This window comes from Mycobacterium sp., assembly GCF_035640695.1.
GTDB lineage: Bacteria > Actinomycetota > Actinomycetes > Mycobacteriales > Mycobacteriaceae > Mycobacterium.
The window spans coordinates 1-57,208 of the sequence record NZ_DASQVQ010000048.1 but is presented as its reverse complement, the minus strand read 5'-3'; the positions used below and the strand labels follow the sequence as shown (position 1 = coordinate 57,208).

Annotated in this window: 55 protein-coding genes, 1 pseudogene and 1 riboswitch (1 of these 57 cut by a window edge); of the genes and pseudogenes, 16 read left to right on the top strand and 40 right to left on the bottom strand. The window is 68.6% G+C overall.

What is annotated here, in order from left to right:
• On the top strand, positions 1-158 hold the end of the coding sequence (locus VE759_RS05935) for an LLM class F420-dependent oxidoreductase (RefSeq protein ID WP_324929155.1). 709 nt of this gene lie to the left of the window's left edge; 158 of the gene's 867 nt are visible here — the last part of the coding sequence; its start codon lies beyond the left edge, outside the window; the stop codon is at positions 156-158.
• 22 nt (positions 159-180) lie between these two features.
• On the opposite strand, the gene VE759_RS05930 is transcribed toward VE759_RS05935, so the two are convergent.
• The 6 genes from VE759_RS05930 to thiO form a co-directional block, all read right to left on the bottom strand.
• Positions 181-1,674 carry a M28 family metallopeptidase gene (locus tag VE759_RS05930; RefSeq protein ID WP_324929154.1) on the bottom strand — a complete coding sequence of 498 codons (1,494 nt, stop codon included), beginning with the start codon at positions 1,672-1,674 and terminating at the stop codon, positions 181-183.
• 103 nt (positions 1,675-1,777) lie between these two features.
• Complete coding sequence (locus tag VE759_RS05925; protein WP_324929153.1) at positions 1,778-2,170, bottom strand: SgcJ/EcaC family oxidoreductase; 393 nt, start codon at positions 2,168-2,170, stop codon at positions 1,778-1,780.
• Positions 2,157-2,933, bottom strand: a complete 777-nt coding sequence (locus tag VE759_RS05920; protein ID WP_324929152.1) for an SGNH/GDSL hydrolase family protein — start codon at positions 2,931-2,933, stop codon at positions 2,157-2,159. The genes VE759_RS05925 and VE759_RS05920 overlap by 14 nt, the downstream gene beginning before the upstream one ends.
• 37 nt (positions 2,934-2,970) lie before the next feature.
• Complete coding sequence (locus VE759_RS05915) at positions 2,971-3,729, bottom strand: thiazole synthase (RefSeq protein WP_324929151.1); 759 nt, start codon at positions 3,727-3,729, stop codon at positions 2,971-2,973.
• Positions 3,722-3,919 carry a sulfur carrier protein ThiS gene (gene thiS / locus VE759_RS05910; RefSeq protein WP_324929150.1) on the bottom strand — a complete coding sequence of 66 codons (198 nt, stop codon included), beginning with the start codon at positions 3,917-3,919 and terminating at the stop codon, positions 3,722-3,724. The genes VE759_RS05915 and thiS overlap by 8 nt, the downstream gene beginning before the upstream one ends.
• Positions 3,919-4,926 carry a glycine oxidase ThiO gene (thiO, locus tag VE759_RS05905; protein ID WP_324929149.1) on the bottom strand — a complete coding sequence of 336 codons (1,008 nt, stop codon included), beginning with the start codon at positions 4,924-4,926 and terminating at the stop codon, positions 3,919-3,921. Before thiO ends, thiS begins: the two co-directional genes overlap by 1 nt.
• Positions 4,917-5,029, bottom strand: a riboswitch (TPP riboswitch). (Overlaps the previous gene by 10 nt.)
• A 42-nt stretch (positions 5,030-5,071) precedes the next feature.
• Here thiO and thiE point away from each other — a divergent pair.
• Complete coding sequence (gene thiE / locus VE759_RS05900) at positions 5,072-5,734, top strand: thiamine phosphate synthase (RefSeq protein WP_324929172.1); 663 nt, start codon at positions 5,072-5,074, stop codon at positions 5,732-5,734.
• On the opposite strand, the gene VE759_RS05895 is transcribed toward thiE, so the two are convergent.
• Positions 5,706-6,329, bottom strand: a complete 624-nt coding sequence (locus VE759_RS05895) for an NUDIX hydrolase (RefSeq protein WP_324929148.1) — start codon at positions 6,327-6,329, stop codon at positions 5,706-5,708. The genes thiE and VE759_RS05895 overlap by 29 nt on opposite strands.
• 103 nt (positions 6,330-6,432) lie before the next feature.
• Here VE759_RS05895 and glnX point away from each other — a divergent pair, with 103 nt between their 5' ends.
• Genes glnX through VE759_RS05880 form a run of 3 tightly spaced genes read left to right on the top strand, consistent with a single transcriptional unit; the run spans position 6,433 to position 10,984 of the window.
• Positions 6,433-7,752, top strand: a complete 1,320-nt coding sequence (gene glnX, locus VE759_RS05890) for a protein kinase G-activating protein GlnX (protein WP_324929145.1) — start codon at positions 6,433-6,435, stop codon at positions 7,750-7,752.
• Between the two features lie 17 nt (positions 7,753-7,769).
• Entirely contained in the window at positions 7,770-8,732 is a 963-nt protein-coding gene (locus VE759_RS05885) for a glutamate ABC transporter substrate-binding protein (protein ID WP_414687842.1), read from the top strand.
• A complete protein-coding gene (locus VE759_RS05880) occupies positions 8,732-10,984 on the top strand; it encodes a serine/threonine-protein kinase PknG (RefSeq protein ID WP_324929141.1) in 2,253 nt (750 codons plus the stop codon). The genes VE759_RS05885 and VE759_RS05880 overlap by 1 nt, the downstream gene beginning before the upstream one ends.
• Here VE759_RS05880 and VE759_RS05875 read toward each other — a convergent pair.
• From VE759_RS05875 to fgd, 4 genes are all read right to left on the bottom strand, one after another.
• Positions 10,981-11,853, bottom strand: a complete 873-nt coding sequence (locus tag VE759_RS05875; protein ID WP_324929139.1) for a hypothetical protein — start codon at positions 11,851-11,853, stop codon at positions 10,981-10,983. The two genes, VE759_RS05880 and VE759_RS05875, sit on opposite strands and share 4 nt — an antisense overlap.
• A gap of 189 nt (positions 11,854-12,042) precedes the next feature.
• A complete protein-coding gene (locus VE759_RS05870) occupies positions 12,043-13,239 on the bottom strand; it encodes an acetate kinase (RefSeq protein ID WP_324929137.1) in 1,197 nt (398 codons plus the stop codon).
• Positions 13,236-15,311 (bottom strand): phosphate acetyltransferase, encoded by a 2,076-nt coding sequence (gene pta, locus VE759_RS05865; RefSeq protein ID WP_324929170.1) that lies wholly within the window; start codon positions 15,309-15,311, stop codon positions 13,236-13,238. Before pta ends, VE759_RS05870 begins: the two co-directional genes overlap by 4 nt.
• Before the next feature lie 26 nt (positions 15,312-15,337).
• Entirely contained in the window at positions 15,338-16,348 is a 1,011-nt protein-coding gene (gene fgd, locus VE759_RS05860) for a glucose-6-phosphate dehydrogenase (coenzyme-F420) (RefSeq protein ID WP_324929135.1), read from the bottom strand.
• A gap of 42 nt (positions 16,349-16,390) precedes the next feature.
• Between fgd and VE759_RS05855 the strand changes: the two genes are divergently transcribed.
• The 3 genes from VE759_RS05855 (at position 16,391) to VE759_RS05845 (ending at position 19,812) form a co-directional block, all read left to right on the top strand.
• Positions 16,391-17,122, top strand: a complete 732-nt coding sequence (locus tag VE759_RS05855; protein ID WP_324929133.1) for an MBL fold metallo-hydrolase — start codon at positions 16,391-16,393, stop codon at positions 17,120-17,122.
• Positions 17,123-17,206: 84 nt separating this feature from the next.
• Entirely contained in the window at positions 17,207-17,698 is a 492-nt protein-coding gene (locus tag VE759_RS05850; protein WP_324929131.1) for a (2Fe-2S)-binding protein, read from the top strand.
• A complete protein-coding gene (locus VE759_RS05845) occupies positions 17,695-19,812 on the top strand; it encodes a xanthine dehydrogenase family protein molybdopterin-binding subunit (protein WP_324929128.1) in 2,118 nt (705 codons plus the stop codon). The genes VE759_RS05850 and VE759_RS05845 overlap by 4 nt, the downstream gene beginning before the upstream one ends.
• A gap of 22 nt (positions 19,813-19,834) precedes the next feature.
• Here VE759_RS05845 and VE759_RS05840 read toward each other — a convergent pair whose 3' ends face one another.
• From VE759_RS05840 to VE759_RS05825, 4 genes are read right to left on the bottom strand one after another with little or no spacing between them, the layout of a single operon-like run.
• Positions 19,835-21,232: an NtaA/DmoA family FMN-dependent monooxygenase gene (locus VE759_RS05840; RefSeq protein WP_324929126.1), complete on the bottom strand. Its 1,398-nt coding sequence runs from the start codon at positions 21,230-21,232 to the stop codon at positions 19,835-19,837.
• On the bottom strand, positions 21,229-22,341 hold the full coding sequence (locus tag VE759_RS05835) for an LLM class flavin-dependent oxidoreductase (protein WP_324929124.1): 1,113 nt from the start codon (positions 22,339-22,341) through the stop codon (positions 21,229-21,231). The genes VE759_RS05840 and VE759_RS05835 overlap by 4 nt, the downstream gene beginning before the upstream one ends.
• Positions 22,338-23,456 carry an LLM class flavin-dependent oxidoreductase gene (locus VE759_RS05830; protein ID WP_324929122.1) on the bottom strand — a complete coding sequence of 373 codons (1,119 nt, stop codon included), beginning with the start codon at positions 23,454-23,456 and terminating at the stop codon, positions 22,338-22,340. Before VE759_RS05830 ends, VE759_RS05835 begins: the two co-directional genes overlap by 4 nt.
• Positions 23,453-23,947 (bottom strand): GNAT family N-acetyltransferase, encoded by a 495-nt coding sequence (locus VE759_RS05825; protein ID WP_324929120.1) that lies wholly within the window; start codon positions 23,945-23,947, stop codon positions 23,453-23,455. Before VE759_RS05825 ends, VE759_RS05830 begins: the two co-directional genes overlap by 4 nt.
• A gap of 175 nt (positions 23,948-24,122) precedes the next feature.
• On the opposite strand from VE759_RS05825, the gene VE759_RS05820 reads away from it, so the two are divergent.
• Positions 24,123-24,980: an SDR family oxidoreductase gene (locus VE759_RS05820; RefSeq protein ID WP_324929118.1), complete on the top strand. Its 858-nt coding sequence runs from the start codon at positions 24,123-24,125 to the stop codon at positions 24,978-24,980.
• 20 nt (positions 24,981-25,000) lie between these two features.
• On the opposite strand, the gene VE759_RS05815 is transcribed toward VE759_RS05820, so the two are convergent.
• From VE759_RS05815 to VE759_RS05795, 5 genes and pseudogenes are all read right to left on the bottom strand, one after another.
• A complete protein-coding gene (locus tag VE759_RS05815) occupies positions 25,001-27,625 on the bottom strand; it encodes a LuxR C-terminal-related transcriptional regulator (RefSeq protein WP_324929116.1) in 2,625 nt (874 codons plus the stop codon).
• A 115-nt stretch (positions 27,626-27,740) separates the two neighbouring features.
• Entirely contained in the window at positions 27,741-28,952 is a 1,212-nt protein-coding gene (locus VE759_RS05810) for an O-succinylhomoserine sulfhydrylase (protein WP_324929114.1), read from the bottom strand.
• Positions 28,949-29,362 (bottom strand): rhodanese-like domain-containing protein, encoded by a 414-nt coding sequence (locus VE759_RS05805; RefSeq protein ID WP_324929112.1) that lies wholly within the window; start codon positions 29,360-29,362, stop codon positions 28,949-28,951. Before VE759_RS05805 ends, VE759_RS05810 begins: the two co-directional genes overlap by 4 nt.
• A gap of 43 nt (positions 29,363-29,405) precedes the next feature.
• Positions 29,406-30,578 carry a formate-dependent phosphoribosylglycinamide formyltransferase gene (gene purT, locus VE759_RS05800; protein WP_414687841.1) on the bottom strand — a complete coding sequence of 391 codons (1,173 nt, stop codon included), beginning with the start codon at positions 30,576-30,578 and terminating at the stop codon, positions 29,406-29,408.
• A gap of 150 nt (positions 30,579-30,728) precedes the next feature.
• Positions 30,729-31,011: pseudogene (locus VE759_RS05795) on the bottom strand (UBP-type zinc finger domain-containing protein).
• Positions 31,012-31,033: 22 nt separating this feature from the next.
• On the opposite strand from VE759_RS05795, the gene VE759_RS05790 reads away from it, so the two are divergent.
• Positions 31,034-32,620 carry a Na+/H+ antiporter gene (locus VE759_RS05790; protein WP_324929110.1) on the top strand — a complete coding sequence of 529 codons (1,587 nt, stop codon included), beginning with the start codon at positions 31,034-31,036 and terminating at the stop codon, positions 32,618-32,620.
• A gap of 32 nt (positions 32,621-32,652) precedes the next feature.
• Here the strand turns inward: VE759_RS05790 and VE759_RS05785 are convergent, their stop codons facing one another.
• Both VE759_RS05785 and VE759_RS05780 read right to left on the bottom strand, forming a co-directional pair.
• A complete protein-coding gene (locus VE759_RS05785) occupies positions 32,653-33,291 on the bottom strand; it encodes a PaaI family thioesterase (RefSeq protein ID WP_324929108.1) in 639 nt (212 codons plus the stop codon).
• On the bottom strand, positions 33,288-34,586 hold the full coding sequence (locus VE759_RS05780) for an adenylosuccinate synthase (RefSeq protein WP_324929105.1): 1,299 nt from the start codon (positions 34,584-34,586) through the stop codon (positions 33,288-33,290). The genes VE759_RS05785 and VE759_RS05780 overlap by 4 nt, the downstream gene beginning before the upstream one ends.
• Before the next feature lie 68 nt (positions 34,587-34,654).
• Here VE759_RS05780 and VE759_RS05775 point away from each other — a divergent pair, with 68 nt between their 5' ends.
• The 3 genes from VE759_RS05775 (at position 34,655) to VE759_RS05765 (ending at position 37,140) form a co-directional block, all read left to right on the top strand.
• On the top strand, positions 34,655-35,290 hold the full coding sequence (locus VE759_RS05775) for a peptidase M50 (RefSeq protein WP_324929103.1): 636 nt from the start codon (positions 34,655-34,657) through the stop codon (positions 35,288-35,290).
• 136 nt (positions 35,291-35,426) lie between these two features.
• A complete protein-coding gene (locus tag VE759_RS05770) occupies positions 35,427-36,206 on the top strand; it encodes a site-2 protease family protein (protein WP_324929101.1) in 780 nt (259 codons plus the stop codon).
• A 43-nt stretch (positions 36,207-36,249) separates the two neighbouring features.
• Positions 36,250-37,140, top strand: coding sequence for a cation diffusion facilitator family transporter (locus tag VE759_RS05765; protein WP_324929099.1), 891 nt, complete (start codon positions 36,250-36,252; stop codon positions 37,138-37,140).
• Positions 37,141-37,143: 3 nt separating this feature from the next.
• Here VE759_RS05765 and VE759_RS05760 read toward each other — a convergent pair whose 3' ends face one another.
• Positions 37,144-37,557 carry a DUF3151 domain-containing protein gene (locus VE759_RS05760; protein ID WP_324929097.1) on the bottom strand — a complete coding sequence of 138 codons (414 nt, stop codon included), beginning with the start codon at positions 37,555-37,557 and terminating at the stop codon, positions 37,144-37,146.
• Between the two features lie 92 nt (positions 37,558-37,649).
• Here VE759_RS05760 and VE759_RS05755 point away from each other — a divergent pair, with 92 nt between their 5' ends.
• On the top strand, positions 37,650-38,513 hold the full coding sequence (locus tag VE759_RS05755) for a DUF4878 domain-containing protein (RefSeq protein ID WP_324929095.1): 864 nt from the start codon (positions 37,650-37,652) through the stop codon (positions 38,511-38,513).
• Here the strand turns inward: VE759_RS05755 and fbaA are convergent.
• Positions 38,510-39,544, bottom strand: a complete 1,035-nt coding sequence (fbaA, locus tag VE759_RS05750; RefSeq protein ID WP_324929093.1) for a class II fructose-bisphosphate aldolase — start codon at positions 39,542-39,544, stop codon at positions 38,510-38,512. The genes VE759_RS05755 and fbaA overlap by 4 nt on opposite strands.
• Before the next feature lie 102 nt (positions 39,545-39,646).
• On the opposite strand from fbaA, the gene VE759_RS05745 reads away from it, so the two are divergent.
• Positions 39,647-40,333 (top strand): DedA family protein, encoded by a 687-nt coding sequence (locus VE759_RS05745; protein ID WP_324929091.1) that lies wholly within the window; start codon positions 39,647-39,649, stop codon positions 40,331-40,333.
• On the opposite strand, the gene VE759_RS05740 is transcribed toward VE759_RS05745, so the two are convergent.
• From VE759_RS05740 to VE759_RS05700, 9 genes are read right to left on the bottom strand one after another with little or no spacing between them, the layout of a single operon-like run.
• Positions 40,330-41,517 carry a VWA domain-containing protein gene (locus VE759_RS05740; protein ID WP_324929089.1) on the bottom strand — a complete coding sequence of 396 codons (1,188 nt, stop codon included), beginning with the start codon at positions 41,515-41,517 and terminating at the stop codon, positions 40,330-40,332. The genes VE759_RS05745 and VE759_RS05740 overlap by 4 nt on opposite strands.
• The gene (locus VE759_RS05735; RefSeq protein WP_324929087.1) at positions 41,514-42,185 is read right to left on the bottom strand and encodes an SRPBCC family protein; all 672 of its coding nucleotides are present in this window, start codon (positions 42,183-42,185) and stop codon (positions 41,514-41,516) included. The genes VE759_RS05740 and VE759_RS05735 overlap by 4 nt, the downstream gene beginning before the upstream one ends.
• A complete protein-coding gene (locus tag VE759_RS05730; RefSeq protein WP_324929085.1) occupies positions 42,182-43,060 on the bottom strand; it encodes a MoxR family ATPase in 879 nt (292 codons plus the stop codon). The genes VE759_RS05735 and VE759_RS05730 overlap by 4 nt, the downstream gene beginning before the upstream one ends.
• Positions 43,057-43,650, bottom strand: a complete 594-nt coding sequence (locus tag VE759_RS05725) for a nucleotidyltransferase family protein (RefSeq protein WP_324929083.1) — start codon at positions 43,648-43,650, stop codon at positions 43,057-43,059. The genes VE759_RS05730 and VE759_RS05725 overlap by 4 nt, the downstream gene beginning before the upstream one ends.
• Complete coding sequence (locus VE759_RS05720) at positions 43,647-44,516, bottom strand: XdhC family protein (RefSeq protein WP_324929081.1); 870 nt, start codon at positions 44,514-44,516, stop codon at positions 43,647-43,649. Before VE759_RS05720 ends, VE759_RS05725 begins: the two co-directional genes overlap by 4 nt.
• Positions 44,517-44,538: 22 nt before the next feature.
• Positions 44,539-46,929, bottom strand: a complete 2,391-nt coding sequence (locus tag VE759_RS05715; protein ID WP_324929079.1) for an aerobic carbon-monoxide dehydrogenase large subunit — start codon at positions 46,927-46,929, stop codon at positions 44,539-44,541.
• Positions 46,926-47,501 carry a (2Fe-2S)-binding protein gene (locus VE759_RS05710; protein ID WP_324929078.1) on the bottom strand — a complete coding sequence of 192 codons (576 nt, stop codon included), beginning with the start codon at positions 47,499-47,501 and terminating at the stop codon, positions 46,926-46,928. The genes VE759_RS05715 and VE759_RS05710 overlap by 4 nt, the downstream gene beginning before the upstream one ends.
• Before the next feature lie 2 nt (positions 47,502-47,503).
• Positions 47,504-48,394: a xanthine dehydrogenase family protein subunit M gene (locus tag VE759_RS05705; RefSeq protein WP_324929076.1), complete on the bottom strand. Its 891-nt coding sequence runs from the start codon at positions 48,392-48,394 to the stop codon at positions 47,504-47,506.
• Between the two features lie 59 nt (positions 48,395-48,453).
• Entirely contained in the window at positions 48,454-49,614 is a 1,161-nt protein-coding gene (locus VE759_RS05700; RefSeq protein WP_324929074.1) for an XdhC/CoxI family protein, read from the bottom strand.
• 34 nt (positions 49,615-49,648) lie between these two features.
• Here VE759_RS05700 and VE759_RS05695 point away from each other — a divergent pair, with 34 nt between their 5' ends.
• Complete coding sequence (locus VE759_RS05695) at positions 49,649-50,599, top strand: LysR family transcriptional regulator (protein ID WP_324929072.1); 951 nt, start codon at positions 49,649-49,651, stop codon at positions 50,597-50,599.
• Here the strand turns inward: VE759_RS05695 and nhaA are convergent.
• Genes nhaA through VE759_RS05660 form a run of 7 tightly spaced genes read right to left on the bottom strand, consistent with a single transcriptional unit; the run spans position 50,596 to position 57,174 of the window.
• Entirely contained in the window at positions 50,596-52,422 is a 1,827-nt protein-coding gene (gene nhaA / locus VE759_RS05690) for a Na+/H+ antiporter NhaA (protein ID WP_324929070.1), read from the bottom strand. The genes VE759_RS05695 and nhaA overlap by 4 nt on opposite strands.
• Positions 52,422-53,519: a glycoside hydrolase family 76 protein gene (locus tag VE759_RS05685; RefSeq protein WP_324929068.1), complete on the bottom strand. Its 1,098-nt coding sequence runs from the start codon at positions 53,517-53,519 to the stop codon at positions 52,422-52,424. Before VE759_RS05685 ends, nhaA begins: the two co-directional genes overlap by 1 nt.
• 15 nt (positions 53,520-53,534) lie before the next feature.
• A complete protein-coding gene (locus VE759_RS05680) occupies positions 53,535-54,179 on the bottom strand; it encodes an RNA methyltransferase (RefSeq protein ID WP_324929066.1) in 645 nt (214 codons plus the stop codon).
• The gene (locus tag VE759_RS05675) at positions 54,172-55,077 is read right to left on the bottom strand and encodes a hypothetical protein (RefSeq protein ID WP_324929064.1); all 906 of its coding nucleotides are present in this window, start codon (positions 55,075-55,077) and stop codon (positions 54,172-54,174) included. The genes VE759_RS05680 and VE759_RS05675 overlap by 8 nt, the downstream gene beginning before the upstream one ends.
• A gap of 4 nt (positions 55,078-55,081) precedes the next feature.
• Positions 55,082-55,861 carry an SDR family oxidoreductase gene (locus VE759_RS05670; protein WP_324929062.1) on the bottom strand — a complete coding sequence of 260 codons (780 nt, stop codon included), beginning with the start codon at positions 55,859-55,861 and terminating at the stop codon, positions 55,082-55,084.
• Positions 55,854-56,414 (bottom strand): orotate phosphoribosyltransferase, encoded by a 561-nt coding sequence (pyrE, locus tag VE759_RS05665; RefSeq protein ID WP_324929060.1) that lies wholly within the window; start codon positions 56,412-56,414, stop codon positions 55,854-55,856. The genes VE759_RS05670 and pyrE overlap by 8 nt, the downstream gene beginning before the upstream one ends.
• Positions 56,401-57,174: an SDR family NAD(P)-dependent oxidoreductase gene (locus VE759_RS05660; protein ID WP_324929056.1), complete on the bottom strand. Its 774-nt coding sequence runs from the start codon at positions 57,172-57,174 to the stop codon at positions 56,401-56,403. Before VE759_RS05660 ends, pyrE begins: the two co-directional genes overlap by 14 nt.
• Positions 57,175-57,208 lie beyond the last annotated feature (34 nt).

The window sequence follows — 57,208 nt, the reverse complement described above, 5'->3', positions numbered from 1 at the left end:
TCGACGACATCGACTCTTACCTGCGGACGGCCGAACGTTATGCGCAGCTGGGCATCGACTTGGTAAACATCGGCCCCCTACCCGGGACACCCGACCCCGCCGGCTTCGTCAATCGACTTGGCGACCAGGTGATCGCGAAACTCGGGCAGCTGGGCTGAGGCAGCGGTCAGGCCGCGGTCATCACGATTTCGTGATCGCCTGCCGGGTGCGGTCTTGGCGGATCGGCACGCCGTTGCGGCCGCCCTCGTCCTGGGCATACAGACCGACGGCGTATGCCACACCGCCGCCGTTGATGCCCAGGGTGGCGCGGTCGATGTGATCCAAGGTATCGGTCTTCTGGTGGTAGTTCGGGTCGAACGGCTGGCCGGCCTCGCCGCCCCAAAGGGCGACCTGGTCAGCGGTTTTCTTCTCCTCCGCCCCGGTGAACAGTCCGCCCGCCGGGATGCCGGCCTTGGTGAAGCCGACGTAGTCCGAGCGGCCCTGGAACGAGGTGTCCTCGGCGGTCTTACCCGCCGACGTCAGATACGCGACCAGCGTGCGCTCGATCCCGGCCGACCCCTCGGGAACCCGCGGCGCGGGGTCGGCGGGCTTCTGCGGGGCGGACTGGTCGCCGTCGTAGGTGAAGAAGCCCGGATTCGGCGAGGCGATCATGTCGAAGTTCAAATACAGCGCGATGTCCTTGAGCTGGTCGACGTCCAGCGTTTCGAGGTAGCGATCCGAGCCGATCAGTCCGACTTCCTCGGCGCCCCAGAAACCGAATCGGACCGCGTTCTGCACCGGCGGCGAGCTGCCAAGCTGCAACGCGGTTTCGAGCACCGCCGCCACCCCGGACCCGTTGTCGTTGATGCCCGGACCGGCCCTGACGCTGTCCAGGTGCGCGCCGACCATCACGACGTTCTGGGTCGAGCCGGTCTTGGTCTGCGCGATCACGTTGGACGCCTTGATGTTGTCGACGCGTGCGTTGAGCTTGACGGTGGTGGTGGCGCCGGGCTGTGCGCGCAGCCGCGCGCCGTCGGCCTTGGTGACGCTGATCACCGGGATCTTGACGGCGGTTTCTGCGCCGAGCGTGCCGCCCATCTGGTCCTCGACGGCGTTGTCCACGACGATCAACGCCACCGCGCCGCGTTCGACGGCGACCTGCTCCTTGGCAGAGAACTCACACGAGCCGCGATTCACCAGCGCGACCGCGCCGGTGACGGGCAGGCTGCCATAGTCCGATGCGCTGCAGCCGGGGGTGTCGTCGGCGGGCGCGACGACCAGCGGCCCGGTCACGCCTTGCGGCGGTGTGCCGAGGCTGTACTCCAGCGGATTCGCGCCGACGGTCGCGCCGCCCACGGTCAGCGCCGGCGGGTCGGCATGGAATTGGCGGAACTCGAATTCGGGGGTTTGAACGTCGAAACCCTTGTTCCGCAAGGCATTCACGACATAGTCGACGCTGGCCGCGTATCCCGGTGTGCCGACGGCGCGGTGGCCGTCGTGATCGTATGCGATCTGCTGCAGCCGCTCCAGGTGGGCGAACATCGCGTCGGTGGTCACCCGCTGGCGCAGCATCGCCGCATAATCGGCGGCCTTTGGCGCGGTAATGTGCTGCGGCTCGGTGTCGCTGCCACAGGCGTTCAACGTCAGCACCACCGCGGCCAGCATGGCCACCATCGCCGTAGATTTGCGCATCACCGCACCCACGGTAGCTGCTGCCTCACGCGTCGGCGGTTGATCACGACGACCGCGGCACTGAAGACCGCGGCGACGATTGCTGTTGGCCAGACCCTTAGCTCGATCACTGCACCAGAGCCAACATGTTGGCATCCCGGGCCAGCCGCCGCCTGCCGTTGTCCTTGCGGAAGATGGTCAGCGAGTGGCCGGCGTGGGTGGTGGCCGGGCCGCCGCCGGGCGGCGTTGTCACCACGGTCAGCTCGCTGCGCATGAACGCCCAGTCGCCGACGACATTGATCTCCTGGATGTCGTTGGCGCCGTCGAACTGTGGCGCCGGTCCTTGCGACTGGGCCTTGGCCGCGGCCGCGAAGTCGGCCTTGGTCATCGGCGGCCGACCCGCGACGAGAAACACCGCGTCGTCGGAGATCAGCGACAGCACCGTCGCCGCGTCCCCGGCCTTGGTTGCCGTCATCCACGTGGAAACGACGTCTCGGATCTGCTCTTCATCGCTGGACATTGCGACTCCGGTGGTGGGCGGTAACCAGCTCGGCGACGGCGCGCATGCCGGCGGCGTTCGGGTGAAACGGCGCCCCACCCGGGAGCGGCAGGCCGAACCGCGTCGTCCACGGGTCTCGCGACCAGGCATGATGAGCGCGACTCGCCTCGGCGGCCTTGACGATCTCGCATCCGGTCGCCGCCGCCGCGTCGGCGGTGAGGCGTTGCAGCCTCGACGCGACGTGGCGGGCCAGATCGGCGTCCTGCTGCGACAGCGGCGGCGCCGCCTGGCCGGCGGGCGGCAGCACCGTGAGGTAGTCGACGAACAGAACCCGCGCCTGCGGCGCCCGCCGGCGCACCGCCCCGCCGACTTCGCTCAGCGCGCCGGCCACGTCCGCCAGCGCCCGGTCGCGGGCGTCGCGGTCGAGCAGGTTTCGCACCCTGTCGCCGAGTAGCGGCAGCATGCGTGCCGGCCGCGGCAGCGCGGCCGCGACCAACAGCGGCACGTAGCCGACGTCGTTGCCCCCGATCGTCACGGTCACCAGCGCTTCGGATCCGTTCAGGGCGTTGATTTGAGGCGATGCGCCGAATCGGCGTTCGCACAGCACGTGGGCGGTGGTGGCGCCGGAGTAGGTCACATCGACGAGGTCGAGGCCCAGTGACTTGGCCACCAGGTGAGGGTAGTTGCCGGCGGACCGTTGCGCCGGAATCGGCGCGCGCCAATCCGGCGGCCAGATCCCGGGTCCGGCCGCCATCGAACTGCCGAGCGCGACGTAGCGGCTCACCGGCTGGGCGGAAGGCTCATCGGGCCGGGCTGGGGGCTCATCGGGCCGGGCTGGAGGCCTGCGCCCAGAACCGCTTCGGGATGCGACCGGCATGGCGGGCGAGGTGGCCGGCGGTGACGGCGGCGGCCATCGCGGCGGCCATCGCGGCCGGGTCGGCGGCCCGAGTCACTGCGGATGCCAAAAGCACGGCGTCGCAGCCCAGTTCCATCGCGAGCGCGGCGTCGCTGGCAGTGCCGATACCGGCGTCGAGCACCACCGGCACGCCGGCCTGCTCGACGATCATCTCGATGTTGTGTGGGTTCGCGATGCCCAGCCCGGTGCCGATCGGTGACCCGAGCGGCATCACCGCGGCGCAGCCGGTGTCCTCGAGCCGACGAGCCAGCACCGGGTCGTCATTGGTGTACGGCAGCACCACAAAACCGTCGTCGACCAATTGCTCTGCCGCCCTGACCAGTTCGACCGCGTCGGGCAGCAGGGTGCGCTCGTCGGCGATCACCTCCAGTTTCACCCAGTTGGTCTGCAGCGCCTCGCGGGCCAACTGCGCGGTCAGCACGGCCTCCGCGGCGCTGCGGCAGCCGGCGGTGTTCGGCAGCGGAGTGATCCCGAGCTTCTTCAGCAGGTCCAGAACCCCGGTGCCACCGGCCGCGTCGACTCGGCGCATCGCGACGGTGGTCAACTCGGTGCCCGATGCCACCAGTGCCTCCTCGAGCACCGCGAGGTTTGACGCTCCCCCGGTGCCAAGGATCAGCCGCGACGTGAATGCGCGATCAGCGATCGCCAGCTTTTGCTCAGCCACCCTGCACCGCCGTCACCACCTCGAGCTTCGCTCCGTCGCAAAGAGTTGTCTGCCAGCCGGACCGCGGCAACACCGCCCAATCCAACGCAACAGCGACACCTTTGTCGGGAAATCCCAGCCGGTCGAGTAGGGCGGCGACGGTGGTGTTCTCGTCGACTTCGACGGACTCCGAGTTAACGGTGACCACCATCACACTCGCACCTCTGCGTTGAGTTCGGCAGCAATGCTTGCCGCGGTCCATGGAGCAAGCAGGAACCCCGACCGACCGTGCCCGGCCGCCACCAGTGTGCGGTCGTCGAGCCGACCCACCCGGGGCAGGTTGTCCGGCGTCATCGGGCGCAGCCCGGCCGCACACTCGGCCAGCTCGTACTCGCCGAGCGCCGGCATCACCGTGCAGGCGTCGTCGAGAAGTTCCCGCACCCCGGTCACCGCGGGAGCGGTGTCGCGGCCGTGCTCGTATTGGGTAGCGCCGACCACGACGCCGTCGGCGCGCGGCACCAGGTACACCTGCCTGCCGTGCACACGGGCCCGAATCACCCTCTGCGGCACCGGCATACAGCCCTTTCGCCACCGCAGACGCAGCACTTCACCCTTGACGGGCCGGATCGGCAGGCCCGGCCACAACGCCGGGGCGTCGACGCCGTTGGCGATCACCGCCACCTCGGCGTCGCGGACTTCGTCTAGTGAGTCGACGGGTGGCGCCCACGTGACGCCGAGTCGCTCGCAGTGTGCGGCCAGTGCCTGCACCACCGCTCGGTTGTCGACGGCCAGCTCGGTCACCGCGCGGAAACCGTGCCGGATACCCTGCGCCAGCAGCGGTTCGATGTCACGGGCATTCGACGTCAGCGTCACCACATGCCCCTGCTCGGCCAGCCACGCTCCGACCGTGCGCAGATCATCCGCGTCGGCATGGTCGACGGCCACGACAAGCGACTCACGGGCGGTGACGACCCCGGGCGGCAATCCGTCGAGGAAGTCACCGTGCCACATCGCCAGCGACTCCAGGCCGATCCGCAGCAGCCGTTCCTCGCCGGGCCAGCCCTCGCTGTGCGGCGCAAGCATCCCGCCGGCCACCCACGACGCGCCGCGTTCGTCGGCCCGGTGCACTCGCACCGCGCGACCCGACTGTGCCGCGCGCCGCGCGACCGACAGGCCTATGACTCCGCCGCCGATGACGGCGACCGAACCGGCAGACATTTCCCTTCTCCCTTCGCCGGCATAACCCGGATCAGGTGCGACGGTAAGGGCAGGTTCCGTGCCCACTCTCAGTCCCGCTCCCGGGACTCCCGTGTGAACCATCCACGTTAGTCGCTAGCGTCGCGGTGTGCACACACTTGGCCGGCTGCGCTCACGGCTCGACGCTGCGCGGCTGTACCTGTGCACCGACGCCCGCCGTGAGCGCGGTGACCTGGCCGAATTCGCCGACGCGGCGCTGGCCGGCGGTGTGGACATCATTCAGCTGCGCGACAAGGGCTCGGCGGGCGAGCAGCAATTCGGCCCGCTGGAAGTGCGTGAGGAGCTGGCCACGCTGGAGCTGCTGGCCGACGCGGCCCGCCGGCACGGGGCGTTGTCAGCGGTCAACGACCGCGCCGACATCGCACGCGCGGCGGCCGCCGACGTTTTGCACCTCGGCCAGGACGACCTGCCGCTCGACGTCGCCCGCGACATCGTCGGCGAGCGGACGCTGATCGGCCGGTCCACTCACGATGCCCAGCAGATCGCTGAAGCGCTGACCGAGGACGTCGATTACTTTTGCGTGGGCCCGTGCTGGCCGACGCCGACTAAACCGGGCCGCCCGGCGCCGGGCCTGGACCTGGTGCGCGCGGCGGCCGAATTGGGCAGCGACAAGCCGTGGTTCGCGATTGGAGGCATCGACGCCCAGCGACTGCCCGAGGTGCTCGACGCGGGTGCCCGCCGGATCGTGGTGGTGCGCGCGATCACCCGGGCCGAGGACCCGCGGGCCGCCGCGCAGCGCCTCAGCGGGGCTCTAACAGCAGCGACGTGATGCGGCTGGACAGCGGCGACGGCTCGTCGTCGGCCCCGGCCGGCCGGCACCAGACGAACACGCCGGCCTCGATCTCCACCGTGCGCGGCAGATCCTTGAGCAGTTCCTGGTCGGCGTCGACGGCCACCGCCGCGATCGCGGTGCGCAGCCGCTGCCAGCTGGCCGCGAAGCCCGGGTGCAGCGGAAGCTCGTCGACCTCCTCCTCGCCGACCCAGCGCAGTTCGGCGCTCTCCCGGTTCGGCACCGTCTCCAGCTGACGCGGCGCGTCGGCGACCACCGTGGTGTAGGTCCAGTTGCTGCCGCTGGCCCGGGCCGTCACCACCGCGGCGCGCACACGCACCTGCTCGGCGGCCAATCCGGCTTCCTCGTGAGCCTCGCGAACGGCCGTCTGCTCGGGGGTCTCGTGGCTGTCTCGCGCACCGCCGGGCAAACCCCAGGTGCCGCCTTGATGGCTCCACGGCGCCCGGTGCTGCAGCAGCACGGCCGGGGCGCGGTCGGACAGCGGGGCACGCAACAGCAAACCAGCCGCGCCGTGCCGCCCCCAGAACATGGCGCCGGTGTCAGACATCACCCAGCCGTCGCCGTCGCCTCGCACGCGTTCAGGATAAGAACTCTCAATAAAGGCGAGTCGTTCGACAAGCTCTTAAACTTTGCTTAGTCCGAGTGATTCCGCGAAGAGAGGCTAGGTATCCACACAGGTGACCGTGGAGTTGGCACACCCGTCGACCGAGCCACTGGCGTCGCGGTCGCCACTCGAATCGGCTCATCCCCGGTGGTGGTTCTTCGGCACGACCCCCGGCCTCATCCTGATCGCCGGGGTGGTGTTGACCGCCATGGTCGCGCTGTCCGCCTTCGCGACGTCGACCACGATCGACCATCGCCAGCAAGCACTCACCACGGTGCTCAACCACACCGAGCCGCTCGCGTTTGCCGCGGGCCAGCTCTACACCACATTGTCGGTCGCCGACGCCGCGGCGGCCACCGCGTTCATCGCCGGTGCGGAGCCCCGCGACGTGCGGCAACGCTACGAGCAGGCCATCACCGACGCCGCCGTGGCGCTGACCAGGGCGTCGGCCGGACTCACCGACGAGCCGATGCAACAACTGCTGGGCCGGATCAACGCGCGGCTGGCGGTTTACACCGGCCTGATCGAAACCGCCCGGACAAACAACCGGGCGGGCAACCCGGTCGGCTCGTCGTACCTGTCGGAAGCGTCGTCGTTGATGCAGCAGACGATCCTGCCCGACGCGCAAAAGCTGTACCAAGAAACGTCGGCACGGGTGGACGCCGAGACCACCGCGTCGACCCGCATTCCGACGCCGGTGATCCTCACCATCGCGGCGACGCTGCTGTTCGGCGCGTTCGCTAACCGCTGGCTGGCGCGGCGCACAAAGCGCAGGCTCAACATCGGTTTCGTGGCAGGCGCGCTGGCCGTCGTGATTATGGTGATATGGGTGGGTACGGTCCTCGTAATATCCACTGCTCAAAGCCGCAGCGCCAAGGGCACCGCCGCCGAATCCCTCAAGACGGTTACGACTCTCGCGATCACCGCGCAACAGGCCCGCGCCGACGAGACGCTGGCCCTGATCCGCCGCGGCGACGAGGACGCCCGCAAGCAGTCGTTTTACCAGCGGATCGAGACCATGCACAAACAAGTGAGCGACTACCTGGCCCGCGCCGACGCAATCGACAAACCCGACCTGCAAGCGGCCGATCAGCTGCTGACACGTTGGCGCCAGGCCGACGACCGAATCGGTGCCTACATCGCCGTCGGCAACTACCAGGCCGCCACCCAGGTTGCGCTCGGCACCACAGAGCAGGACTCCACTCCGGCCTTCGACAAGCTCGAGCAGTCATTCGACAAGGCCATTCAGGAAAGCCGCCGCCAGTCGCGCAACGACATCCTCAATGCCCGCGCGGTGCTGTCCGGTGCCACCGCGGGCACCGTCGTGCTGAGCGTGCTGGCCGCCGTCGCACTGGGGTTCGGGCTATGGCCAAGGATGACCGAGTACCGCTGATGAGCGCTCGCACACGGTTGACGGTCCGACGGTTGCTCGGCGCGGCCGTGGCGGCGCTGCTGACCGCCGGGTGCGCACATTCGCAGTTCGTGCCGACGGCGGCGCCGCTGACCATCCCCGCGCCGACACCGGCCGGCATGGAAGAGATGCCGCCGCAGGCCGCGCAACCCGGTTCCACCAACGAAGACTGCAACCGGACCGCCAGTCTGCGACCGTTCCCGGATCAGGCCCAAGCCGACGCCGCCGTCGCCAACATTCGCGCCCGCGGCCGGCTGATCGTGGGCCTCGACATCGGCAGCAACCTGTTTTCCTTCCGCGACCCGACCACCGGCGAGATCACCGGCTTCGACGTGGACATCGCCGGTGAGGTCGCGCGCGACATCTTCGGCACCCCGTCGCAGGTGGAGTACCGGATCCTGTCGTCGGCCGACCGCATCACCGCGCTGCAGAACAATCAGGTCGACATCGTGGTCAAGACCATGAGCATCACCTGCGAGCGACGCAAGCAGGTGAACTTCTCCACGGTGTATCTGCTTGCCAATCAGCGCATCCTTGCCCCTCGCGACGCGGCGATATCGCGGGCAACCGATCTGTCGGGCAAACGGGTGTGCGCGGCGCGCGGGACCACGTCGATCAAGCGGCTCGCCCAGATCACGCCAGCGCCGATCATCGTCGGCGTGGTGACGTGGGCCGACTGCCTGGTGGCGCTGCAGCAGCGCCAGGTTGACGCGGTCAGCACCGACGACTCGATCCTGGCCGGCCTCGTGTCGCAGGACCCATACCTGCGCATCACCGGGCCCAGCATGAGCGAGGAACCGTACGGCATCGGAATCAACCTGCAGAACACCGGCCTGGTGCGGTTCGTCAACGGCACGCTGGAGCGCATCCGCCGCGACGGTACGTGGAACACGTTGTACCGCAAGTGGTTAACGGTGCTGGGACCCGCGCCCGCGCCGCCGACACCGAGGTATTCGGACTGATGGCCGACTCTGACGCTTCCGACGTCGACGTCGGCACCCAGCCTGCGGATTTCGGCGTCGACTACGCCGTCGACTCGATGTCGACGATGCGACCGATGGCCACGCGCGCCATCTTCCGACCGCCGCTGGACGAGGATTCGCCGACGACCGACCCTACGATGACGGAAACGGATTCACACCCGACCACGGTGGTGCGGGTGTTGTCGCCGATGCGACGGCTCGGCGGCGGGCTGGTCGAGATCCCGCGTGTGCCGGCGATCGATCCGACCTCGGCACTGATGACGAATCCTGTTGTCGCCGAATCGAAACGGTTCTGCTGGAACTGTGGGAGGCCGGTAGGTCGTGCGACGCCTGAAGGCAGGGCACAGAGCGAGGGCTGGTGCCAGCACTGCGGCAGCCCGTATTCTTTTCTGCCGCAACTGAGTCCGGGTGAACTGGTTGCCGGCCAGTACGAGATCAAGGGGTGCATAGCCCACGGCGGACTGGGCTGGGTGTACCTGGCTGTCGACAAGAACGTCAACGATCGGCCAGTGGTGCTCAAGGGCCTGGTGCACTCCGGTGACGCCGAGGCCCAGGCGATCGCGATGGCCGAGCGGCGGTTCCTGGCCGAGGTGACTCACCCCGGGATCGTCAAGATCTTCAACTTCGTCGAGCACAACGACAAGCACGGCAACCCGGTCGGCTACATCGTGATGGAGTACGTCGGCGGGCATTCGCTGATGCAGGCCAAGGGCGAGAAGCTGCCGGTGGCTCAGGCCGTCGCCTACATGCTCGAGATCTTGCCCGCGCTCGGGTATCTGCATTCGATCGGGTTGGCCTACAACGACCTGAAGCCGGAAAACATCATGATCACCGAGGAGCAGCTGAAGCTGATCGACCTCGGCGCGGTGTCGGCGATCAACTCGTACGGATATCTTTACGGCACACCGGGTTACCAGGCACCCGAAATCGTCAAGACCGGCCCGACGGTGGCCACCGACATCTACACCGTGGGCCGGACGCTAGCGGCGCTGACACTGGACATGCCGACCCACAAGGGCCGCTACATCGACGGGCTGCCGGAGGACGATCCGGTGCTGGCGACCCACGATTCGTACTGCCGGTTCCTGCGGCGGGCGATCGACCCGGATCCGCGGCGGCGGTTCGGCAGCGCCGAGGAGATGTCGGGCCAGCTGCTCGGCGTGCTGCGCGAGGTCGTCGCGCTGGACAGCGGGATGCCACGGCCGGGCCTGTCGACGATCTTTAGTCCGCCGCGGGCGACGTTCGGCGTGAATCTGCTCGTGGCGCACACCGATGTCTACCTCGACGGTCAGGTGCACGCGGAGAAGCTGACCGCGCAGGAGATCGTGACGGGGTTGCCGGTACCGCTGGTCGACCCGGCCGACGTCGCCGCCCCGGTGCTGTCGGCGACGGTGCTCAGCCAGCCGGTGCAGACCCTTGATTCGTTGCGCGCGGCTCGACAGGGCGCACTGGATTCCGAGGGCATCGACCTGACCGAATCGGTGGAGTTGCCGCTGATGGAGGTGCGTGCACTGCTCGACCTCGGCGACGTCGCGAAGGCGCTGCGCAAGCTCGACGATTTGGCCGAGCGGGTCGGCTGGCGGTGGCGGCTGGTGTGGTTCCGCGCCGTCGCGGAACTGTTGACTGCCGACTACGACTCGGCGACAAAGCATTTCACCGAGGTGCTCGACATTCTGCCCGGCGAGCTGGCGCCGAAGCTGGCGCTCGCGGCGACGGCCGAATTGGCGGGCGACACCGAGGAGACCAAGTTCTACCGAACGGTGTGGAGCACGGACAACGGCGTGATCTCGGCCGGTTTCGGGCTGGCCCGGGCGCTGTCGGCCGGCGGCGACCGCGAGGGCGCGGTACGGACATTGGATCAGGTGCCCGCCACGTCAAGGCATTTCACCACCGCCCGGTTGACGAGTGCGGTGGCGCTGCTGTCGGGGCGGTCGACCAACGAGCTGACCGAGGAGGAGATCCGCGACGCCGCCCGACGGGTAGAGGCGCTACCGGACACCGAGCCGAGGGTGCCGCAGATACGGGCGTTGGTGCTCGGCACCGCGATGGACTGGATCGGCGAAAACGAGGCCAGCACCAACCACATCCTCGGCTTCCCGTTCACCCAGCACGGGTTGCGGCTCGGCGTCGAGGCGTCGCTGCGCGGGCTGGCCCGGCTGGCCCGCACCCGCGAGCACCGCTATTCGCTGGTCGACCTGGCCAACACCGTCCGCCCGACGTCGACGTTCTAGAGCGTGTCGGTCGCACTCGATCGGCGAAGGTCGAACGCACGACCCACGCGACGAACGACGTCTGCGCGGCCGTCGTCGGCAACCACTCTTACCACGAGCCAACCTCGCTCCTGCTCGACGAATTCGAGCCGCTTGATGTCGCTGCAGAACTGCGCCCGGTCGACGCGATGGTGGTCGCCGTCGTACTCGGCGGCCAATCGCAGGTCCTCCCACCCCATGTCGAGGTAGTAGACGGGTGTGCCGGCCGGGCCGAGTATCGGGATCTGCGTCTGCGGCCGCGGAAAGCCTTCTTGGATCAAGACCAGCCGCAGCCATGTTTCCTTCGGAGACTGGGCGCCGGCGTCGACCAGGTCCAGAACCGTCTCGAGGTGTCTGCGGCCACGGGCGCCGCGGTGCCGACGCGCCAACTCGATGACATCGTCGACCTTGAAGCCGGTCGCTTGTCCGAGCGCATCCAGACGGGCGACGGACGCCAGAAGGGTGCCGCGTCGGCCGAGGTCGAAGGCCGTGCGCTCGGGCGTCGTCACCGCACGACCAGCCAGCAGCTGGACTTCGCCGCCGAGTAACACGTCGTGGCGGGTCACTACACCGCGCGGTGGACGCATGTTTGCATGTACCAATTCAATGGTGATGTCGTCGTCAATCCATTTGGCGCCGTGCAGCGCGGCCGCCGCCAGGCCGGCAATCGTTGCCTTCCCGCGCGACCACGACCAGGCGGCCGCTATCCGGTCGGGTAACGACAACCGTGCCTGCCGAGGCACATACACGTCGGGAAAGACCGCGCGATACCGCGTCCGCAATTGATGCCGGTTCAGCTCGCCCAGAGCCAACGCGTCGCTGCCGATGAACGGCTCGGTCCAAACCCCCATGCACGGACAATTGCACGGCGCTCCGACAACTCGATTCGAGTTTGCATACGCGCCGTTGAGTGTGAACCCAGGGCGACGACACGCCGCTTGAGGCCGCCAAGGGTTCACACTGGGCGCCGTGGGATCACCCTCGGCGCCGTGGGCTCACGGTCGGCGCCGTGGGGTCAAACTCGGCGCAAGAAGCCGCCGCTAGATGACGGTCAGGCAGGCGCGGGCGATGGCGAGCTCCTCGTTCGTCGGGATGACGAGCACGGTCGTCGGCGACTTGTCGGCGGAGATCCGGCGGGCCGTCGACGCGGGGCTGCTGTTGAGGTGCTCGTCGAGTTCAATGCCCAGCGCCGCCATTCCGGTCAGGGCGTCACGGCGCACCACGGCATCGTTTTCGCCAACCCCGGCGGTGAACGTCAACACGTCCGTGGTGCCCAGCTGCGCGAGGTAAGCCCCGATGTATTTGCGCAGCCGGTGGATGTAGACGTCGTAGGCCAACCGGGCTGCGCCGTCACCGGATTCGATGAGCTGATGCAGCCGCCGGAAGTCGATTTCGCCGCCGAGCCCGACCATGCCGGAGCGCCGGTTCAGCATCGTCTCGATCTGCTCGACACTCATCTTGGCGGTCCGCCACAGGTACACCAGCACACCCGGGTCGATGTCGCCGGAGCGGGTGCCCATCACCAGGCCCTCCATCGGCGTCAATCCCATCGACGTGTCGACCGGCCGGCCGCCGACGATGGCCGACGCCGACGCACCGTTGCCCAGGTGCAGCACGATCTGGCTCAGCGAGGCCAGCGGCACATTCAGAAACTCGGCCGCCTGCGCGCTGACGTACTGGTGTGACGTGCCGTGGAATCCGTAACGCCGGATGCCCCATTGCGACGCCAGCTCGGCATCGATCGCATACGTGGCGGCGGCCGGCGGCAGGTCGTGGAAGAACGCGGTGTCGAACACCGCGACGTGCGGTAAGTCGGCCAGCATCTTGCGGGCCACGCAAATGCCGAGGAGCCCGGGCGGGTTGTGCAGCGGCGCCAGTGCCGACAGCTCGTCGATCTGTTCGACGACGTCGTCATCGATCAGTGTCGGCTGATAGAAGCTGCGGCCGCCATGCACGATTCGATGCCCGACCGCGACAAGCGCAAGCGACCTCAGCTCGGTGCCCGCCTCGGCGAACAGGTCGAATGCGGTGCGCAGCGCCGCCTCGTGGTCGGCGACACGATCGCCACGCCGCACGTGCCGGCCGCCGAACCTGAGCTGCGATTCGGAGGACTCCTCGCCGATCCGCTCGACGATGCCGCTGGCCAGCGACGCCCCCGAATCGGGGTCGACGACGCGGTATTTCAGCGACGACGAGCCCGCGTTGAGCACCAGAACGGTCCGCGACGGCCCAGTCACCGCTTCTCCTGCGCTTGGATCGCGGTGATGGCCACGGTGTTGACGATGTCTTCGACAAGCGCGCCGCGGGACAAGTCGTTGACCGGTTTGTTCAGGCCCTGCAGCACGGGGCCGATCGCGACCGCGCCCGCGCTGCGCTGCACCGCCTTGTAGGTGTTGTTGCCGGTGTTGAGGTCGGGGAAGATCAACACGGTCGCGCGGCCGGCCACCGGGGAGCCCGGCGCCTTGGCCGCCCCCACCGACGGATCCACCGCGGCGTCGTACTGGATTGGGCCGTCCACCAGTAGGTCGGGCTCGCGGTGGCGCACCAATTCCGTTGCTTTCCGCACTTTTTCGACATCGGCGCCGGCACCGGACGTACCGGTGGAATAGGACAGCATCGCGACCCGAGGGTCGATGCCGAATTGGGCGGCGGTGCGGGCCGATGAGATCGCGATGTCGGCCAACTGCTCCGAGGTGGGGTTGACGACGATCGCGCAGTCGCCGTAGGCCAGCACCCGGTCGGGCAGGCACATCAGGAAGATGCTCGACACCGTCGACACGTCGGGCTTGGTCTTGATGATCTCGAATGCCGGCCGCACCGTGTGCGCGGTGGTGTGGGTGGCACCGGAGACCATTCCGTCGACAATGTCGTTGTGCACCAACATCGTTCCGAAATATGACACATCACGCATGATCTCGATGGCCCGCTCCAGCGTGACACCCTTGTGCTTGCGAAGTTGGGCGTACTGCGCGGCGAACTCGTCGCACAGCTGGCTGGTGCGCGGATTCAACACCCTCGCCGCCGACAGATCGACGCCGAGTTCTGCTGCGCGAGCGCGGATCTGCGCCTCTTCACCCAGCAGGGTCAGGTCGGTGACTTCGCGTTTAAGCAGCCGCCCGGCCGCGCGCAGGATGCGGTCGTCCTCACCCTCGGGCAGCACGATGTGTTTGCGGTCCTCGCGCGCGCCGTCCAGCAGCCGGTATTCGAACATCTGCGGCGTGGTCACCGCGGGGATCGGGATGGCAAGCCGCTGCACCAAATCGGCGATGTCGACGTAGCGCTCCATCAGCGCCAGCGCGGTGTCGATCTTGCGCTGCGAGTGCGCGGTCACCCGGCCCCGGGTCGACGCGACCCTGCCGGCGGTTTCGAACGTACCGTACGTGGTCGCGATGATCGGCAGCCGCAGGCCGAGACCGGACACCAGCGCGGCGACCGACGGGTGCAGCTCCAGCCCGCCGTTGAGGATGACGCACGACAACGACGGAAAGCCTTCGGCGGCATGCGCGCTCACCACCGCCAAGACGACATCCGAACGGTCGCCCGGCGTGATCACCGCGACGCCCTCGGTCAGCCGTTCCAGCACATGCTCGGCGGTCATGCCGGCCACCAGCACCCCCATCGCTTCGCGGCTCAGCAGATCCGCGTCGCCGCTGACCATCGTCCCGTCGACCGCGCGTTGCAGCTCGCCGACCGACGGTGCGACAAGCAGCGGCTCCTCGGGCAACACGTACGACTTGGGCTCGAAGCGTTTCAACGCGTCGGCGACCGCGGTCATCTGCGCCGGTTCGCAGCGGTTGGCCAGCACGGCGGCGGTATAGGCGTGCTGCGCCGAGAGCTCGCCAAGGCATACTTCGACGACCTGGGCCACCTCCTCGGGAGTGCGGCCCTTGGCGCGCACCGCCAACAGCACCGGCGCGCCGAGATTGACCGCGATCCGGGCGTTGACCGACAGCTCACTGGGCGTGGCGACGTCGGTGTAGTCGCTGCCGACAATCACCACCGCGTCACACTGGTTGGCGACTGCATGAAACCGGTTGACGATCTCGGTTATCGCGCCATCTGGATCCTCGTGCAGCTGCTGATAGCCGACGCCGACGCACTGCTCATACGTCAGTCCCGCGGTGGTCTGGGACAACAGCAGCTCGAGGATGTAGTCGCGAGTCTCGCCGAGCCGGGTGATCGGCCGGAACACACCGACTCTCGCCACCGTCGCAGCCAGCCGGTGCAGCACGCCCAGCGCGATCGTCGACTTGCCGGTGTCGCCCTCGGGCGAAGCTACATATATTGCGGAGACGCCGGCGCCAGGCACGTCGGGCACGCCCCAAGCTTTCCCTATCAGCCCAATCGCCGCAGCCGAGGCGCGAGATCCTTTTCGAAAAGCTCCAGGAAGCGCCGCTGGTCGTGGCCGGGCGCGTGGAACACCAGGTGGTTGAGTCCCCAGGTGACGTATTGCCCGACCTTTTCGACCGCCTCGTCGGGATCCGACGCCACGATCCAGCGCTTGGCGACCTGCTCGATCGGCAGCTCGTCGGCGGCGCGCTCCATCTCGATCGGGTCGTCGATGCTGTGTTTCTGCTCGGCGGTAAGCGACAGCGGCGCCCAGAACCGGCAATTCTCCAGCGCCAGCTCCGGATCGGGGTCATAGGACATCTTGATCTCGATCATCTTGTCGATCTTGTCGGGATCCCTGTCGGCTGCCGCGGCACCCTCCAAGACGGCCGGAATCAGCTTGTCCTTGTACAGCTGTTCGCCCTTGCCCGAGGTGCAGATGAACCCGTTCCCCGCGCGGCCGGCATACTTGGCTACCGCCGGACCGCCGGCTGCGACGTAGACCGGGATGCCGCCCTCGGGCACGTCGTAGATCGAGGCGCCCTTGGTGTGGTAGTACTCGCCGTCGAAGTCGACCCGATCACCGAGCCACAGTTCGCGCATCAGCCGCACGGCCTCACGCAGTCGCGCGAAGCGTTCCTTGAACTCGGGCCACTCGCTCTGGTAGCCGGTGGCGATCTCGTTGAGCGCCTCACCGGTGCCGACGCCGAGGAAGACCCGGCCGGGATACAGGCAACCCATCGTCGCGAACGCCTGCGCGATCACCGCGGGGTTGTAGCGGAACGTCGGCGTCAGCACCGACGTGCCCAGCTGGAGCCGCTGCGTGCGCTCCCCGACGGCGGTCATCCACGCCAGCGAGAACGGGGCATGGCCGCCCTTGTGCCGCCATGGCTGGAAGTGGTCGCTGACGGTCGCGCTTTGCATGCCGTGCTGCTCGGCCAGCACGCCCAATTCGACGAGTTCGCGCGGCCCGAATTGCTCCGCCGACGCCTTGTATCCCAATTTCAATTCAGCCACGTGTTCGTTTCTACTCCCCTGCCCCCGCTTACACTCGCGGGCATGGCAGCGGTGGTCACGGCCATCACCGACAGCGTGCACCTGGCCCAGACCGACCTGGTGAATTGGACGCTGTTGACGGACGAGGGCGGCGTCACGCTGATCGACGCCGGGTTCCCCGGCGACCGCGACGACGTGCTGGCCTCACTGTCCGAATTGGGTTTCGGGATCGACGACCTGCGGGCGATCGTGCTGACCCACGCCCACATCGACCACCTCGGCGCGGCCATCTGGTTCGCCAAAACGCATGACACGCCGGTGTATTGCCACCCCAATGAGGTCGGCCACACCAAGCGCGAGTATCTCGAACAGGTGTCGCCGGCGGACATCATCGCCCGCATTTGGCGGCCGCGCTGGCTCACATGGTCGGTGGCGATCACCCGCAAGGGCGGGATGGTGCGCGACGGCATTCCCACCGCGCAGGCCCTGACCCATGACATCGCGGCCGGGCTGCCGGGTAAACCGATGGCGATTCCGACCCCGGGCCACACCGGTGGCCACTGCTCCTTTGTCGTCGACGGTGTGCTGATCAGCGGCGATGCGCTGGTCACCGGGCACCCGGTGACGCCTCGCAAGGGACCGCAGTTGCCGCACGCGGTGTTCAATCATGACCAGGCGAACTGCGTGCGCAGCCTGGCCGCACTCGGCATGCTGGAAACCGACGTGCTGCTGCCCGGCCACGGTCCGGTGTGGCGGGGGCCGATCCGCGACGCGGTCGAACTAGCGTCGCGATGACTTCGGCGGTGTCGGTGTTCAGCGAACGTGGCGGGTGGCGCCGCCGCGCATTGCCCTCTTAGGATCCGCGAGCATCCTGGGGGCATGGCAGAAGACGTGATTCCCGCCGTCCACACCATGACGGTGAACGGCACCCGCCGGACGGTCCGCACCGAGGACGACACCGCACTGCTCTACGTACTGCGGAACCACCTGGGCCTCAAGGGCACCAGGTTCGGCTGTGGGCTTGGCGTGTGCGGCGCCTGTTTCGTGCTGGTCGACGGTCGTCCCGTCTACTCGTGCAACACGCCGCTGTGGTCGGTGCGGGATAAACACATCACCACCGTCGAGGGTCTCGGCGGCGACCAGCGACCGCACCCACTCACCCGGGCGATGGTCGCCGGTCAGGCGGCCCAGTGCGGCTACTGCATTTCTGGCATCGTCGTGGCGGCTGCTGCGCTACTCAACGAAAATCCCGACCCGTCCGAGTCCGAGGTCCGCGCCGCGCTCGACGACAACCTGTGCCGCTGCGGCGCGCACAACCGAATGGTGCGCGCCGTGCTGGCGGCCGCGGCCGAGAAACGGGCGGCGTCATGACGGAAGCGCTGCCCCCGTCGCTTGCCGCCAACCCCCGACTCGGGGATTGGCTTCGGATCGGGCCCGACGGCACCATCGAAATCCGGTCGGGCAAGGTCGAACTCGGCCAAGGCGTGCTCACCGCGCTGGCACAGATAGCCGCCGAGGAACTCGACGTCGACGCCAGCCGGGTGCGGGCCACCGCTGCGACTACCGACCTCGGCCCCGACGAGGGATTCACCGCCGGCAGCCTGTCGATTCAGCATTCGGGTGCGGCGGTGCGCGAAGTATGCGCGGAAGCCCGGGAGATCTATCTCGCCGCGGCCGCCGCGAAACTTGCCGTGCCGACCCAGGACCTGACCATCCGCGACGGCCGAATCAGCGCCCGCGACGGTGCCACAACAAGCTACTGGGAGCTGGCCGACGACGCGCTGCTGGACCGGGCCGCCACCGGCGATGCCGCGCCAAAACCCGAATCCGAGTACCGCGTCGTGGGCAGCAACGCGCCGCGCCTCGACCTGCCCGACAAGTTCACCGGACGCCCGCACTACATCCACGACCTCGATATGCCCGAGCTCGCCTACGGGCGCGTTGTCCGGCCGCCATCGCGTGGCGCGACGCTGCGCGGCGTCGACACCGAGCCGACGCTGGCGCTGCCCGGAGTCATCGCGGTCGCGCGGGACGGCGATTTCCTGGGCGTGGTCGCCGAGCGCGAGGAGGTCGCGCTGCACGCCGCCGATCGTCTTCGCCGCGGCGCCAGCTGGGACCAGCGAGCGACATTGCCCGACGAGAACGCGGTGGCGGCGTTTCTCACCTCGGCTCCGGCCGACACCACCGTGCTGGCCGAGCGGGCGGACGGGCCGCCGTCGTCAACCGCTCGATCGATCACCGCGGCGTATCACCGGCCCTACCTTGCCCACGGGTCGATCGGTCCCTCCAGCGCGACGGCGCTGGCCACCGCGGACGGCCGACTGGAGGTCTGGTCGCACAGCCAGGGGATCCATCCATTGCGCCGAGAGCTGGCCCGCGCACTCGGCGTGGCGGTGGATCGGGTGGTGGTTCGGCACGTTGAGGGCGCGGGATGCTACGGCCACAACGGCGCCGACGACGTCGCGATGGACGCCGCGCTGCTCGCCCTCGCCGCGCCGGGGCGGCCGGTCCAAGTGGTGTGGTCACGTCAGGACGAACTCGGGTGGGCGCCGTTCGGGCCGGCCGGGGTTATGCGGCTGTCGGCCGCGTTGGCCGACGACGGCACCGTGCAGTCGTGGCGCCATGAGATCTGGAGTGGCAGCTTCGTGAGCCGGCCCGGTACGACGCCAACCAGCGCGCTGCTGGCCGCAAGTCACCGCCGCGGCGGCGAGGAGATCCGCGCCGGCGGGGAGCCGCCGCTGCAGTTCGGTGGCGGAGCCGGCCGCAACGCCGTTCCCGGCTACGACTTTCCGGCATACCGAGTGGTCAACCACCTGGTGACCGCGATGCCGCTGCGCACGTCGGCGCTGCGCTCGCTCGGCGCGTTTGGAAACGTCTTCGCGGCGGAGTCCTTCATGGACGAGCTCGCCGCCGCGGCGGGCCGCGATCCGCTCGACTACCGCCTCGCGCAGCTGTCAGACCCGCGGGGCCGAGCCGTGCTGGCCGCCGCGGCGCGAAACGCGAATTGGACACGGTGGACGCCGTCGGACGGGCATGGTCACGGCATCGGATACGCCCGTTACAAAAACAGCAGCGCCTACTGCGCCGTGGTCGCCGAGGTCGAGGCCGTCAGCGAGGTGCGCGTCCGCCGATTGACGATCGCGGTGGACGCGGGTCTTGTCATCAGCCCCGACGGCGTGATCAACCAAATCGAGGGTGGCGCGATCCAGTCGACCAGTTGGGCGCTCAAGGAACGCGTGCGCTTCGACCGTTTCACGGTCACCAGCGACACGTGGGAGTCGTATCCCATCCTTCGCTTCTCGGAGGTGCCGGCCGTGGACGTCGAGCTGCTCCCCGGCAGCGGCAATCCACCGCTGGGCGTGGGCGAATGCGCGCAGGGACCCACCGCCGCGGCGATCGCCAACGCGGTGTGCGATGCACTCGGCGTCCGCGTGCGATCCCTGCCGCTGACGTTCGACCAGATCGTTGCGGCGATGCCGGGCTAAGCGGCACACGATCGGCTGCTATTTATCCGGTGGCCTCGAGTCTCGTCGGTACCAGACCGAGGTGTTCCCGCAGCGTTTTTCCCTCATACCCGGTGCGGAACGTGCCGCGTTCCTGCAGCAGCGGCACCACCTTGTCGACAAACTCATCGAGGCCGTGCGGGGTCAGGTGCGGAACCAAGATGAACCCGTCGCACGCATCGGACTGCACATACCGGTCGATCTCGTCGGCGACCTGAGCGGGGGTGCCGACGAATTGCTGGCGCGACGTCACCTCGATGATGGTCTCGCGGATCGAGAGATTTCCGGCTTCCGCGCGGGCGCGCCAACTCTGCGCGACGGCCCTCGGATCGCCGTGCCGCACGCGGCCTCGGGTGATGTCGGGATTTTCGACGGGTTCGATGTCCGGCAGCGGCCCGTCGGGGTCATAGCCGGACAGGTCGCGCCCCCACACCTGTTCGAGGAATGCGATCGCGGTCGGTCCGCTGACCTGTTGCTCGCGGATGCGCCGGGCGTTGTCGCGGGCGTCTTCTGACGTGTCACCGAGCGCAAACGTAGCGCCGGGAAACACCTTGAGCGCCTCGGGGTCTCGCCCGTACGCCGCCGCGCGTCCCTTCACGTCGGCGTAGTAACGCCGACCGGCCTCCAGCGAGCCGTGCAGCGTGAACAGCGCATCGGCATGCTTGGCGCCGAAATCGCGCCCGTCGGTGGAATCGCCCGCCTGCAGCAGGATCGGGTGGCCCTGCGGGCCGGCGGGCAACGACGCGACACCCCGGACATCGAACTGCGGGCCGTGGTGCTCGACCGTGTGAATGCGGCTGGGGTCCACGTAGATTCCGCCGTTGACGTCGGCGACCACCGCGTCGGGCGACCAGCTGTCCCAGAATTGCCGTGCGACGGTGATGAATTCCTCGGCGCGCCGGTACCGGTCGGCGTGGTCCAGGAAGCCGCCGCGGCGGAAGTTCTCACCGGTGAACGCGTCGGACGAGGTGACCATGTTCCACGCAGCGCGGCCGTCGGACAAGTGATCCAGGCTGGCGAATTGCCTTGCCACCTCGTATGGTTCGTTGAAGGTGGTGTTGATCGTGCCGGCCAGCCCGAGCCGGTCGGTTACCGCGGCCAGTGCGGCCAACACGGTGAACGTGTCGGGCCTGCCGACGACGTCGAGATCGTGGATCTTGCCGCGGTGCTCACGCAGCCGCAGGCCCTCGGCGAGGAAGAAGAAGTCGAAGATCCCTCGCTCGGCGGTGCGGGCCAGGTGCGCGAACGAGCTGAACTCGATCTGGCTGCCGGAGGCCGGATCCGACCACACAGTGGTGTTGTTGACGCCAGGGAAATGGGCGCCCAGATGGATCTGCTTGCGGTACTTGCCCTCCCGGACGGCAACATTCCCGGGGTCGCTGCGCTCTCGCCCGCCGGTCATCCGGTCAACCCCCAGCGTTTGGCGATCAGTTCATGTGACCGCAGCCGGTCGGCGTGGCGGTGGGTGACTGAGGTGATGACGAGCTCATCGGCGTCGGTGACGCGGCACAGCGTCTCCATCCGTTCGGCCACCTCGTCCGGATCGCCGACGAATTGTGTTGCGGTGCGGTCCTTTACCAGCTCGCTCTGCTCGTCGGTGAGCGGTGCGCTGTGGTCCGGGTCCGGGTAGGGAATCGCGCCTTGGCCACTTCGGATCGAGTACACCCACTGCCCGTACGTGGAGGCGAGATGGCGTGCGGTGGTCGAGTCGTCGGCGACAACGACGTCGGCGGATACCACCACGTACGGCTCGCGAAGATGGGCCGACGGAGTGAACGCTTCGCGGTAGGCCGCGACCGCGTCCAGCGCCGTCCCCGGCGTGATGTGGTAGCTCGCGACGAACGGCAGTCCGCGTGCGCCGGCCACCCGCGCGCTCTGGCCCTTGCTGCTGCCGAAGAGCCACGGCGTCAGCGCGGCGCCCCGGCCCGGAACCGCGCAAACGTGGTGGCCGTCGACGCGGAAGGTGCCGTCGAGAAGGGCCTCGATGTCGGCGACCTGATCGGCGAAATCAGGTGAGACCGCCTGGGGCTGCTGCAGCACCGATTGCTCGGCGCGCAGTCGTTCATAGTGCACCCACGCCGACAGGTCGAACGGCGTCGGGATCACCAGCCCGTCGACCTCGCGCCACGGCGGCGGCGGCGGCTTCTCCCGGCGCGCCTTGGCCGCCTCCGAGCGACGCTTGCCCGAGCGGCCGAGGCCGAGGTCGATGCGGCCGGGGTAGAACGCGTCGAGCATGCCGAAGCTCTCGACGGCTGCGAGCGCCGTGGTGTGCCCCAGCTGAACCGCGGCCGCTCCGACCCGGATGCGACTTGTCGCCGCGGCGATCTGGCCGATCAACACCGCCGGCGACGAACTGGCCACCGCCACGAAGTGGTGTTCGGCGATCCAATAGCGTTTGTAGCCCCACATCTCGGCGTGCTGGGCGAGGTCGATGGTGTTGCGCAACGCGGTCGCCGCATCGCTGCCCGCGCTGATCGGCGCCAGATCGAGAACCGACAACGGCACGGTCATGACGGGGCCGCCGTCGCATAGCGGTTGGGCGCCTGCGCTAATCCAAGTCGCTCGCGCAGGGTTTCGCCGTCACGGTACGCGGTGCGGAACCGCCCGGCCCGTTGCAGCCGGGGCACGAGGTCATCGACGATGGTCGGCAGGTCCAGCGCGTTGACCGCCGGACGCAGCCGCACGCCGTCGACGCCGAGGTCGTGCCAGGACAGCACGATGTCAACCAGTTCCGTTGTGTCACCGGCGAAGACGTGGGCATCGGACTTGACCGACACGCCCGGTGTCAGCGGGTCGGGCGCCAACGACACCACCAGATCGGCGTACACCTTCAGCTGCCGGCCCGTGGCCTGCTGCGCGTCGGCGAGCTCGGAAAGTATCGTGCGCAACGAGTCTTCGTCGTGCGGGGTGATGAACACGACGTCGGCGCTGGTCGCGGCGAACCGGTAGATGCGCGGCGCGTGGGCGAGCGCCGCCACCACCGGCTGCCCTTGGGGCGGACGCGGCGTGATCGAGGGTCCCTTCACCGAGAAGTGCTCACCGACAAAGTCGATGTAGTGCAGCTTGTCGCGGTCGATGAAGCGTCCGGTTGGAATGTCACGGATCACCGCGTCGTCCTCCCAGCTGTCCCACAACCTGCGGGCAACCTCGACGGCATCGGCCGCCTCGTCGAACAGGTCGTCGGCGGCTGAACCGTCGCGGCGGCCGAACAACGCCGCCTCATGCGCGGTGGGGCTGACCCTCACCTGCCAGCCCGCCCGGCCGTGGGAGACGTAGTCGAGCGTCGCAATCGATTTCGAAACATGGAACGGCTCCGTGTGGGTGACGGTCGCGACGGGCACCAAGCCGATGTGCTCGGTGACAGGGGCGACGCGGGCAGCGACCAACACCGCGTCGGCGCGTCCGGCCAGCCGGCGCGGATCGATTTCGGCGCGACGCCCCGGCTGCGCGTCGAGCGTGTCGTCGATCGTGATGAAGTCCAGCAGCCCGCGCTCGGCGGTGCCCGCCAGCGCGGTCCAGTACCGGCCCGTCAACGGACCAGAACTTTTGTGCGCCAACGCATATCGCCATGCGTGGGGATGCCAGCCGTAGCCGTCGAGCGCGACGGCCAACCCGATGTCCGTCACGGCAGCTCCTTGAGAAACGCCACCGGGAAGACCTCCCCGTCGGCCGGCAGCGGTTCGTCGAGCCGGACATAGCCGAGCGACAGGTAAAGTGCCTCGGCCTCCGGCTGGCGGTCACCGGTAGACAGGTAGATCCGACGGTAGCCACGTGCCGCGATCATGGTCTGCAACTCGTTCAGCAATGCTTTGGCGTGACCGCGGCGGCGCTGGTCGCCGGCCGTCCATATTCGCTTCAGCTCGGCGGTCTCGTTGTCGAAGCGGCGGAACGCGCCGCCGGTGACCGGTTCACCGTTGAGCAGGCCAATCAGCAAGGCGCCGCCCGGCGCGGCGAATTCGTCGGCCGGATAATCCCGCAGCCAGGTCAAGACCCGGTCGACGGCGGCGCCGTACCGGACGGCGTATTCGATGGCCAGCTCGGCCAGCAGCGGAGCGGCCAGCGGGTCATCTTGGGTGACCGCCACGAACCGCAGCTGGTGCACGGCGGGAACGGGCATCGACTCACCTTCGGTCATCCGGGGTCAACTCCAGTCAACACGCAGCGCGTCGTGTTGCATTCCGCGCCCGTGTTGTGCTCGTCGTGAGCAAAACTTTGCCCTGCTCGGGTCATGTTCGCCGTCCTCGTCGCGGCGCCCGCCCGGGCCCAATCTGACAGGCGTAAAGTCCGGCGTCGTGGACAACATCCGTGGCAAGACGGTCGCGATCACCGGCGCGGCCAGGGGCATCGGCAATGCCATCGCCCGGGCGCTTCTGGCGCGGGGCGCGCGAGTGGTGATCGGCGACCGGGATGTCAACGCGCTGGAGGCCGCGGTCGCGGCGCTGTCCGGGTTCGGCCCGGCATCGGGTCATCCGCTCGACGTGACCGACAAGGAATCGTTCGCGCGGTTTCTCGACAAGGCGCGCAGCGAGGGCGGTGGCCGGATCGACGTGTTGATCAACAACGCCGGGGTGATGCCGATCGGCCCGCTGCTGGACCAGTCCGACCAAGCGATCAGGACGGCCGTTGAGGTCAATTTCTACGGCGTGCTCAACGGCTGCCGGCTGATCCTGCCGGAGCTGGTCGCGCGCCGCGGCGGCCACATCGTCAACATCGCGTCGATGGCCGGCATGGTCGGTGTGCCCGGGCAGGCGGTGTACGCGGCCACCAAGTTCGCGGTCGTCGGGCTGACCACGGCGATTGCCGACGAGTTCAAGCCGCACGGCGTGGAGGTGAGCGCCGTGTTGCCGACATTCACCAATACCGAGCTGATCGCGGGCACCGATGCCACCGGGGCGCACAAACCCATCCAGCCCGCAGATGTCGCCGCCGCGGTGGTCAAGGTGCTCGACAAGCCGACGACGATGGTGTCGGTACCCCGTCCGCTTCGCTACGTCGGGGCGCTGACGCAGATGCTCTCACCGCGGGGCCGGCGGTGGCTGAACAGGAAGCTGGGCAACGACCGGGTGTTCATGGAGTTCGACACCGGGGTCCGCCGCGGATACGAGGATCGCGCGCAGCACAGTACGGGCGTGACCGACGAAAAGGGCTGACGAACCCGGTTGGTGAAACTTCAGCGCAGGGCGACGGTGCCGGCCCGCATGAGCCTGGCGAGGTCCTCCCGCGACTTGGCTCCGACGCGCTGGCAGGCCCGGTACAAATGGCCTTCCACGGTGCGCACCGACGTCACCAAGCGCTCGGCGATTTCGCGGTTGGACAGGCCGACCGCCACGAGTTCGGCTACCTCACGCTGACGTCCGGTGAGCGGGAACGGCGTCACCGGGCTGCGCAGCGCGGGCGTGCACAGTCCACCGCATTCGTCGGCCAGCTGCGTGGCGATGGTGCCCGCGTACAGGGCGCGCTTGCGTTGCTGCGTGCCGGCGAACGCGACGGCGGCCTGGGCCGCGGCATCCGCGGCGGTGCACCGATCACCGATGGACCGGTAGGCCTCCGACGCCGCCAGCAGTCCCTCGCCGTTATCGGCCGACAGCGATTCGCCATAGCCGGCAATGACATCGGCGATCGTCAGCGACAGCGTATTCGCGAGGTCACGGGCGCGCGGCGCCACCGAGGCGTCACCCCACTGGATGGCTACCTGCAGGCAGGCGAGCTCGTGGGTGGGCTGGTTGCGTTTGCGGGCGATGTCGGCGGCCGCGCGCACGGTCGCGATGGCGCGGCTCAGTTCGCCGTTGGCCGCCTGAGTCCATCCGGTCGCCACCGACAACGTGGTGTGCATGAACAGAAAGTCGGGCGGAACGCTGCGCCGAGCTTCGGCGAGCGCCTCCGCCGCCGCCGTCGGCTCGCCCAGTTTCGCGTGTGCCTCGGCCAGCGCGAAACAGGATGCCGGACGCAGACCCGTTGAAACGGCGTGTTTTTGGACGCCGGCAAGGGCCTCGTGCAGCACCTTCACCGCGGCGCGCAGGTCGCCCCGCACCAGGTCCGCGTGGCCGGTCAGATACGCGAGGTTGGCGTACGCGAGACCGGGAATGTCGGTCGTGGCTTCGGCCATCTGCTTGGCCGACGCCACGCAGTCCGAAATCCGGCCGGTCAGCCGGCATGCCCGCGCGTGCACACCGCCGAACCAAAACCGCATGTGAGAGGTCTCGTACGACTTCGCGGCGCGCCCGAACGCCCGGGCGGTCACGTCGGGCAACTCCTCGCCGCGACCCAGCGCACCAAGCGCCATGACGAGCGCGACGGACGCCATCATCGCGTGGAATTCCGACAACGTGCCGGAGCGCAACGCAAACGTCGCCTTCTCGGCGGCGGGTTCACAGCGCGCCGACACCGCGTCGACGCATGCCTCGATCGCCAGGCGGGCCGCGACCTCGGACTGGGATTCGGTGGTGGCGACGAGGCCGTCGAGGATCTCGGCGGCGGCCTTCGGCCGACCGAGCATCCAGATCAGGTTCGCGGCGCGGACGGTGCACCACAGGTGCCGGTTTCCGTTGGCGGTCTCGCTGATCTCGCGCAGGTACTCCTCCGCCTTGTCTCCGCGACCGAGCAACATCATGTTCTTCGCGAGCACCGTCTTGGCCTCGCTGAGGCCGGCGTCGGCGGCGGCCGTCGCCAACCTGTCGGCGAGGTCGAGGTCGAGCAGCGTCATCGCGTAGCGAGCCGAGTCGAGGAACAGTTCCGGATCGGCTTCCAGGTCAGAGTCGAGGGTGAGTAGGGCCCGGCGCACCGTCGCGTTCATGTCGGGATCGGGCTCTTTGGCCAGCCGCGTCGCGAGCTTGCCCCGGATGGTGGACAAATACATTTCGCCGGCGGTGGCGCGCCGCAGTTCGCCGAACATCGGGTGCGCGAGCCGGGCCATCAGTGTGCCGCCGGCGCGCTCCACGGTCACGAGATGCATGCGTTCGGCGACTTCGAGGTCGCGGCGGCGCACTACATCGCACAACACGTCCACGTCGAGCGGCTCGCACTGCGACAAGGTGTCGATGACCAGGGCCAGTTCCGGTGACAGCCGGCCGAGTTGCCGCCCGACGATGTCGCCAATACTGGCCGACACCGCGACGTCGCCGTCCCACATCCACACGCCGGCGACCTGGTGAATCAGACCCGCCGCAACCTGATCCTTGAGCAGTTGTCGCAGGAAGAAGGCGTTTCCCCCGGTCAGTTTCCAGAACCGGCGCGCGCTGCGGGCATCCACCGGTCCGCCCAGGGTCTCCTCGATGAGGCTGCAGGTCGCCGACGGCGACAGCGGGTCGAGATCCAGCCGGGTGAGTAGGCCGTCCTTCCACAGCGCGGTGACGGCGTCGGGCTCTTCCCCACCGGTCCGCAGCGTGACGACCAGCCGTACCTGTTTGGACTGCGCCAGTTGGTGCACGACGTGGGCGGACAACCCGTCAAGCAGGTGGGCGTCGTCGACGCCGACGAGCGCCTTGCTCCGGTTGTTCGGCGCGGCGAACGAATTGATCACCCGGCGCACGCTCGGCCACGGGTCGGTCATCGCCTCGCCCATCGAGGAGGTGAACGCGCCGAGCGGCAGCGGCCGTGCCGATTCGGTGCCGACAATCCAATCGGTGCGCTCGCCGGCGACGGCGGCCTGGGTCAGCACCTCCCGGGCGAGCCGGGTCTTGCCCACGCCCGCCGCCCCGGCGATTACCACACCGGAGTAATTGCCCACTCCGCGCAATGCCCGACGAATGACAGCCAGTTCGTTGTCCCGCCCGGTCAGCGGATCGCCGCTGGTCACGGGGCGACTATAGACCGCAAACTCTGGCCGACGGACGATTTCACCGCCTAATTACCGAAATCGACATTTTCCAGCAAAGAGACGTGTTTCCAACGTCGATATTGACGCGCGGCCGTTAGCCGCTCAGCGCGCGGTCCAGGTCGGCGATCAGGTCGTCGGTGCCCTCCAATCCGACCGAGATCCGCACCACCCCGTCGCCAAGGCCGATCGCGGCGCGTCCCTCCGGACCCATCGCGCGGTGGGTGGTGGTGGCCGGATGGGTGATCAGTGACTTCGCGTCGCCGAGATTGTTTGAGATGTCGATGATCCGAAGCTTGTCCAGTACCGCGAACGCGCGCTGCTTGCCGCGCTCCTCGGGGGCGTCGAGTTCGAAGGTGACGACGGTGCCGCCGCCGGTCATCTGCCGCTTCGCCAGGTCGTACTGCGGGTGCGACTCCAAGAACGGGTAGCGCACCCATCGCACCGCGGGGTGGTTCTCCAGGAACTGCGCGATGCGCAACGCCGAATCGGTGCCGTGCTGCACCCGTACCGCCATCGTCTCCAGCCCCTTCAGCAGCACCCATGCGTTGAACGGGCTGAGCGCCGGTCCGGTGTGGCGCATCAGTTTCTGCACCGGCTCGTCGATGTAGGTCTTGTCGCCGAGGATCGCCCCGCCCAACACGCGGCCCTGGCCGTCGATGTGCTTGGTGCCGGAATACACCACGACATCGACGCCCAGCGGGAAACCCTGCTGCAGCAGCGGCGTGGCAAAGACGTTGTCCAGCACGACCTTTGCCCCGGCGGCGTGCGCCATTTCGCAGACCGCGGCGATGTCGACGAGCGACTGCATCGGGTTCGACGGTGTCTCAAAGAACACCGCCTGAGTCGGCACCGACAGCGCCTGCTCCCACTGCGACAGATCGTCGCCGTCGACAAACACGGTCTCGATGCCCCACCGCGGCAGGATCTCGTTGCACACCACAAAGCATGAGCCGAACAGGCTGCGCGCGGCGACCAGCCGGTCGCCCGCGGCCAGTAAGGCGCCCAGCGACGTGAACACCGCGGCCATGCCGGTGGCCGTCGCGAACGCCGCGGGCGCGCCTTCGATCAAGCGCAGCCGCTCCTCGAACATCGAGATGGTCGGGTTGCCGTAGCGCGAGTAGACGTAACGCTCGATCTCACCGGTAAACGCCTTCTCGGCGTCGGCCGCGGTCTGGTAGACGTAGCCCGACGTCAGATACATCGCCTCGGCGGTTTCCTCGAAGCCCGAGCGCAGCAGCCCGCCGCGCACTCCGAGCGTGGCCTGGCTGACGCCGTCGGGCAGTTCGGCCGGATCGCGGATGCTCATGACTGTTTCCAGGGCAGGCCCACCGCCCGCCACCCGCTGCCGCCGCGGTGCCCCTGCTCGTCGAGGTGGCCCTCGAATCCGTCCAAGACGTTGTACGACGGCGCAATTCCGGCCCCGGTGGCGGCCTCAGCGGCGGCGATCGACCGGTTGCCGGAGCGACACAGGAAAACCACGGGCCGGTCCCCGGGTTCGACGCCGGCACCGATCAGTTCGTCGACGAACTTCGTGTTGCGTTTGCCGTCCACGCCCGACCACTGCACGTACACCACGTCGCGACCCAATTCCGAGATGTCCGGTACGCCGACGAACCGCCATTCCGCGTCGGTCCGGCAGTCCACCAGCACCGCGTCGGGGTTGTCGCTCAGCAGTTTCCATGCCTCTTCGGGCGTGATGTCACCTGCGTAGCTCACGGCGACGAGTCTATCGGTGGCGGCCGCGGGCGCGGCTGGACGGCTACCAGAGCTTGCGCAGCGCGGCGCCGACCTCGCGGACCCGTTCGCGCGCCGTCGGCACGTCGGCCGCGGTGGCCAGCGCGACCCCGAGCCGGTGTCGCGGGTAGCTCTGCGGAGAAGTGAACACCCGCACGTCGCTCTCCGGCACCGCCAGTGCGTCAGACAGCGCCTGGGTCGCCCGCTCGGTCTGCCGGTCATCGGGGGTGTCAACCGATTCGGTGCCGGCGTAGAAGACCTGGACGGCGGCCGGTGAGACCATGATGGTGTCGACCGGCAACCCGAGGATGGCCCGGGCGTGCAGTTCGAACTCGGACAGCCGCTGTGAGCGCAGCGTGACGAGGCCGCTGTCGTACGGGCGGGCGCTGACGTCGGCGAAGTACACCTCGTCACCGCGCACCAGCAGCTCGACGCCGTAGATGCCGCGGCCGCCGAGCGCGGTGATGACGCGGGCGGCGATCGACTTTGCGGCGTCCAGCGCGGCCGGGCTCATTACCTGCGGCTGCCACGACTCGAGGACGTCGCCGTCGAGCTGGCGATGCCCGATCGGTTCGCAGAAGTGCACGGCGCCGCCGCCGGGACCGGCGCTGCGCACGGTGAGCATGGTGACCTCGTAGTCGATCTCGACCATTGTCTCCGCGATCACCCTGGCCTGCGAAACCCGGCCGGCCGCCACCGCGCTCTCCCACGCGGGCGCGATGTCGTCGGGACGCAGCAGCACCGACTCGCCCTGGCCGGGCGCCGCCGCCACCGGTTTGACCACCAGCGGGTAGCCGGCGTGCTGGGCCACCGCCTCGAGCTCCGACACCGACCCGGCGAACCAGAACGGCGCCGTGGGCAGCCCAAGCTCGTCGCTGGCCAGTCGCCGCAGGCCCTCGCGGTCGAGGCTGAGCCTGGTGCTGCGCGCGGTCGGCACGACGTCGGCGAAGCCGCCGTCGGCGGCCGCGGTCAGCGCGTCGACGGCCACCGCGTCGGATTCGGTCACCACGTACTCCGGCTGCACGCGCCCGATCAGCGCGGCCAGCTCCTCGGGGTCGGTCACCTTCGCCACCACCGACTGGTCGGCGGTGCGCAGCGCGGGCGCCTCGGCGTGCCGGTCGACCGCGATCACCAACGCTCCGAGCCGCTGAAACGCGGTGACCAGTTCGCGGCCCAGCTCACCGGCGCCGAGCAGCATCACGGTCACCGCGCCGCTGGTTTCAGGTGCGGGCGGTGGTTGGTCTGGTGGCGGTTGGTCTGACGGCTGTTGGTCTGACGGCTGTTGGTCTGATGGCGAGCGCACAACACCGGCGGGAGTCTCGGGTGCGTGCGTTTCTTCGGTCACCAATCAGCCTTTCGATAGCCCGACGACATCGTCCACGTAGCACCACCGCCAGCTCTCCCCCGGCTCATGCGACCGCATCACCGGGTGATTGGTCCGCCCGAAGTGCCCGGTCGCATGCTGATGCGGGCTGGACTCGCAGCAGCCGACATGCCCACAGGTTATGCACATCCGCAGGTGCGCCCAATTCGATTCGCCCAAGTTGCGCGCACTCCTGGCACTGCCCCGGGGCCAGACGTCTCACCACCGCCGGCACCTGCGCGTGGAATTCTTCATGTTGCTCAAGGATAGGTGGGAGGTGGTTTCGCGACGTGGATGCCTCACTGTTGGCGGTGCTGGCGGCCGGGGTGTTGCTCTCGGGCCTGGCCCGCCGTTTCAACCTGTCGTCGCCGCTGATGCTTGTGCTGACCGGACTGGTCGCCGGGCTGATTCCCGGCGTTCCCGAGGTGCAGCTCAGCCCGCGGCTGGTGATGTTCGTCATCGTGCCCCCGCTGCTGTGGTCGGCCGGCTGGCAAAGCTCATACCTGGCGTTGCGCAAGAACTTTCGGCCGATCGCGCTGCTGGCGGTCGGGCTGCCGCTGGCCACCACGTTCGCGGTGGGCTGGGTGGCGTACAAGACCGTGCCGGAGCTGACCCTGGCCGCGGCGCTGACCCTCGGCGCGATCGTCGCGCCGCCGGACGCGGTGTCGGCCACCGCGATCGGGCGCAGGCTCGGTTTGCCGCGCCGGATCATGACACTGCTCGGCGGGGAGAGCCTGCTCAACGATGCGACCGCCCTGACCGCGTACAAGGTGTCGCTGGCGGCGGCGATCGGCACTGCTCAGGGCTGGGGCCATGGTGTGGTGACGTTCATGCTGGCCGCGGTCGGCGGCGTCGCGGTGGGCTGCGGGTTCGGCGCGGCGGTCGACTTCATCAGGTCGCGGCTGAACGACGCGTTGGTGGAGAGTGCGATCGGGTTGGTCGCGCCGTTCGTCACGTACCTGGTGGCCGAGGAGATCCACGGGTCGGGAGTGATCGCCGTCGTGGTGGCGGCGCTGATCCTCGGGCAGCGCTCGCCGCGGGCCAGCTACGCCACCCGACTGCAGGAGCTGGCGGTGTGGAGGGCCCTGCAACTGATCCTGGAATCGCTGGCGTTCCTGCTGATCGGCCTGCAGCTGCCGAGGATCGTCGCCGACCTGCGCGGCGTGTCGGCACCGGTGCTGATCTTCTCGTCGCTGGCGGTGTTCGCGACGGTGATCGTGGTGCGCATCGTCTGGGTGTATGCCTCCGCGTACCTGCCGCGGATGCTGTTCGCCGGCGTCCGGCAACGCGAAGCCAAGCCGACGCCGTCGCAGGTGTTCATTGTGGCGTGGGCGGGGATGCGCGGCGTGGTGTCGCTGGCCGCCGCCTTCGGCGTGCCGATGACGACGCTTTCCGGCGCGGCCTTCCCGGGTCGGGTGCACATCGAATTCCTGACATTCGTCGTCGTGGTGGGCACCCTGCTGCTGCACGGGCTGACGCTGCCGTGGCTGATCCGGATCCTGGGCGTGCGGGGCGACGATGCCCGCACCGACGCGATCGCGCAGGCCGCCGCGCAGGACAAGGCTGCCCGCGCGGCCGCCGAACGGCTCGACGAGCTGCTCGAGGAGGGCCACACCGACGTGCACGAGCGAGCCGCCGACATACTTCGCGGCTGGAACACGCGCAGGCGCAACTCCGGGTGGGAACGGCTCGGCCGCGACGACGCCGACATCGGCGAGAGCCCGGCGTCGGCGTTCAAACGGCTGCGGCTGGAAATGCTTGCCGCCGAACGGGAGACCTTCATCGCCGAGCGTGACGGCGGACGCATCGACGACGAGGTGCTGCGTTCGGTGCTGCACGGGCTGGACCTCGAGGAGGCCACGCTCAACCGCGATTAGGTAGGCGTGTCGTTGGAGTGTCGGGGCATGCCTTACGGCTGGCCGGGCAGCAGACGCACCATCAGACCATGCGCCTCGGCGAGCACCATGCCCTGGCCGTCGGTGAGTTCGGCGGAGACGAACACCTTGCGGCCTTCGGCGGAATCCACTCTGCCGCGGATGCTCAGCGGCTCGTTGATCGGGGTCACGTTGCGGTAGTCGACATGCAGGAAGGCGGTGCGGCTGATCGGCCGCCCGGCGGCGTGCACGACCATTCCGAAGACGTGGTCGAACAGCAGCGGCAGGACGCCGCCGTGTACGGCGTAGTTGCCGCCCACGTGATAGCGGCTGAAGTGGCCCTTCATCGCGACACCGTCGGGCCGGAATTCGGTCAGCGTCCACGGCGGGATGAGCAGGCTGCCCATGCCCGGCATGTTGGGGGCGCGGCCGGCCGGAGCGACCCCCTCGGCCGCCTCGTGCGGGTCGAGCATCTCGGCGAGATCCTCGGCACGCTGCGCGGCGTCGTCCCACACCTGGTCGCCGGGGGCCGCCGACACCGCCAAGTCCTGGAGGCGCCGCATCGCGGCGACGAACCGGATGAAGCCCGGTGGCGGCTCGGCGACGTCGTAATCGGGGAAGCCGCCGTGCCTGCGGTAGTCGGGATCTTGGGACTCGGGCGAATTGTCGGTCACGGGCGGGCCGCCAGGATGTCGCGGCGCACGATGGTCTGGTCACGCCCGGGGCCGACGCCGATGCACGAAACGTGGGCGCCGGCAAGCTCTTCCAGCCGCAGCACGTAGTCGCGGGCCTTGGCCGGCAGGTCGTCGAACTGGCGGGCCGCCGAGATGTCCTCCCACCAGCCCGGCAACTCCTCGTATATCGGCTCGGCCCGGGCGACGTCGCTCTGGGTCATCGGCATCTCGTCGACGCGCTTGCCGCCGACGGTGTAGCCGACGCACACCGGCACGGTTTCCAGGCTGGACAGCACGTCGAGCTTGGTCAGGAAGTAGTCGGTGATGCCGTTGACCCGGGTGGCGTAGCGGGCGATCACCGCGTCGAACCAGCCGCAGCGGCGACGCCGCCCGGTGGTGACGCCGAACTCGCCGCCGGTCTTGGTCAGATACTCGCCGAACTCGTCGAACAACTCGGTGGGGAACGGGCCGGAACCCACCCGGGTGGTGTAGGCCTTCAGGATGCCGAGCACGGTGCCGATCCGTGTCGGGCCGATGCCGGATCCGACGGCCGCGCCGCCCGCGGTCGGATTCGACGACGTCACATACGGATATGTGCCGTGGTCGACGTCGAGCAGCGTGCCCTGCGAACCCTCCAGCAGCACGGTTTCCCCGCGGTCGAGCGCGGTGTTGAGCAGCAGCCTGGTGTCGGCGATGCGCTGCGCGAACCCGTCGGCCTGTTCGAGCAGCGTGTCGACGATCTGGGCAGGGTCCAGCGCCCTGCGGTTGTAGATCTTGACCAGCACCTGATTCTTGAATTCCAGTGCGGCCTCGATCTTTTGGGCCAGCAGGGCCGGGTCGAGGACGTCGGACACCCGGATGCCGATGCGGGCGATCTTGTCTTGGTAACACGGACCGATGCCGCGGCCGGTGGTGCCGATCTTCTTGCTGCCGGCGTAGCGCTCGACGACCTTGTCGATCGCCACGTGGTACGGCATCAGCAGGTGCGCGTCGGCGGAGATCAGCAGCCGCGACGTGTCGACGCCGCGCTCGGCGAGCCCGGCCAGTTCGGTGAGCAGCACGCCGGGATCGACGACGACGCCGTTGCCGATCACGTTCGTCACACCGGGCGTCAGGATGCCCGACGGAATCAGGTGCAGCGCGAACAATTCGCCGCTCGGCAGGACGACGGTGTGGCCGGCGTTGTTGCCACCCTGATACCGCACCACCCACTGCACCCGGCCACCGAGTAGATCGGTGGCCTTGCCCTTGCCCTCGTCGCCCCATTGGGCGCCGATCAGGACGATTGCCGGCATGGCGGTTCTCCTGCTTATCGTGGTCCAGCCGGTGACCCACCATATCCCAGCATTGACGAGGAGTTTCGTTGGCCGCCGCGGACGTCGCAGTGTTGTTGTTCGGTGATCACCGGCTGCCCGGGCGGTTGGCTGGGTTGCCCGTGGCCGACGCCGCCGACATCGACGCCGCGTGCCGCGATCATCGCCGGTTGATCGTCGTCGGCTCGGACGCCGACCTCGCCGCGGTGCTCACCGAGTTGCTGCGCACCGAAAGACTCGATGTGGAGATCGGATTCGTGTCGCCGCACCGCTCGGCGGCCACCCGCGCCTACCGGCTGCCGCGGGGCCGCCGCGCGGCGCGGCGGTCGCTTACCGGAACCGCGCGGCGGGTTCCGCTGATCCGCGACGACACCGGGCATGCGATAGCCGGCGCCGCGATGTGGCGCGGCGTGGATGGACCGTTGCACGGGGAGGCGGTCGTCGACGACACCACGTTGTTCGACGGCGACGTGGCCTGGGTGCGGGTGGAACCGACCGCAAGGATGCCGGGGCTGCGGGCGGCGGTGGTCACGTTCGGTGGCCGCAGTGGGCGCTGGGTGACGGGCAGGGCCGCGCAGCTGGGCACAACGGGCGCATTGGTGAGCCGCGACGGCGTCGCCGCCGAGCGGGCCGTCAAGCGCTCGACGTTCTATCGGCACATCACGGGCTGGCTGCTGGTGAAATAGCGCGGGCCGGCTCACGGTTTCGCCGAGACCGACGTTTTGCGAAGCGCTACTCGGACTTTTTCGGCAAAACGTCGGTCTGGAGTGACCCGGCACACGAGGCAGGGTCGGGAGGTTGCCGCTCCGGTAGCTTCGTGTGGTGAACATTCGCCCGATCCAGCAGTCGGTACGGCCGAGCCCGGTGTTCCTGGCGATTTGCGGGATCACCGCGGCCGGCGGCGTGCTGGCATGGCTGGCCCAGGAGTCGGTGACCCCGATGTCCTACGTCGGCGTGTTCGTGTTCGTGATCGCCGGTTGGCTGGTGTCGCTGTGTCTGCACGAATTCGCCCACGCGTTCACCGCGTGGCGCTTCGGTGACCACGACGTCGCGGTGCGCGGCTATCTGACGCTGAACCCGATGCGGTATTCCAATCCGCTGCTGTCGCTGGGTCTGCCGCTGTTGTTCATCGCGCTTGGCGGGATCGGCCTGCCCGGCGGAGCGGTTTATGTGCGCACATCGTGGATGACGCCGTGGCGGCGCACGCTGGTCGCGCTCGCCGGTGCGATGGTCAACGCGGTGCTGGCCGTGGTGCTGCTGGTGCTCACCTATCTGTTCTTCGACCCGCGCCATGCGGTGTTCTGGTCCGGGATGGCGTTTCTCGGCTTCCTTCAGGTGACCGCGGTGGTGCTGAACCTGTTGCCGATTCCGGGGCTGGACGGCTACGGCGCACTGGAACCGCACCTGAGCCCGCAGACTCAGCGATCGCTGGAGCCGGCCAAGCAGTTCGGCTTTTTCATCCTGCTGATCATCCTGCTCGCGCCGCCGCTGAACCGCTGGTTCTTCGGCATTGTCTACTGGTTCTTCGACCTCTCGGGAGTGCCGCACGTCCTCGCCGCCCTCGGCGGCCAACTGACCCGGTTCTGGTCGGCCTGGGGCTGACAACGCCTTGCAACATATGCGTTAATCCGCATATATTGCATATATGGGCGTGGGGCACGATCACACGGAGACCGACACCCGAGTTTCCCGCATGATCGCCGCGTCGGTCATCCTTGCCGCATTCTTCCTGCTCGAACTGGTTGTCGCGGTCGTCATCGATTCGATCGCGTTGCTTGCCGACGCCGGTCACATGCTCACCGACCTGGTCGCGATGTTCATGGCGGTGACCGCCGTGGTGCTGGCCCGCCGCGGCAGCCGCTCGCCGGACCGCACATACGGCTGGCATCGCGCCGAGGTGTTCGCTGCGACCGGCAACGCGGTTCTGCTGCTTGGTGTTTCGGTGTTCATCATGTACGAGGCGATCGACCGGATCGGCCGCGCCCCGGAGATCCCCGGCGTCCCGATGGTCACCGTCGCGCTGGCCGGCCTGGTCGCGAATGCGGTGGCGATCCTGCTGCTGCGATCCGGTGCCGACAGCCTGGCGGTGCGCAGCGCGTACCTGGAGGTGCTCGCCGACGCGGTCGGCAGCGTCGGCGTCCTGATAGCCGGCGTGGTGACGCTGACCACGCAGTGGCGCTACGCCGACGTCGTCGTCGGCGTGCTGATCGCGTTGTGGGTGATCCCGCGGGCAATCTCGTTGGCCCGGGCCGGGCTGCGGATTCTGTCCGAGTCGTCACCGATCCACATCGACGTCGACGAGTTGCGTGCGGCCCTGTGCGCGGTCGACGGCGTCACCGGGGTGCACGACCTGCACGTGTGGACACTGGTGCCGGGTAAGGACATGGCGACCGCCCACCTGACCAGTCGCAAGGACTCGGCACGAGTGCTCGAGGAGGCCAGGGCGGTGCTCGCCGCCCGCGGGCTCGAGCACGCGACGGTTCAGGTGGAGCCACCCGACGGCAGCGGCGACTGCCGGGAACAGACGAACTGGTAGGGCTTACAGCCCGAGCTGTGCGCGGGCCTTCGGATCGCAGTCGTCGAGCAGATCAAGGCACCGGTTGAACTCGTCGGTCTCACCGATCGCGTCGGCCGCGCGGGCCAGCACCGCCACACACCGCAGAAATCCCCGATTCGGCTCGTGGTCATACGGCACCGGCCCGAAACCCTTCCAGCCGTTGCGCCGCAACTGATCCAGCCCGCGGTGATATCCGGTCCGCGCATACGCATAGGCGGTGATCGCCTTGTCGTCGGCCAGCGCATCCTCCGCCAACGCCGCCCACGCAACCGACGCGGCGGGGTGCGCCGCGGCGACGATCGCGGGGTTCTCGTTGGCCCGCAGCTCGGCCTCGGCCGCCTCGTCGGCGGGCAACAGAATCGGGTCGGGCCCCAAAAGGTCTCCGATCGGTGTCATGGGCACCATTGTGCCGTGCGGCGGTGCGGCGGGGCGGCCTGGAGTCGATAAGCTCCAGCGGTAGCACCACCACGGGGAGGACACCAACACCCATGGCAGACCCATCGGGGGCCGACGCCGACGCAACGGCCGAATCCGACGCACCGTCAACCGCGGATGACCCGGCCACCGACACCCAGCCGGCCCGGGCCGTCGGCTCCGAGCCGCCCACCGAGGCGTTTTCGGGGTCCGGGGAGGTCGACACCGCGGAGCCGACCGAGGTGATCAGCGCGCCGGGCCGGACGCCGCCGCCGGAACCCGCGCGGCGGCCGGAACGACGCTTTACCGCGCCGTCGGGTTTCGACGCCGGCTCCACCGAGAAAATCGACGTCGGCCCGGAGCCGGCTACCGAGGTGATGTCGGTGCCGACGGAGCCCGTCGAGCGGCCCGCCGTCGGTCAGCCTCCGCTGCTTCCGCCGAGAAGTGCTGCGCCGCGGTCGATTCCGCCGCGCGGAGGTTCCGGGCCGGGCAGGCGGCGCAGTTGGGGTTGGGTGTTGGCGCTGATCCTGGTGATCGCGGCGCTGGCCGCGGTCGCGATCCTCGGCACGGTCTGGTTGACGCACAAGGGCTCGCCAAGGGCGTCGCGTCAGGATCAGGTCCGCAGCACCATCGAGGACTTCGACATCGCGGTGCAAAAGGGTGACCTCGCCACGCTGCGCGGCATCACCTGCGGCACCACCCGCGACGCCTACGTCAGCTACGACGACCGCGCGTGGGCCGACACGCATGCCCGAGTGGCCGCGGCCAAGCAGTATCCGGTGGTCGCCAGCATCGATCAGGTCGTGGTCAACGGCGACCATGCCGAAGCCAACGTGACGTCGTTCATGGCGTTCGACCCGGCGACGCGCTCGACGCGCAGCTTCGACCTGCAGTTCCGCGACAACCAGTGGAAGATCTGCCAGGCACCGAATGGCTAGCCGGTGACCGACCGGCCCGCGCTGTGCAGGTCCTTGCAGGCCTCAACGACCCGGTCCGACATCGCGGCCTCGGCCTTTTTCATATAGCTGCGCGGGTCGTAGACCTTCTTGTTGCCGACCTCGCCGTCCACCTTCAGCACGCCGTCGTAGTTGGTGAACATGTGCCCGGCCACCGGGCGAGTGAACGCGTACTGGGTGTCGGTGTCGACGTTCATCTTGACCACGCCGTAGCGCAGCGCCTCCTCGATCTCCGATTTCAGCGAGCCCGATCCGCCGTGGAAGACGAAGTCGAACGGCTTGGCGCCGTCGGGCAGGCCGAGCTTGGCGGCGGCCACCTTCTGGCCCTGGTCGAGAATGTCGGGGCGCAGCTTGACGTTGCCGGGCTTGTAGACGCCGTGCACGTTGCCGAACGTGGCGGCCAGCAGATACTTGCCGTGCTCGCCGGTGCCCAGCGCGTCGATGGTCTTCTCGAAGTCCGCCGGCGTGGTGTAGAGCTTCTCGTTGATCTCGTGCGCGACGCCGTCTTCCTCGCCGCCCACCACGCCGATCTCGATCTCGAGGACGATCTTCGCGGCCGCCGCGGCCTTCAGCAGCTCCCGCGCGATCTCGAGGTTCTCGTCGATCGGGACCGCCGAGCCGTCCCACATGTGTGACTGAAACAACGGGTTCTCGCCGGCGGCCACCCGCTTTGACGAAATCGCGAGCAGCGGCCGCACGTAACTGTCGAGCTTGTCCTTCGGACAGTGGTCGGTGTGCAGCGCGACGGTGACCGGGTACTTCTCGGCGACCACGTGGGCGAACCCGGCCATTGCGATCGCGCCGGTCACCATGTCCTTGACGCCGAGGCCGGAGCCGAACTCGGCCCCGCCGGTGGAGAACTGGATGATGCCGTCGCTGCCGGCGTCGGCGAAGCCCTTCAGCGCCGCGTTGATGGTTTCCGAGGACGTGCAGTTGATGGCCGGGAACGCAAACGAGTTCTCCTTGGCGCGGCTGAGCATCTCGGCGTAGACCTCCGGCGTGGCGATGGGCATGGGCGTTCCTCTCGGCTGATCCAGGTCTCGACCCGCAGTATCCCAGGAACGAGCGCGACACGATGGGGGGTTCACACCCCGGCGCCGGTATGTTTGGGCCCCATGAGCACGACCATGATGGCCCTGCCGAGCCTGATGGACCCGATGTACTGGATCGGGCCCGGCGGCTTGTTCGCGTCGGCGGTGCTGCCCGGCATCCTGCTCATCGTCTTCATCGAGACCGGGCTGCTGTTCCCGATCCTGCCCGGCGACTCGCTGTTGTTCACCGGCGGCCTGCTGGCCGCGGGCGGGACGCTGAACATCTGGACGCTGGTGATCGCGATCCCGGCCGTCGCCGTCGCCGGCGACCAAACCGCCTACTTCATCGGCCGCCGGATCGGGCCTGCGCTGTTCAACAAGGAAGACTCGCGGTTCTTCAAGAAGCACTACGTCACCGAGTCACACGAGTTCTTTGAGAAATACGGGCCGTTCACGATCATCCTGGCCCGCTTCGTGCCGATCGTTCGGACGTTCACCCCGGTCGTCGCCGGTGTCTCGAAGATGCGCTATCCGGTGTTCCTGGGCTTCGACATCGTGGGCGGCGTGCTGTGGGGCGCCGGCGTGACGCTGCTGGGTTACTTCCTGGGCAACGTGCCGTTCGTCAAGGCGCACCTCGAGCTGATGATCCTGCTGATAGTCGTCCTGTCGATCCTGCCCGGCATCATCTCGGTGGCGAAGGGTCTGCGGGACCGGCGCCGGTCACGCGGCTCCGGCCCGCAACCGGAACCGCTGCCCGAGCAGTCGAGCTAGCGCCCGCGCAGCGCGACAAACAGCTCGCCCAGGCCGGCAAGTGAATTGGCGGGCAGGAACAGATCGCAGTGGGGCAACGCGGCCGCCATCGATCCGGCGAGCGGCCGGAAGCCGCGGTAGGCGGCGCGCGGGTTGAGCCAGATGAGTAACTCGGCGCGCCGCCGGACCCGGCCCAGTGCGCGTTCGAGCACTTCGGGCGGCTCGCTGTCCCAGCCGTCGGAGGCGATGACCACGACCGCGCCGCGCAGCGCGTTGCCGTGCGGCGGCGACAGCAGCTCGCCGATGCAGCGACCCAGATGTGTTCCGCCGTACCGGTCGATGACCTTGGCGTTTGCCCGCGCGAGCGCGACCTCGGCCGAGCGGTGTGACAGCACCGGCGTGAGCCTGGTCAGCGACGTCGAGAACGCGAAGACCTCCGGGCGAATCCCCGCTTTCCGCAGCGCGGTGGCCCGCATGAGATGCAGGTACATCGTCGCGTACGGCTGCATGGACCCGCTGACGTCGCACGCCAGGACGACGCGACGCGGCCGGACGCGGCGGCGGGTGCGCGCCAGCATGACCGCCTCCCAGCCGGTTGCCCGCGAGGCGTGCATCGTGCGCCGCAAATCGATCCACTTTCCGTGTTGGTTCTCTTCGCGGCGCAAGGTGCGCCGGCGCGGCCAGTGGGCCTCGGCGTGCTCGAGCCACGAACCAAGAAGACGCAGATCCTGCGGATCGAACCGGTCAAAAGGTTCCTCCGCGCGCGCAACGATGCGGCTCGGCAGCACATCGGGCAGCGCTACGCCGTTGGGTTGCCCGCCGGTCGCGGTCGGCGACGACCGACGGGTGGTCCATGGCAGGCCGCCATCGGTTGCGACGCCGCCGTCTCGTATACCGGGTGCGGGCGACGGCGGCGCGCCCCGGATTGCCTTGCGCGCGTGCTGATCCACGGCAAACACCGCGTCGGTGAAGATTGCGTCGAACACCGCATTGAAGGGGGCGATGTCATCCATCCGATTCACCAGTGTGAGACGCGCCGCCCAGTACAGCTGCGCGCGCGTGCGCGGAGCCAACCGGCCAAGCGCGTGCACGAAGGCGGCCGGCCCGCTGGCCGATACCACCACCCCGCCGGCGCGTATCCGCGCAACCAGCGCCGCCGCGAACGTCGCCCGATCGACGCCGCGCAGCAGAAACGGAGCATTCATTGCCTGCGGCGCAAGACTTTACGGCCGAGGACAAGGAGCAGCAACAGCGAAAGCGACGCCACCGCGACCGCGGCGGGAACGTACTTCTTCAGGCTGGCGCCGGCCAAGTCGAGCAGGTCTATTGGCTCCGGCTCGGCCGACGTCGTCGCGGCGGCGCTTTCGGTTGCGGCCACCGGTGTCGCGGTGGCGCCATCGGTAGCCGCCACCGGTTCGGACGATGCGGCGGATCGGGCCAGCTTCGCCTCGAGAGATTCGACGAATTCGCCAAGCAGCTTCTCCGATACCTGCTGCAAAATCGAGCTGCCGAACTGGGCGAGCTTGCCGACGATCTTCAGGTCGGTGTCGACGGTGACGCCGGTGTGGTCGCCGGCCTCGCGCATCTGCGCGGTGACGGTGGCCGCGGCGTTGCCGGTACCGCGCTGCTCCTTGCCCTTTGCGTCAATGACGGCGCGGTGGTTCTCCCGGTCGAGCTCGACGAAGCGCGCCCTGCCGCTGAACTCGGTGGTGACCGGGCCGACCTTGACTTTCACCTTGCCGAGGTAGTCCTCGCCGTCCCGGCCGGTCATCTGCGCGCCCGGCATCAGCGGGATGACCTGCTCGAGGTCGCTCAGCACGTCCCAGGCTTGTTCCAGCGGTGCGCTGACGGCGAACTCGTTGGCGATCTTCACTGCTGAATTCCCTTCACATAGTCGGCGAACGCGTCCCGAATGGTGTCGCGGTCGTCCGGGGTCTTGGCGAGCGCACCGAGGCCCATGATCGCGTCGGATGCCGAGAACTCCGCTACGCCGAGCGACACCAGCGCCGCGACCCAGTCGATGGTCTCCGCGACACCGGGCGGTTTGTCTAGATCGAGTTCCCTTGCGGTGCCGACAAATTGGGCCGCATGCTCGATCAACGCGGTGGTGGCGCCCGGCACGGTCCGCCGGACAATCGCGGCCGTCCGTTCCGGCTGCGGGTAGTCGATCCAGTGGTAGAGGCACCGCCGCCGCAACGCGTCGTGGAGGTCGCGACTTCTGTTCGACGTGAGCACCGCGATCGGGGGGCGTTCGGCGACGAAGGTACCCAGCTCGGGCACGGTGACCGAGGCCTCACCGAGGAATTCCAGCAGCAGCGCCTCGAATTCGTCGTCGGCGCGGTCGATCTCGTCGATCAACAGCACCGGCGGTGTCGGGCCGCGATACCGCACGCACTGCAGGATCGGGCGGTCGACCAGATACGTCTCGGTGTACAGGTCGGATTCGTCGATACCGGCGCCACGCGCCTCGGCGAGGCGGATGCTGAGCAATTGGCGTTGGTAATTCCAGTCGTAGAGCGCCTCGCTGGCGGTGAGTCCCTCATAGCACTGCACGCGGACCAGCGGCGCGTTCAGCGCGGCAGCGAGCGTCTTGGCGGCGGTCGTCTTGCCCACGCCCGGCTCGCCCTCGAGCAGCAGCGGACGGCCCAGGCCCACCGCGAGGTAGACCGCCGACGCGGTACCGACGTCCAGGAGGTAATCGTGCGCGTCGAATCGCGCGATTACGTCGTCGACGTCACCAAATGTCATGGCGTCACCGACGCGAGCAGTCGTTGGTAGTCGTCCCAGGTGTCGACGTCAAGCGGAACGGCGCCGTCGACGACCACCTCGCGGACGACGATGCGGCCGGATTCGATGATCTGCCACACGCCCTTGTCGCCGTGCAGGCCCACCAGAGCGCCAAAGACGTCGGTACTGAACCAGAATGGATGACCGATGCCGTCGGTGTAGCGGCACACCGCTATCGGGGCGGATCCCTTTTCGGCGATCAGCCGCCGCACCGCGCCCGGCGCCAACCCGGGCTGATCGCCGAGCATCAGCACAATGCCGGTCGCGTGCGGATCGATGCTGCCCAGCGCCGCGCGCAGCGACGACGAACATCCGGAGCCATAGTCGCCGACGATTACCACATCGACGTCGCCGAGCGCTACAGCATCAAGAACCGCGGCCGCGGCGGCGCCGAGCGTGACGATGATCTGGTCGAACGAACATGCCCTCGCGACGTCGACCGACGCACCGAGTACCGTGTTATCACCAAGGGGCAGTAGCTGTTTCGGCGTACCGAGGCGGCTGGAGCCGCCAGCCGCCAACACGATGCCGGTCACCGGCCTCGTGTTCATGTTTGCGCTCTGGTCGCGAACGACTGCCGGCATGCCGAGGAACAGAACCAGAAGTGCTCGCCGCGCACGCGCAAGTGTTCGGTGTCCGGACCGACCGTCACCGTCATGCCGCACACCGGATCGACGGCCTCTTCCGTCTCGGTCGTATCGGCGATGATCGAGGTGCCGCCACGAACCTCCTGAATGATTTCGGCAATGATCGAGACGGCGATCTCGCCGGGTGTCTTCGCGCCGATCGCCAAGCCGACCGGGGTGTGCACCCGGTGGCGCTCGGCGTCGGTGAGGCGCAGCCCGTCGAGGATCGCCGCACCGCGAATCCTGCTGGCGACCAACCCGATATACCCCACGCCGGCGTCAAGGGCGCCGCGGATCATCTCGGCTTCCGGTCCGCCGTGGGTGGCGACCACCACCGCGGTCGCCTGCCGCAGGTCCGCCGAGTCGTCGCGTTGCACGTCGTATCCAAGCACGGCGCACACCTCGGCGAGCTTGTCGGCGATCGGCGTGGAACCGCATATCCGCACCAACGGCGCGGGAACCTGTGGTGCCAAGAAGATCTCCAGTGCGCCACCGGACAGGCACGGGTTCACGACGACGCATGCGCCCGGTGCGTCCGGAAAGTGCGCGTCGCCGTCGGGCAGCACCCGCAGCAGCACGCTCTGGCCCGCCTGCAGCGCGCCCAGCGCCGCCTTGCGCACGGAGTTCTGCGCGCACTGGCCGCCGACGAATCCTTCGATCGTCCCGTCTTGCAACAGGATCGCCTCGTCACCCGCGCGTGCCGAGGCGGGTTGCTGCGCACGGACCACGGTCGCATGGACGAACGGCGTGCGGTCCCGCAGCAGCTGCTCGGCACGTTCACTAATGGTCATCGCCCAAGCCCTCAATCGGCCCTCAGATCGGCGGTGTGGGCCGGCCCTGCATCGCCTCCCACACCCGCGAGGGCGTGAGCGGCATGTCGGCGTGCCGAACGCCGAACGGCGCCAATGCATCCACCACCGCGTTCACCACCGCCGCCGGTGAGCCGACGGTGGCCGATTCGCCGATGCCCTTTGCCCCGATCGGGTGGTGTGGCGACGGCGTGACCGTGAATCCGGTCTCGAGGTCGGGCACCTCCAGCGCTGTCGGGATCAGGTAATCCATCAATGACCCGCCCAGGCAGTTGCCCTCCTCGTCGAACGCGATGATCTCCATCAGCGCCATGCCGATGCCGTCGGTGATCCCGCCATGCACCTGGCCCTCGATGATCATCGGGTTGATGCGGGTGCCGCAGTCGTCGACGGCCAGGAACCGTCGGACCTTCACCACGGCGGTGCCGGGATCGATGTCCACGACGCAGAAATACGCGCCGTACGGGTAGGTCAAGTTCTCCGGGTTGTAACAGATTTGAGCGTCCAGGCCGCCCTCGATGCCCTCCGGCAGGTCGCCGGCGCCGTGTGCGCGCATCGCGATGTCCTGAATCGTCACCGACGCCGACGGGTCGCCTTTGACGCGGAATGATCCCTTCTCCCACTCCAGGTCGGCGATCGATGCCTCCAGCATGCCCGAAGCGATGATCTTCGCCTTGTCGCGGACCTTGCGCGCGACCAGCGCCGCGGCCGCGCCCGAGACCGGGGTCGACCGGCTGCCGTAGGTGCCGAGGCCGAACGGCGTCTGGTCGGTGTCGCCGTGCACGACGTCGATGTCGTCGGGCGGAATCCCGAGCTCTTCGGCGACGATCTGGGCGAATGTGGTCTCGTGGCCCTGCCCCTGCGTCTGCACCGACAGGCGCACAACCGCTTTGCCGGTCGGGTGCACGCGCAGCTCGCAGCCGTCGGCCATGCCCAGCCCGAGGATGTCCATGTCCTTGCGCGGTCCCGCCCCGACGGCCTCGGTGAAGAACGACATCCCGATGCCCATCAGTTCCCCGCGTTGGCGGCGCTGCTTCTGCTCGGCGCGCAGCGCGTCGTAGCCGATCATGTCCATGGCCTTGCGCATCGTGGTCTGGTAGTCGCCCGAGTCGTAGACCCATCCGGTCTTGCTGCGGTACGGAAACTGATCGGGCCGCAGCAGATTGCGCAGCCGCAGCTGCGCCGGGTCGATCTTCAGCTCGTAGGCCAGGCAGTCCACCAGTCGTTCGACGAAGTACACCGCTTCGGTGATGCGGAACGAGCATGCGTACGCCACACCACCGGGCGCCTTGTTGGTGTAAACCGCGGTCATGTGGCAATAGGCGGCCTCGATGTCGTAGCTGCCGGTGAATACGCCGAAGAAGCCGGCCGGGTACTTCACCGGTGCGGCCGTGCCGTTGAACGCGCCGTGGTCGGCAAGCACATTCGAGCGGATCGCCAGAATCTTGCCGTCCTTGGTCGCGGCGATCTCGCCGACCATGATGTAGTCGCGCGCGAAGCCTGTGCTGGTGAGGTTTTCGCTGCGGTCCTCCATCCACTTCACCGGCTTGCCGAGCAGCAACGAGCCGACGATCGCGCACACATAGCCGGGATAAATCGGCACCTTGTTGCCGAACCCGCCGCCGATGTCCGGTGAGATCACCCGGATCTTGTGTTCGGGCAACCCGGCCACCAACGCGTACAGCGTGCGGTGCGCGTGCGGCGCCTGGGTGGTCGACCACAGCGTGAGCTTGCCCGACACCGGGTCGAGATCGGCCACCGCGCCGCAGGTCTCCATCGGCGCGGGATGCACTCGGGGATAGACGATTTCCTGCTTGACGACCACATCGGCCGTCGCGAACACCGCCTCGGTCGCCGCCGCATCGCCGGTCTGCCAGTCAAAGCAGTGGTTGTCGGTCTTGCCCTCGAGGTCGGTGCGGATCACCGGGGCTTCGGGGTCCAGGGCGCGTCTTGCGTCGATCACCGGGTCCACTGGCTCGTACTCGACATCGATCAATTCGAGCGCATCACGTGCGGAGTACCGGTCCTCGGCGACGACGAACGCGACCTCCTGGCCCTGGAACCGCACCTTGTCGGTGGCCAGTACCGCCTGAACATCGTTGGACAGCGTCGGCATCCACGCCAGGCCTTTTTCGGCGAGGTCGGCCCCGGTGACCACGGCCTTGACCTTCGGATGTGCTTGGGCCGCGGTGGTGTCGATGCCCACGATGCGGGCGTGGGCGAACGGCGAACGCAGGATCGCCAGGTGCAGCATGCCGGGCAGCGCCACGTCGTCAACATAGGTGCCGCGGCCCCGGATGAACCGCGGATCCTCCTTGCGCAGCATGCGGCCGTGCCCGCACGGCTTCTGGTTGTTATCGAAGAGTTCCTCGGGGCGAGATTCGACCGTTGTCATGAGGGGCTCCCGGCTTCCAGCAGCGGCTCGGCGGCGTCGCCGCCGTGAGTGGTGTCGGTCTGTGCCTCCGGCGCGAATTCCGCATCGGTGGGGCCCGATTCGACGGTGCGCCCGTTGCCGTGTCGGGCCGCCCATTGGATGGAGCGCACGATCGTGGTGTAGCCGGTGCACCGGCAGATCTGGCCGGAGATGGCCTCGCGGATCGTGGTCTCATCGGGGTCGGGGTTGCGGTCGAGCAGTGCGCGGGCGGTGATCATCATCCCCGGCGTGCAGAACCCGCACTGCAGGCCGTGGCACTGCATGAAGCCCTCCTGCACCGGGTCGAGTCGGCCATCGACCTCGAGGCCCTCGACCGTGCGCACGTCGTGCCCACCGGCCATCGCCGCCAGCATGGTGCAGGATTTCACCGGTTCGCCGTCCACCGCGACCACGCAGGTGCCGCAGTTGCTGGTGTCGCATCCCCAGTGAGTTCCGGTGAGCCGCAATTGATCCCGCAGAAAGTGCACCAGCAGCATCCGAGGTTCGATGTCGGCGGCCACCGATTCGCCGTTGACTGTCATGTTCACCTGCATGGTCAGCGCCCTTCGGATCGGTGTTCGCCGCGCACCCGCTGTGTCGCGGTGCGCAGCGTTCGGATGGTCAGCTCGGCGGCGAGGTGTCGCTTGTATTCGGCACTGCCCCGCATGTCAGACACCGGCGCACACGCGTCGGCGGCGCGCCGGCCGGCCTCGGCGAACACGTCGTCGGTGGCGGCCCGGCCGGCCAGCTGGTCCGACACCGCGCGCAGCCCCGCGGCGTCGGCGTTGACGGCGGTCAGACCGACCCTGGCCGCCGCGAGCGTGTCGCCGTCGAGGGCAACCGCGGCACCGGCGGCGGTGACCGCCCAGTCTCCGACGCGGCGCTCCACCTTGGCGTAGGCGCTGGATGCGTTCGGCGGCCGGGGAATCCGGATTTCGGTGAGCATCTCGTTGCCGGCGAGCGTGGTCTCGTATGGGCCTGCGAAAAAGTCGTCGATCGCGATCTCGCGAGTGCCCGATGGACCACGAACAACGCACACGGCGCCCAGCACCGTGCACACGGTGGTCAGATCCTCGGCCGGATCCGCCTGGCACAGCGATCCGCCGACGGTGCCGCGGTTGCGCACCACCGGGTCGGCAATCATCCGCTCGGCATCGCGAAAGATCGGACAAACCGCCGCCAGCGCGTCGGACTCCAGCACCTCGCGGTGGCGGGTCATCGGACCGATGCGAACCACGTCGGTATCCATCACGATGTAGCCCAGCTCGGGCGCCAAGTCGTTGATGTCGACGAGATACTCCGGATTGGCGATGCGCAACTTCATCATCGGCAGCAGGCTGTGGCCGCCGGCGATTATTCGTGCGTCTTCGCCCAGCCGGTCCAGCAATCCGATGGCGTGGTCGACGCTGGTGGCGCGTTCGTATTCAAAGGGCCCGGGCACCTGCATGTGACACACCTCACATCAGCGGGAAGAGAACTCCAGTCTCGGCCCGTCTGACGTGCCCGTCAATGGCGACTTAAGTGATCGCTTAACTGGCTGGAGGTGTCCGGCTCGTGGTGGATGCGGCCGCCGATCTCGGTCAACGGCCGGCCACCGCCGCCCCAGCGGCGGGCGATGATCTCGGCGGCGATCGACACGGCGGTTTCCTCCGGGGTGCGCGCGCCGAGGTCGAGCCCGATCGGGCTGGCCAGCCGGCTCAGCTCCGCGTCGGTCAGGCCCGCCGCACGCAGCGCGGCTACCCGGTGCTCGTGGGTCCGGCGAGAACCCATCGCGCCCACATAACCGACGTCGGGCAACCGCAACGCCGCCTCCAGCAGCGGAACATCGAACTTCGGGTCATGGGTGAGCACGCAGATCACCGTGCGTCCGTCGAGCGAGCCGGCCTCGGCCTGGCCGGCCAGATACCGACTCGGCCACTCGACGACGACCTCGTCGGCGGTCGGGAAGCGGGCCCGGGTGGCAAACGTCGCGCGGGCATCGCAAACGGTGACCCGATAGCCGAGCAACGATCCCTGCCGGGCGAGCGCCGCGGCGAAGTCGATGGCACCGAACACCAGCATCCGCGGCCGCGGGGCATGGCTCGATATAAACACTTCCATCCCGGTGCCGCGCCGCTGACCGTCGGGCCCGTAGGTGAGCACTCCACTGCGGCCCGCAGCGAGCAGGCCGCGCGCGTCGTCGCCCACCGCGGCATCGGCGCGGGCCGACCCGAGCGAGCCGTCGACGCCATCCTGACGGATCACCAGTCGGCGTCCGATCCAGTCGGCGCTCGGGTGCGACACCACGGTGGCGACCGCCGTCGGCCGATGCGCGCCGATGTCCTCGGCGACGGCCTCCAGTTGCGGGAAAGTTTCCCGCGAGACCGGCTCGACGAAGATGTCGATGATGCCGCCGCAGGTCAGGCCGACCGCAAACGCGTCGTCGTCGGTGACGCCGTAGCGTTCCAACGTCGGTTTTCCGGTGCGGGCGACCTCGATGGCCAGGTCGTATACGGCGCCCTCCACACAGCCGCCCGACACCGACCCGCTCACCGCGCCGTCGGGCGCAACGACCATCGACGCACCCGGCGCGCGCGGCGCGGAACGAAACGTTCGCACCACGGTCCCGACGCCGGCCGTGCCGCCGGCACGCCAGATCGACATCAGCTCGGCAAGCACGTCACGCACGCTGCTCAATCTATGCCCAACGTAGGCTCGATTCGTGACGCCGGCTCAGCTTCGAGCCTTTTCGGCCGTCGTCCGGCTCGGGTCCGTGCACGGTGCGGCTGACGAACTCGGCATGTCCGACGCGGGCGTGTCGCTGCACGTGGCCGCGCTGCGCAAGCAGCTCGACGACCCGTTGTTCTACCGAACCGCCTCTGGTTTGGCCTTCACCCCGGGTGGTCTGCGGTTGGCCAGCCGGGCGATCGAGATCCTCGGCCTGCAACACCAGACCGCGATCGAGGTGACCGAGGCGGCGAAGGGTCGCAGGCTGCTTCGCATCGCCGCGTCGAGCGCGTTCGCCGAACATGCGGCGCCGGGCCTCATCGAACTGTTCTCGGCGCGCGCGAAGGATCTGTCGGTGGAGTTGAGCGTGCAGCCGACAAGCCAATTCCCCGACCTGATCACCGCGCGCGCCGTCGACATCGCGCTCGGACCCGTCAACGACGATCCCGGCGACGCGATCGTCGTGCGGCCCTTCCTGAAGTACCAGATCATCACGGTGGCAGCGCCGGACAGCCCGCTGGCGACCCACTCTTGCACGCCGGCGCTGCTGCGCGAGCAGGAATGGATGCTGGGCCCGTCCGGCGGAAGTGTCGACGGAGAAATCGCCGGAATGCTGCGGGCACTGGCGATTCCGGAATCTCGGCAACGGATCTTTCAGAGCGATGCCGCGGCGCTCGAGGAGGTGCGGCGGGTCGGCGGTGTCGCCCCAACGATCGGATTCGCCGTCGCCAAGGATCTGGCGGCCGGCCGCTTGGCCCACATCAAGGGGCCGGGCCGACAGGGCGAATGGAGCGCGTTGACGCTCACACCGGCCGCCCGGCAACCGGCTGTTTCGGAATTGCTGCGCTTCATCACAACGCCTCGATGCACCCAGGCCATGATTCGGGGCACCGGCGTCGGCGTGACCCGATTTCGGCCGAAAGTGCATGTCACGCTCTGGAGTTAGTCACGAACCCGGCTGGCCTCAAGCGCGCGGATCAGGGTGGCCGCGTCGAACGGGCCCTTGTGCCGTTTGCCGCCGACGAAGAACGTCGGCGTGGAGCTGAGGTCCATCACCTCGGCATCAAGCGCGTCGTCCTCGACGCGGTGGCGCACCGCTGACGAGTGGATGTCGTCGTTGAACTTCTCGAGGTCCAGCCCCAGGTTGTTGGCGTAGCGGTAGATGTCGGGCCATTCCAGGTCGTTCTGGTTGGCGAACATCGTTTGCGCCATCTCCCAAAATCGACCCTGCATGTGCGCCGCCTCGCTGGCCCAGGCGGCGCCGAACGCGTGCGGATGCACCCGCTCCAATGGCAGATGACGCCAGACATACCGCAGTTGGTCGCCGAAGTACTCGCGGACCTCGTCGATGGATCCGGTGGCGCGGCTGCAGAACGGACACTCGTAGTCGCCGTACTCGACCAGCGTCAGCGGCGCGGCCGGATCGCCGCGGATGTGGTCTCGATCCGGGTCGACAGGACGAACCAACTTGAGGCCCACCGGCTTTGGCGGCCACAGTTTGTCGGTGAGGCGAAACATCACCCAGCCGAGCGCGAAAGCGATGACCGATGCGGTGAGCACGCCGATGCGGGCGAGGTCCTGGCTGCGGGGGTCGGAGATCGCGATATCGACGATGAACAGCGCGATCGTGAATCCGATGCCGCACAACGCCGCTCCACCTGCGACGCGGCGTTGGGTGAGGCCGGGAGCCAGCTGCCCAAGCCCGATCCCGCAGACGATCGCCGTCGCTCCGGAGATGCCGACCAGCTTGCCGACCACCAGGCCGACGGCGATGCCCCAGGCCAGCGGTGAACGGACCGCTGCGGTGAGCGACTGCTGGTCGAGCCGCACGCCGGCATTGGCCAGCGCGAACAGCGGCAGCACCGTGAACGAGACGAACGGCGTGAACGCGGTGCGCAGCCGCTCGTTGATGGACAACGAGTCGCGCAGAGTTCGCGTCGCCGCGCGGGCGTACTCGGAGTTCGGCGACTGGCGGAAAGCGCGGATCAGCTCGACCGCACGTTCCACCCGCTCCCGTTCCGGGGTGAAGACGCGAATCAGCAGCGCGACCGCCACGCCGGCCAGCGTCGGATGCACGCCCGCCCGAAACAGCGCCAGCCACAACGCGAATCCGCCGACCGCATACCCTGCCGTTCGCGCGGTGGGCAGGTAAGTCACCAAGCGGATCAGCACGATCAGGCCGAGGGCGATCAGCAGCGGGACCATCCGGACCTGCGCTGAGTAGAACACCGCGATCACGAGCAGCGCCCCGACGTCGTCGACGATGGCCAGCGTCAGCAGGAAGGTACGCAACCGCGCCGGGTATTTCGGCGCGATGACGGCGAGCGCACCAATCAGAAACGCGGTGTCGGTGGAGATCACCACGCCCCACGCGCGCGCGTTGTCACCGGACGGGTTGAACAGCAAGAAGATGGCGGCCGGCAGGATCATCCCGGCCAGCGCGGCCACGACCGGCACCCTCGCCCTGGCGCGGTCGGTCAGCTCGCCGATGATGAACTCGCTCTTGACTTCCAGCCCGACCACGAAGAAGAAGAACGCCATCAGCCCGTCGTTGACGATCTCCTTGGCCGTCAGCTCGGCGTGGGTATCCCCGAAGGTGATGCCGATCGGGGTGCTCCAGAAAGCCGAGTAGCTGTAGCCCCAAGGCGAATTCGCCCACAGCACCGCGATGGCGGTGGCCCACAGCAGCAGCGTGGCCGCGCTGGTTTCGGTCGAGGACGCCGCGCCTCGCCGGTTGAACACCGACGGCAGCAGGCGGGCGACGGTCATCAGGCCGTCAGCACGTGGGCGGCCTCCATCAGCATCCAGCCGGACAGCTGGACCGACAGGTCGCGTTCGGGGATCTCCGACGCGGACACCGCGCCCTCGACGAACTTGGCGGCCCCGGCGGCGCCCGTCGGCACCGCGGCGGCCTTGTCCCAGTCCGCGCCGAACAGCGGCAGCCCGTCGACGCTCTGCCGGTAGTCCCATGCCGACTGCGCGGACGTCAGCACCATGTTGCGGGCGGTCTCGCGGGTGGCGATGTCCTCGGGCGCGTCGCCGGGCAGCGTCGTGGCCGCCAACGTGAGGTAGCGCACAAGGATGCCGGCGAACAGCCCGCCGTCGCCGCCGCCGCAGCCCTTGATCACGCCGTCGTTGGTCATGTGGTCCCGTACCGCCGCCACCAGCCGGTGCACCCGCGGCGGGTGCCGCTCGTCGCTGGTGCGCGCGGCCAATTCGGTCTCGAGGCCGAGCACCACGCCCTGGCAGTAGGTGTATTGGGCGCGCACCAGCGAGCCGGCCTTGATGCCGTCGAACACCAGATGCGTCTCCGGGTCGATCAGCGTCTCGTCGATCCAGTCGGCCATCTGCTGCGCGCGTCGCAGTTTGCCGTTGCGCGCCAAGAAGATTGCGGCCGGGCCGTTGGCCGGGGCGTTGAAGAACTGGTCCTGTTTGCGCCACGGGATGCCGCCGCCGTCCTCGGGCACCCAGGCCTTCATGAACTGGTCGGTGAGCTTGTCCAGTGCCCTGGCCCGCTCGACCCCCAGCAGCCGGGAAGCCCGCTCGAGCGCCAGGGCCAGCCAGGCCATGTCGTCGTAGTAGTCGTTGATCCACCGGCCGGTGTTGCGCAGCCGATGCGCCCGCACCTGCCTGTCGATTCGCTTCAGCCGGTCGGGTTGCGGGTCACGGAGTTGCGCGTCGATCAGGCAGTCCAGCAGGTGGGCCTGCCACCAGTAGTTCCAGCTGCCGAACCATTTGTCGCGCCTTGTCGGTGGCCACCCCACGACGCCCAGCTGTGTTGCGGGCAGGTACCACAACCGCTTCAAGTGTCTGGCCGTCACCGCCGCCTCGGCGCTGGCCGCCCGGTTCGCCCACTGCTGCTCCATACCCCAAATCCTGCCCTACCACGCGCGGTTCAGGTCGCCATGTTGAGTGATCCAGGCGTGCATCGCGATGCCCGCCGCGACCGCGGCGTTGATGCTGCGCGTCGAGCCGAACTGGGCGATCGACACGATGAGGTCGGCGCCGGCCTTGGCCTGCGCGGTGATGCCCGGTCCCTCCTGGCCGAACACCAGAAGGCAATCGCGCGGCAACGTGGTGTGTTCGAGCCGGACGGCACCCGGCACGTTGTCCACCGCGACCACGCCGAGCCGGGCGTCGGCCGCGAACGCCAACAGCTCGGCGGTGGTGTCGTGATGGAGCAGCCGCTGGTAGCGGTCGGTCACCATCGCGCCGCGCCGATTCCAGCGGCGCCGGCCGACGATGTGCACGGTGTGCACGGCGAATGCGTTCGCGGTGCGGACCACGGCGCCGATGTTCGCGTCATGGCCGAAGTTTTCGATCGCGATGTGCAATGGGTGTCGACGGCTGTCGATGTCGGCGATGATCGCTTCACGTGTCCAGTACCGATAGCGGTCGACGACGTTGCGGGCGTCGCCGTCGCGCAAGAGCCCGGGGTCGTAGCGGGGGTCGGTCGGCGGCGGCCCCTGCCACGGCCCGACACCCGTTGTGCCGCTGACCCATTCGGTGGGGCCCTGGTCAGTCACGGGTGGTCCAGACCGCGGCGTGCGTGCCGACCACCGACAGTGTCGCGTACAGCAGCGCCTCGTTGATTTCACCCTGAGTACATACGGACGCGTTGACCTGCACCGCGCCGAGCTTGGCGTCCGGCAACACCAGCACCGAGGCCCCGTAGGCCGCGCAGGCGTGGCTGAGGCCCTGGCCCTCGGGCAACGTCGGCGACACCACGATCATCATCGGGCCGCCCCGCCGCTCGGACTCGTCGCGGTATCGGGCCGCGACGCCGGAGGCCGCCAAACCCAGCAGCAGGTAGCCGTTTCCGGTGAACACCGCCGGGTCGCCCAGCTGCTGCGGGCTCACCTGAGCGCCGTCGCCGCGCCACGCCTCGACGCTGGTGGTCTTGACCACCAGGCCGCCGGTGTCGTTTTCGTTGGTCGGCAGCGCGCCGACCGGGAACGCCACCGGGTAGGCCGACGCCGATCCGGGGATGCGGTCACGCGGCGAGTAGACGTAGATCCCGCGCACCTGGCTCTGGTCCTCGATCTGGCCGAGGCACACCGTGCCGGTGACCCGATCGGGGTTCGGCGCGGCCAGCGGTCGGATCGCCAGGTTGGCCACCTCGCGGCAGCTGCCGATGCCGTTGGCTTCAATCGGGTGGGCCAGCGCGCCGTACAGTCCGAACCGCAATTCCTCCGGTTTGGCGTGCGGCTTGCCCGGTTGCGAGGGGGCGGCGTCGACGTCGACCAGCACATGCTTGCCCTCCCAGCGCAGGTTGGACAGCCCGATGTTGAAGCCGAGCACCGCCACCGACTCGCCGACCTTCGCGGCCTGGGCGCCGTAGGGACGGGTGCTCGGATCGGTGTGCGAGCACGCGACGGTCACCGCCAACACGGCAGCCGACAGCAGTGCGACCAGGACACGCAATGGTCTAGGCCGATGTCCGCTTGTTGACCAGCCTGGTCAGCCACGGGGGGCTCAGTTGCGCCGAATAGTAGGCGGCTTTGGTCTGGCGGCCGACCGGGAAATGCACCTTGCGCGAACGCGAGCGGCGGTGTGCGACTTGCCAAGCGGCTTCGGCGATGTCGTCGGCGGTCAGGTGCACGCCGAGCGTCTGCACACTCTTGATGTCCATGCCGGCGACCATGTCGGTGTTCACATACAGCGGCCACAACGCACGCACGGTGATGTCGTGTGGGCGCCACTCCAGTTCCAGCGCCTCGGTCAGCCCGCGCACCGCGAACTTCGTCGCACTGTAGGACGCCAACCCCGGCTGTCCGTAGATCGCCGACGCCGAGCACAGGTTCAGCACGCGCGCACCAGCCGTATCGCGCAGGTAGTCGAACGCCGCGAGGCAGCCGAACAACATACCGGTGACGTTGACGTCGACGATCTGCCGGTGCCGGGCCGCGGGGATCTCGGCGAATCCGCCGGAGGTCAGCACGCCCGCGTTGTTGACCAGGACGTCCAGGCGACCGCCGGCCGGCTCGACGAAGCCGGCCAGCGCCGCTTGCCACGCCGCGAAGTCGGTGACGTCCATCGCCGCCGTCCAGACCGTCCAATCATTTTCTGCCGCTTCGCTTTTCAGCGCAGCGAGCGACGCATCGTCGATGTCGACGGCGCCGACGGTGCAGCCAGCACCGGCGAACCGCCGGACGATCGCACGGCCGATACCGCGGCCCGCGCCGCTGACGAACACCGATTCAGCCATCGGCCAACCCGAGAGCGGCCAGGCCGAGCGCGCTGCGATAGCGCAGTCCTTCGGCTTCGATCGCCTCGGCGGCGCCGGTGTCGCGGTCCACCACGGTGGCCACCCCGACAACCTCGCCGCCGGCGTCGCGCACCGCCCGCACCGCGCTCAGCGCCGAACCTCCCGTCGTGCTGGTGTCCTCCACCACCAGCACCCGCCGGCCGGACACGTCGGGACCCTCGATAAGTCTTTGCATGCCATAAGTTTTCACCGATTTACGGACGATGAACGCGTCAATTGGCCGGCCGGGAGCGTGCATGATGGCCGCCGCGACCGGGTCGGCGCCCACTGTCAACCCGCCGGACGCGTCGTACTCCCAGTCGGCGGTCAGCTCCCGCATCAGCTTGCCGATCAGCGGAGCGGCCTTGTGGTGCAGCGTTACCCGCCTCAGGTCGACGTAGTAGTCGGCTTCCCGGCCCGACGACAGGGTGACGCGCCCGTGCACGATCGCGAGTTCGCGCACCAGGGCGGCCAGTTCGTCGCGGTCGGTGGCCGTGAGCTCAGGTACGGCCACGACCCTGACCGAAGGTGTTGGTAACGGTGCGCGCCAGGTTTCGCGGTACGAGGCGGCTCGCGGTGGTGATCGCCTTGTACGGCGCACCCGGGATGATCGTCACCTTGCCCTTGGCGACTTTGGACAGGCAGTCGGCCACGACGTCGTCGACGTCGAGCCACAGGATTGACGGCACCGACGGCCGCGGGATCCCGGCGCGCCGATGAAATTCGGTGTGGACGTAGCCGGGGCACAGCACGTGCACACCGACGCCGGTACCGGCCAGCCCGCCGGCGAGGCCTTCGGAGAACGAAACCACCCACGCCTTGGAGGCCGAGTACGTCGACCCGCGGCCGATCAGCAGCCCGGCCACGCTCGCGACATTGATGACGGTGCCCGCGTCGGCGTCGAGCATCGGCGGCAGTGCGGCGCGGGTCAGTCGCATCACCGCGGTGACGTTGGTGTCGAGCTGGGCCTGCAGCAGCGCGGGATCGGCGGCCCAGAATTCACCCGAGGTGCCGAAACCGGCGTTGTTCACAAGCACCCGCACGCCCGCGGCCAGGCGTTCGGCGACCCTGGCCCGCGCTGCCGCGTCGGCCAGATCGGCGGTCAGGATCTCGGATCGGGTGCCGTGCTTTGCGTGCAGCTCGGCGGCCAACGCGTGGAGACGCTCGGTGTTGCGGGCAGCGAGCACCAGATCGAATCCGTCGGCGGCGTAGCGGCGGGCGAAACCTGCACCAAGTCCGGAGGTCGGCCCGGTGATCAGGGCGACGGGTCGCACTGCGGCCACAGTTATCGCTGGTAGCTACGCGGGC

Coding starts and splice junctions, on each gene's coding strand:
- VE759_RS05740 (WP_324929089.1), bottom strand. CDS start 41,517: ATGAATGCTCCGTTTCTGCTGCGCGGCGTCGATCGGGCGACGTTCGCG.
- VE759_RS05925 (WP_324929153.1), bottom strand. CDS start 2,170: ATGTCCAGCGATGAAGAGCAGATCCGAGACGTCGTTTCCACGTGGATG.
- VE759_RS05725 (WP_324929083.1), bottom strand. CDS start 43,650: ATGAACACGAGGCCGGTGACCGGCATCGTGTTGGCGGCTGGCGGCTCC.
- thiS (WP_324929150.1), bottom strand. CDS start 3,919: ATGGTGGTCACCGTTAACTCGGAGTCCGTCGAAGTCGACGAGAACACC.
- nhaA (WP_324929070.1), bottom strand. CDS start 52,422: ATGACCGTCGCCCGCCTGCTGCCGTCGGTGTTCAACCGGCGAGGCGCG.
- VE759_RS05745 (WP_324929091.1), top strand. CDS start 39,647: ATGAGCACGACCATGATGGCCCTGCCGAGCCTGATGGACCCGATGTAC.
- thiO (WP_324929149.1), bottom strand. CDS start 4,926: ATGTCTGCCGGTTCGGTCGCCGTCATCGGCGGCGGAGTCATAGGCCTG.
- VE759_RS05760 (WP_324929097.1), bottom strand. CDS start 37,557: ATGACACCGATCGGAGACCTTTTGGGGCCCGACCCGATTCTGTTGCCC.
- purT (WP_414687841.1), bottom strand. CDS start 30,578: ATGCTGCTCGGCGCCGGTGAGCTGGGCCGCGAACTGGTCACCGCGTTT.
- VE759_RS05780 (WP_324929105.1), bottom strand. CDS start 34,586: ATGCCGGCAATCGTCCTGATCGGCGCCCAATGGGGCGACGAGGGCAAG.
- VE759_RS05715 (WP_324929079.1), bottom strand. CDS start 46,929: ATGACAACGGTCGAATCTCGCCCCGAGGAACTCTTCGATAACAACCAG.
- VE759_RS05755 (WP_324929095.1), top strand. CDS start 37,650: ATGGCAGACCCATCGGGGGCCGACGCCGACGCAACGGCCGAATCCGAC.
- VE759_RS05835 (WP_324929124.1), bottom strand. CDS start 22,341: ATGACCGTGCCGTTGTCGGTTCTCGATCTGGCGCCGATCAGCGCGGGC.
- VE759_RS05840 (WP_324929126.1), bottom strand. CDS start 21,232: ATGACCGGCGGGCGAGAGCGCAGCGACCCCGGGAATGTTGCCGTCCGG.
- VE759_RS05685 (WP_324929068.1), bottom strand. CDS start 53,519: ATGGAGCAGCAGTGGGCGAACCGGGCGGCCAGCGCCGAGGCGGCGGTG.
- VE759_RS05710 (WP_324929078.1), bottom strand. CDS start 47,501: ATGCAGGTGAACATGACAGTCAACGGCGAATCGGTGGCCGCCGACATC.
- VE759_RS05730 (WP_324929085.1), bottom strand. CDS start 43,060: ATGACATTTGGTGACGTCGACGACGTAATCGCGCGATTCGACGCGCAC.
- VE759_RS05825 (WP_324929120.1), bottom strand. CDS start 23,947: ATGCCCGTTCCCGCCGTGCACCAGCTGCGGTTCGTGGCGGTCACCCAA.
- VE759_RS05875 (WP_324929139.1), bottom strand. CDS start 11,853: ATGGGGGTTTGGACCGAGCCGTTCATCGGCAGCGACGCGTTGGCTCTG.
- VE759_RS05845 (WP_324929128.1), top strand. CDS start 17,695: ATGACGGAAGCGCTGCCCCCGTCGCTTGCCGCCAACCCCCGACTCGGG.
- VE759_RS05850 (WP_324929131.1), top strand. CDS start 17,207: ATGGCAGAAGACGTGATTCCCGCCGTCCACACCATGACGGTGAACGGC.
- VE759_RS05705 (WP_324929076.1), bottom strand. CDS start 48,394: ATGCAGGTGCCCGGGCCCTTTGAATACGAACGCGCCACCAGCGTCGAC.
- fbaA (WP_324929093.1), bottom strand. CDS start 39,544: ATGCCCATCGCCACGCCGGAGGTCTACGCCGAGATGCTCAGCCGCGCC.
- VE759_RS05720 (WP_324929081.1), bottom strand. CDS start 44,516: ATGACCATTAGTGAACGTGCCGAGCAGCTGCTGCGGGACCGCACGCCG.
- VE759_RS05670 (WP_324929062.1), bottom strand. CDS start 55,861: ATGGCTGAATCGGTGTTCGTCAGCGGCGCGGGCCGCGGTATCGGCCGT.
- VE759_RS05880 (WP_324929141.1), top strand. CDS start 8,732: ATGGCCGACTCTGACGCTTCCGACGTCGACGTCGGCACCCAGCCTGCG.
- VE759_RS05810 (WP_324929114.1), bottom strand. CDS start 28,952: ATGAGCATCCGCGATCCGGCCGAACTGCCCGACGGCGTCAGCCAGGCC.
- VE759_RS05855 (WP_324929133.1), top strand. CDS start 16,391: ATGGCAGCGGTGGTCACGGCCATCACCGACAGCGTGCACCTGGCCCAG.
- VE759_RS05765 (WP_324929099.1), top strand. CDS start 36,250: ATGGGCGTGGGGCACGATCACACGGAGACCGACACCCGAGTTTCCCGC.